This window comes from Pseudomonas sp. NY15364, from assembly GCF_048068235.1.
In the GTDB taxonomy this organism is placed as follows: Bacteria; Pseudomonadota; Gammaproteobacteria; order Pseudomonadales; family Pseudomonadaceae; genus Aquipseudomonas; species Aquipseudomonas mendocina_D.
The window spans coordinates 167,320-215,386 of sequence record NZ_JBLUPX010000005.1; the positions used below are offsets into that span (position 1 = coordinate 167,320).

The 48,067-nt window shown below is 61.6% G+C and carries 39 protein-coding genes; 17 read left to right on the plus strand and 22 right to left on the minus strand.

The window, feature by feature from the left end; genetic code table 11:
• Positions 1–57 precede the first annotated feature (57 nt).
• Positions 58–636 carry a TetR/AcrR family transcriptional regulator gene (locus ACNFCJ_RS06785; RefSeq protein WP_416770499.1) on the plus strand — a complete coding sequence of 193 codons (579 nt, stop codon included), beginning with the start codon at positions 58–60 and terminating at the stop codon, positions 634–636.
• Between the two features lie 263 nt (positions 637–899).
• On the opposite strand, the gene ACNFCJ_RS06790 is transcribed toward ACNFCJ_RS06785, so the two are convergent.
• Positions 900–1,094, minus strand: a complete 195-nt coding sequence (locus tag ACNFCJ_RS06790) for an AbrB/MazE/SpoVT family DNA-binding domain-containing protein (protein ID WP_017940154.1) — start codon at positions 1,092–1,094, stop codon at positions 900–902.
• Positions 1,095–1,307: 213 nt separating this feature from the next.
• Here ACNFCJ_RS06790 and ACNFCJ_RS06795 point away from each other — a divergent pair, with 213 nt between their 5' ends.
• The 4 genes from ACNFCJ_RS06795 to umuC all read left to right on the plus strand — a co-directional run bounded on the left by ACNFCJ_RS06795 (position 1,308) and on the right by umuC (position 7,237).
• On the plus strand, positions 1,308–2,948 hold the full coding sequence (locus ACNFCJ_RS06795; protein WP_416770501.1) for a VRR-NUC domain-containing protein: 1,641 nt from the start codon (positions 1,308–1,310) through the stop codon (positions 2,946–2,948).
• Positions 2,945–5,218, plus strand: coding sequence for an ATP-dependent DNA helicase (locus ACNFCJ_RS06800; RefSeq protein WP_416770502.1), 2,274 nt, complete (start codon positions 2,945–2,947; stop codon positions 5,216–5,218). The genes ACNFCJ_RS06795 and ACNFCJ_RS06800 overlap by 4 nt, the downstream gene beginning before the upstream one ends.
• Positions 5,219–5,532: 314 nt before the next feature.
• Complete coding sequence (locus tag ACNFCJ_RS06805; RefSeq protein ID WP_416770503.1) at positions 5,533–5,970, plus strand: LexA family protein; 438 nt, start codon at positions 5,533–5,535, stop codon at positions 5,968–5,970.
• On the plus strand, positions 5,963–7,237 hold the full coding sequence (gene umuC, locus ACNFCJ_RS06810) for a translesion error-prone DNA polymerase V subunit UmuC (protein ID WP_416770504.1): 1,275 nt from the start codon (positions 5,963–5,965) through the stop codon (positions 7,235–7,237). Before ACNFCJ_RS06805 ends, umuC begins: the two co-directional genes overlap by 8 nt.
• Before the next feature lie 9 nt (positions 7,238–7,246).
• Here the strand turns inward: umuC and ACNFCJ_RS06815 are convergent, their stop codons facing one another.
• The 8 genes from ACNFCJ_RS06815 to ACNFCJ_RS06850 all read right to left on the minus strand — a co-directional run bounded on the left by ACNFCJ_RS06815 (position 7,247) and on the right by ACNFCJ_RS06850 (position 21,511).
• Positions 7,247–8,116 carry a site-specific integrase gene (locus ACNFCJ_RS06815; RefSeq protein WP_416770505.1) on the minus strand — a complete coding sequence of 290 codons (870 nt, stop codon included), beginning with the start codon at positions 8,114–8,116 and terminating at the stop codon, positions 7,247–7,249.
• 628 nt (positions 8,117–8,744) lie between these two features.
• The gene (locus ACNFCJ_RS06820) at positions 8,745–9,236 is read right to left on the minus strand and encodes a hypothetical protein (RefSeq protein WP_416770506.1); all 492 of its coding nucleotides are present in this window, start codon (positions 9,234–9,236) and stop codon (positions 8,745–8,747) included.
• 459 nt (positions 9,237–9,695) lie between these two features.
• On the minus strand, positions 9,696–11,783 hold the full coding sequence (recD, locus tag ACNFCJ_RS06825; protein WP_416770507.1) for an exodeoxyribonuclease V subunit alpha: 2,088 nt from the start codon (positions 11,781–11,783) through the stop codon (positions 9,696–9,698).
• Complete coding sequence (gene recB, locus ACNFCJ_RS06830; protein ID WP_416770509.1) at positions 11,780–15,463, minus strand: exodeoxyribonuclease V subunit beta; 3,684 nt, start codon at positions 15,461–15,463, stop codon at positions 11,780–11,782. Before recB ends, recD begins: the two co-directional genes overlap by 4 nt.
• Positions 15,460–18,912, minus strand: a complete 3,453-nt coding sequence (recC, locus tag ACNFCJ_RS06835; protein WP_416770510.1) for an exodeoxyribonuclease V subunit gamma — start codon at positions 18,910–18,912, stop codon at positions 15,460–15,462. Before recC ends, recB begins: the two co-directional genes overlap by 4 nt.
• 139 nt (positions 18,913–19,051) lie before the next feature.
• Positions 19,052–19,645: a hypothetical protein gene (locus ACNFCJ_RS06840; RefSeq protein ID WP_416770511.1), complete on the minus strand. Its 594-nt coding sequence runs from the start codon at positions 19,643–19,645 to the stop codon at positions 19,052–19,054.
• 10 nt (positions 19,646–19,655) lie between these two features.
• Complete coding sequence (locus ACNFCJ_RS06845) at positions 19,656–20,573, minus strand: hypothetical protein (RefSeq protein ID WP_416770513.1); 918 nt, start codon at positions 20,571–20,573, stop codon at positions 19,656–19,658.
• A gap of 65 nt (positions 20,574–20,638) precedes the next feature.
• Positions 20,639–21,511, minus strand: coding sequence for a tetratricopeptide repeat protein (locus ACNFCJ_RS06850; protein WP_416770514.1), 873 nt, complete (start codon positions 21,509–21,511; stop codon positions 20,639–20,641).
• 83 nt (positions 21,512–21,594) lie between these two features.
• Between ACNFCJ_RS06850 and ACNFCJ_RS06855 the strand changes: the two genes are divergently transcribed.
• From ACNFCJ_RS06855 to ACNFCJ_RS06865, 3 genes are all read left to right on the plus strand, one after another.
• Positions 21,595–22,587, plus strand: a complete 993-nt coding sequence (locus tag ACNFCJ_RS06855) for a helix-turn-helix transcriptional regulator (protein WP_416770515.1) — start codon at positions 21,595–21,597, stop codon at positions 22,585–22,587.
• Between the two features lie 201 nt (positions 22,588–22,788).
• Positions 22,789–23,631 (plus strand): hypothetical protein, encoded by an 843-nt coding sequence (locus ACNFCJ_RS06860; protein WP_416770549.1) that lies wholly within the window; start codon positions 22,789–22,791, stop codon positions 23,629–23,631.
• Positions 23,632–24,011: 380 nt separating this feature from the next.
• Positions 24,012–24,659: a hypothetical protein gene (locus ACNFCJ_RS06865; protein ID WP_416770517.1), complete on the plus strand. Its 648-nt coding sequence runs from the start codon at positions 24,012–24,014 to the stop codon at positions 24,657–24,659.
• Positions 24,660–24,882: 223 nt separating this feature from the next.
• Here ACNFCJ_RS06865 and ACNFCJ_RS06870 read toward each other — a convergent pair whose 3' ends face one another.
• Positions 24,883–26,253: a transposase gene (locus tag ACNFCJ_RS06870; protein ID WP_088177302.1), complete on the minus strand. Its 1,371-nt coding sequence runs from the start codon at positions 26,251–26,253 to the stop codon at positions 24,883–24,885.
• Positions 26,254–26,533: 280 nt separating this feature from the next.
• Here ACNFCJ_RS06870 and ACNFCJ_RS06875 point away from each other — a divergent pair, with 280 nt between their 5' ends.
• The 4 genes from ACNFCJ_RS06875 (at position 26,534) to ACNFCJ_RS06890 (ending at position 32,816) form a co-directional block, all read left to right on the plus strand.
• Positions 26,534–26,878, plus strand: coding sequence for a hypothetical protein (locus tag ACNFCJ_RS06875; RefSeq protein ID WP_416770518.1), 345 nt, complete (start codon positions 26,534–26,536; stop codon positions 26,876–26,878).
• A 93-nt stretch (positions 26,879–26,971) separates the two neighbouring features.
• Complete coding sequence (locus ACNFCJ_RS06880; protein ID WP_416770519.1) at positions 26,972–28,234, plus strand: TolC family protein; 1,263 nt, start codon at positions 26,972–26,974, stop codon at positions 28,232–28,234.
• The gene (locus ACNFCJ_RS06885; RefSeq protein WP_416770521.1) at positions 28,231–29,691 is read left to right on the plus strand and encodes an efflux RND transporter periplasmic adaptor subunit; all 1,461 of its coding nucleotides are present in this window, start codon (positions 28,231–28,233) and stop codon (positions 29,689–29,691) included. Before ACNFCJ_RS06880 ends, ACNFCJ_RS06885 begins: the two co-directional genes overlap by 4 nt.
• Entirely contained in the window at positions 29,688–32,816 is a 3,129-nt protein-coding gene (locus ACNFCJ_RS06890) for an efflux RND transporter permease subunit (RefSeq protein ID WP_416770522.1), read from the plus strand. The genes ACNFCJ_RS06885 and ACNFCJ_RS06890 overlap by 4 nt, the downstream gene beginning before the upstream one ends.
• Before the next feature lie 63 nt (positions 32,817–32,879).
• On the opposite strand, the gene ACNFCJ_RS06895 is transcribed toward ACNFCJ_RS06890, so the two are convergent.
• From ACNFCJ_RS06895 to ACNFCJ_RS06935, 9 genes are all read right to left on the minus strand, one after another.
• Positions 32,880–33,116, minus strand: coding sequence for a DUF2789 domain-containing protein (locus ACNFCJ_RS06895; protein WP_416770524.1), 237 nt, complete (start codon positions 33,114–33,116; stop codon positions 32,880–32,882).
• Between the two features lie 68 nt (positions 33,117–33,184).
• Positions 33,185–33,835 (minus strand): methyltransferase family protein, encoded by a 651-nt coding sequence (locus ACNFCJ_RS06900; protein ID WP_416770525.1) that lies wholly within the window; start codon positions 33,833–33,835, stop codon positions 33,185–33,187.
• Entirely contained in the window at positions 33,832–34,086 is a 255-nt protein-coding gene (locus ACNFCJ_RS06905; RefSeq protein ID WP_416770527.1) for a DUF2933 domain-containing protein, read from the minus strand. Before ACNFCJ_RS06905 ends, ACNFCJ_RS06900 begins: the two co-directional genes overlap by 4 nt.
• A 25-nt stretch (positions 34,087–34,111) precedes the next feature.
• Positions 34,112–34,612 carry a hypothetical protein gene (locus ACNFCJ_RS06910; RefSeq protein WP_416770529.1) on the minus strand — a complete coding sequence of 167 codons (501 nt, stop codon included), beginning with the start codon at positions 34,610–34,612 and terminating at the stop codon, positions 34,112–34,114.
• 77 nt (positions 34,613–34,689) lie between these two features.
• A complete protein-coding gene (locus ACNFCJ_RS06915) occupies positions 34,690–35,145 on the minus strand; it encodes a DUF411 domain-containing protein (RefSeq protein ID WP_093986776.1) in 456 nt (151 codons plus the stop codon).
• The gene (locus ACNFCJ_RS06920) at positions 35,135–35,959 is read right to left on the minus strand and encodes a c-type cytochrome (RefSeq protein ID WP_416770531.1); all 825 of its coding nucleotides are present in this window, start codon (positions 35,957–35,959) and stop codon (positions 35,135–35,137) included. Before ACNFCJ_RS06920 ends, ACNFCJ_RS06915 begins: the two co-directional genes overlap by 11 nt.
• A 9-nt stretch (positions 35,960–35,968) precedes the next feature.
• Complete coding sequence (locus tag ACNFCJ_RS06925) at positions 35,969–37,051, minus strand: copper resistance protein B (RefSeq protein WP_416770533.1); 1,083 nt, start codon at positions 37,049–37,051, stop codon at positions 35,969–35,971.
• Positions 37,052–37,063: 12 nt separating this feature from the next.
• Complete coding sequence (locus ACNFCJ_RS06930; RefSeq protein WP_416770534.1) at positions 37,064–38,860, minus strand: copper resistance system multicopper oxidase; 1,797 nt, start codon at positions 38,858–38,860, stop codon at positions 37,064–37,066.
• A gap of 185 nt (positions 38,861–39,045) precedes the next feature.
• Positions 39,046–39,252, minus strand: a complete 207-nt coding sequence (locus ACNFCJ_RS06935; protein ID WP_416770536.1) for a co-regulatory protein PtrA N-terminal domain-containing protein — start codon at positions 39,250–39,252, stop codon at positions 39,046–39,048.
• A gap of 286 nt (positions 39,253–39,538) precedes the next feature.
• Between ACNFCJ_RS06935 and ACNFCJ_RS06940 the strand changes: the two genes are divergently transcribed.
• From ACNFCJ_RS06940 to ACNFCJ_RS06950, 3 genes are read left to right on the plus strand one after another with little or no spacing between them, the layout of a single operon-like run.
• Positions 39,539–39,799, plus strand: coding sequence for a hypothetical protein (locus ACNFCJ_RS06940; protein ID WP_093986771.1), 261 nt, complete (start codon positions 39,539–39,541; stop codon positions 39,797–39,799).
• A 45-nt stretch (positions 39,800–39,844) separates the two neighbouring features.
• The gene (locus ACNFCJ_RS06945) at positions 39,845–40,684 is read left to right on the plus strand and encodes a DUF692 domain-containing protein (RefSeq protein WP_416770538.1); all 840 of its coding nucleotides are present in this window, start codon (positions 39,845–39,847) and stop codon (positions 40,682–40,684) included.
• A complete protein-coding gene (locus ACNFCJ_RS06950) occupies positions 40,675–41,466 on the plus strand; it encodes a putative DNA-binding domain-containing protein (RefSeq protein ID WP_416770540.1) in 792 nt (263 codons plus the stop codon). The genes ACNFCJ_RS06945 and ACNFCJ_RS06950 overlap by 10 nt, the downstream gene beginning before the upstream one ends.
• Positions 41,467–41,499: 33 nt before the next feature.
• Here the strand turns inward: ACNFCJ_RS06950 and ACNFCJ_RS06955 are convergent, their stop codons facing one another.
• From ACNFCJ_RS06955 to ACNFCJ_RS06965, 3 genes are all read right to left on the minus strand, one after another.
• Positions 41,500–41,700 (minus strand): heavy-metal-associated domain-containing protein, encoded by a 201-nt coding sequence (locus ACNFCJ_RS06955; RefSeq protein WP_416770541.1) that lies wholly within the window; start codon positions 41,698–41,700, stop codon positions 41,500–41,502.
• A 120-nt stretch (positions 41,701–41,820) separates the two neighbouring features.
• On the minus strand, positions 41,821–44,184 hold the full coding sequence (locus ACNFCJ_RS06960) for a heavy metal translocating P-type ATPase (RefSeq protein WP_416770542.1): 2,364 nt from the start codon (positions 44,182–44,184) through the stop codon (positions 41,821–41,823).
• Positions 44,185–44,189: 5 nt separating this feature from the next.
• Complete coding sequence (locus ACNFCJ_RS06965; protein ID WP_416770544.1) at positions 44,190–44,438, minus strand: DUF2933 domain-containing protein; 249 nt, start codon at positions 44,436–44,438, stop codon at positions 44,190–44,192.
• Between the two features lie 331 nt (positions 44,439–44,769).
• Here ACNFCJ_RS06965 and ACNFCJ_RS06970 point away from each other — a divergent pair, with 331 nt between their 5' ends.
• Together ACNFCJ_RS06970 and ACNFCJ_RS06975 are read left to right on the plus strand one after the other, a co-directional pair.
• Positions 44,770–45,447: a heavy metal response regulator transcription factor gene (locus tag ACNFCJ_RS06970; RefSeq protein WP_416770546.1), complete on the plus strand. Its 678-nt coding sequence runs from the start codon at positions 44,770–44,772 to the stop codon at positions 45,445–45,447.
• Positions 45,444–46,847 carry a heavy metal sensor histidine kinase gene (locus ACNFCJ_RS06975; RefSeq protein ID WP_416770547.1) on the plus strand — a complete coding sequence of 468 codons (1,404 nt, stop codon included), beginning with the start codon at positions 45,444–45,446 and terminating at the stop codon, positions 46,845–46,847. Before ACNFCJ_RS06970 ends, ACNFCJ_RS06975 begins: the two co-directional genes overlap by 4 nt.
• The last annotated feature ends 1,220 nt before the right edge of the window (positions 46,848–48,067 follow it).

Consider the following 48,067-nt stretch of genomic DNA (forward strand, 5'->3'; position numbering starts at 1 on the left):
CCGTCAACCGTCATGACGACCGTGAATTTGACCCGCACCCAACGCCGCGCAGCTGACATGCGCCAGAACCTGGTAGAGATCGCCGAGACCTTGCTGATTGAGGGAGGGATGGCGGCTGTAACAGCCGATGAGGTTGCACGTCGGGCCGACGTGTCCCTGCAAACGGTCTACAACCGCGTGGGTGGGAAGCCAGCGCTGCTTATCGCTATTGCCGAGCGCTCGATGGAAGAGAACCGTGCCTACGTCGACAAGGCGTATGACGGTAAGGGGACGCCTGAAGAGCGGGGGCTGCGCATATTCAATGCTTACGTCAGCTTCGCAATGGAGCGCCCCCACCAATTCCGCATCCTGGCCAACCCCCCGGAAGACCCTGAAGCAATCTCTCGCATTGGCGCTATGGCGCGGGAGCAGATCGCGCACATGGCGGCGATCATCCGTGACGGAATTGCAGAGGGGTGGATCGATCCGGAAATGGATCCTGACAGCACTGCGAACGCAGTCTGGTCGATGATGAATGGCGTGCTGACGTTGGCGTTGCGGGATGACGCATTGCGGTCGGAGTCAGTCAGTCGCGAGGCTCTTGTGCAGTCAGCACTGACAATCATCCAGTCTGGCTTGAGAAGTCGCCGCCTTTAGCAATTTCTGCTGCTGAATGTGCAATAGAGCGCGGCGAGCTGCCTCTCTCAACGAATCCACGCCAATTCCTCAAGCTGGCTTCATCCCCCTTGTTCTTTCGTGGGGTTCTAATAGGGGAGCCATTCTCGAAGGCCGAGATCATTGATGTTGCCCGTCGCACCATTCTAGCGTTCAAGCACCCATGAGCAGGAACGGCTGCTTCTGGCCGTTAGCAGCAGCTCTTGAAGCGACGCAGTCAACCGCAATCAGACAATGTTGGATTGCTATGACGAGGCGCCATCAGCTCGTTGCTTGAGTTTCAGGCAGATGTTTTCCTCTCCCGCCTCAACTGACAGTTCATCACCCAGCCCCCATCCGAGCTGCTCAAGTAGCTCGGATGGAAGCTCAACGATGACGTCTCCGCTGCCATCCCCAGGGTCTTGGCATACAACTCGCCAGCTCTCAGATGTAGTAGTCATAGATTCGCCCTCACGCAGTAGGCACAGTATGGCAGCTTCATCTCGGGCAGATCCGCTTCGTACGGTGGGGCAGCATTTGGCCGTTCTCGTCCTGTTGCTCACGGCAGCTTTGAGTCAATTTCTGCTCTTCACTGAAGCTCATCGCCTTTCCGTCAGTTGATCCTGCGCCCACCAACACGGACAATCCTGTACAAAAATACAGTGATCGCTACCATGTCTGCGCTACTACCGCCCGAGCTCTACTACCTCAGCAATTTTCGCACGGCACTCGCCTGGGTAGGTGAACGCTATGCCGACCTGCTTTCAGATGAAGAGCGCGCCTTTCTCGACACCTTCAACACCCTTGCCTGGCCATCCCAGGCCTTGCTGGTGCGCATGGTCATGCGCAAGGGCTGTCATTTTCGCCTGAGCAAGCTCGTCTATCCGGAAATCGGCGACTGCTTGACGGCAGCCGGTCCACTGCTTGAACAGGGCTGGGTCACCGAGCAGGCGCTGCTGACAGTTGATGAGATTGCCGAGCTGCTGCGCAAGGACGAGCTGCTGGCCCATCTGCCAGTCACCGACCGCCGCGCCTCACAGAAAAAGGCCGAGCTGCTCGAACAACTGCGCAGCACGGAGTTACCTGCCCAGCCCTTCAGGGACTGGTGCCCTAGGCTGGATGATCAGTTGCTGAGCCTGATGGTGGGTGATCTGTGTGACCGTCTGCGCCTGATGTTCTTCGGCAATCTGGCCCAGGACTGGTCCGAGTTCGTGCTGGCGGATCTGGGTATCTACCGTTATGAATCAGTGGACATAAGCCCAGAGTCACGGGGTTTTCAGTGCCGCCAGGACCTTGAGGATTACCTGCACCTGCGCCAGTTACGCGTCAGCGTTGAGCAAGGCGCGGATCTGGCGGACATTGCGCCGCCGTTGCTGGCGTTCAGCTCAAGCAACCCCTACCTGTGCAGTCGCCAGTCGCGCCTGCTGTTTCAGATCGCTCAGCAACTGGAGAAAAGCGGTGAGTTGGAGCAGGCCCTGCTGCTTTATCAGCAGAGCGCACATGGCGAAGCCCGCTGGCGGCAGATTCGCGTGCTGGAACAACTGGGGCGCGACAGCGAGGCCCATGATAAGGCCCTGGCCTTTAGCCAAGCCCCAGGCAGTGATGAGGAAAGTCAGCGCCTGGAACGGGCCCTCACCCGCCTGCGCCGCAAGCTCGGCCTGCCGATAGTGAAGCGCTCCAAGGCAGCAGGCGAAAGCCGTATCGATTTGGTGTTGCCCATGCCAGAGCATGGCAGTGTTGAAATCGCCGTGCGTGATCATCTGCACCACGACGACGCTCCGGTGCATTACGTGGAAAACACCCTGCTCTGCAGCCTGTTCGGCTTACTGTGCTGGGAAGCCATTTTCGCGCCGCTTCCGGGGGCGTTTTTTCACCCGTTCCACAGCGGCCCGGTGGACCTGCACAGCCCGGACTTTTATGCCCGGCGCCAGCCTCTGTTCGAGCGCTGTCTGCAGCAGCTGGAACAGCCCAGCTATGAGCAATTGATCAAGGCTCGGTATCAGGAAAAGTTCGGCCTGCAGTCACCCTTCGTCTTTTGGGGCATGCTCGATGAGGCGCGCCTGGACCTGGCCCTGCAGTGCATTCCCGCCGCCCATCTGCACGCCTGTTTTTCCCGCCTGCTGCGTGACCTGAAAGCCAACCGCGCCGGCATGCCGGATCTGATCCAGTTTTACCCGCAGGAACGGCGTTACCGGATGATTGAGGTCAAAGGCCCCGGTGACCGTCTACAGGACAACCAGAAACGCTGGCTCAGTTTCGCAGCTCAGAACGGCATTGCTGTTGAAGTGTGCTACGTGAGCTGGGCCGAGGTATGAGTTACCGAGTTGCGGTGCGGGCCCTGTGCGAGTTCACCGCCAAGCAAGGTGACCTGGATCTGCGCTTCACCCCTTCCCCCACCGCGCAGGAAGGCATGGCCGGGCATCAGACTGTGGTCGGTCGACGGGGTGAGGGGTATATCGCCGAGTTGCCCCTGAGTGGCAGCTACCCGGGCCTGCTGGTCAGCGGCCGAGCCGACGGCTATGACCCCGAGGAACGTCGCCTGGAGGAGATCAAAACCCACCGCGGCGATATCAGCCGCATCCCGGCCAATCACCGGCTGCTGCACTGGGCGCAGGTCAAGGTCTATGGCTGGCTGCTTTGCCAGCAGCTTGAGCTGGAAGAGTTGGAGCTGGCTGTGGTGTATTTCGACGTCATGAGTCACGCCGAGCACGCCTTCAGCGACCACTTCACAGCCGCTGAACTGGAAGACTTCTTCAATCAGCAGTGCCAACAGTTTCTGCGCTGGGCCGAACAGGAGGAGGCGCACCGCATCAAGCGTGACGCGCACCTGCAGAGCATCAGCTTTCCCTACCCAACCTTTCGCCATGGCCAACGCCAACTGGCCGAAGCTGTCTACCGCAGCGCCCGCGATGGCCATACGCTGATGGCCCAGGCCACCACCGGCATTGGCAAAACCCTGGGCACCCTGTTCCCGCAGCTCAAGGCCATGCCCGGGCAGCAACTGGATCGCCTGTTCTTTCTCACTGCTAAAACCCCAGGGCGGCGCCTGGCTCTGGATGCCCTGCACAGCCTGCGTGAAGCCGATCAACAGATTCCACTGCGGGTGCTGGAGCATGTGGCCCGCGACAAAGCCTGCGAGCATCCGGATAAAAGCTGCCACGGCCAATCCTGCCCCCTTGCCAAAGGCTTCTATGACCGCCTGCCGGCGGCCCGTCTGGCAGCGCTGGAACAGGCCTGGTTGCCGCAGGCCCAGGTGCGACGCATCGCCCTGGAACATCAGATCTGCCCCTACTACCTGAGCCAGGAACTGTGCCGCTGGGCCGATGTGGTGGTGGGTGACTACAACTACTACTTCGACATCAACGCCCTGCTCTATGGCCTGACCCTGCTCAACGATTGGCGCATCGCAGTGCTGGTGGATGAGGCACACAACCTGGTCGACCGCGCGCGCAGCATGTACACCGCCGAGCTTGATCAGGGGCTGTTTCATGCTCTGTGCAATACGGCGCCGGGTAGTATTCGCAGCGCCCTGCAACGGGTTGGCCGGCACTGGGAGCAGCTCAATCGGGTGCAGGAGCAGGATTACCAGATCTACCCCAGCGTGCCTGATCTGTTTGTCGCCGCGCTGCAGAAAGCCGTCACTGCCATCACCGATCACCTCAGCGAGCAACCCGATGGCCATGAGCGCAGCCTGCTGCAGTTCTACCTGGATGCCATGCTGTTCTGCCGCTTGAGCGAGGTGTACGGGCCACACTCGCTGTTCGATATCACCCGCCAGCAAAACAACATGCTCAGCCTGGATACCACTCTGTGCCTGCGCAATGTGGTGCCGGCGCCTTTTCTGGCCGACCGTTTCAGCGATGCGCACACCACCACGCTGTTCTCCGCCACCTTGCGCCCGGCCAACTATTACCGTGACCTGCTGGGTTTACCGGAAGAAGCCCAATGGATCGATGTGGCCTCACCCTTTGCCGCCGAGCAACTGAGCGTACGGGTGCTGCGCAACCTCTCCACCCGTTACCAGCATCGCGAATCCAGCCTGGCACCGATCTGCCGCTTGATGGCCGAGCAGTACCGGCGCGAGCCCGGAAACTACCTGGCGTTTTTCAGCAGCTATGCGTATCTGCAACAGGTGCAGGATTTGTTCAGATCGCTGCACCCGGATATTCCCACCAGTGTGCAGACCCGCAGCATGAGCGAAGGTGAACGCCAGACCTTTCTCGACAATTTCACCCTGCATTCCGAGGGCATCGGCTTTGCTGTGCTGGGTGGGGCATTTGGTGAGGGGATAGACCTGCCAGGCAAGCGCCTGATCGGCGCCTTTATCGCCACCCTGGGCCTGCCCCAGGTCAACGAGGTCAATGAAGAAGTCAAAGCGCGTATGCAGCAGATGTTCGGCGAGGCCAATGGCTACGACTACGCCTACCTCTACCCGGGCCTGCAGAAAGTGGTGCAGGCCTCAGGCCGGGTGATCCGCACGGTCGATGACCGGGGTGTGGTGTATCTGCTGGATGACCGCTTCGGCCAGGCCAAGATCAGGGACTTGCTACCCACATGGTGGAAGGTCGACACCTACCGCCTGTAAGACCTGGCAATCCAGGCGAGGTCAAATCGATCAGACTGCACGGCCGCCATAGGCCAGCCTTGCCAACCCGACCATCACCAGGCCTGTGGCCAGCACGGTCAAATACTCACTCATCGAACTCAGCATGATCATCATGGTGAACGCTCCTCGGTTGTGATGTGTCGACCATAGGCCGGATCGCCAGATGAGGCGACACGTAAACTTTTCGACTGTAAAGAATTCGGGCATACCCAGCGCTGCGCCGACAGACGCTGCTTGTTAGATCCAGGCCTCACAGATTACTGTATATAAATACAGCAATCTGGTTATTCTTCATGAGCAATGCCCTGATCCTTTTTCCCCTTCAAGCAAGCGCCATTTGCCTACCGTACTTTGACGCGCGTATTCCGGCAGGCTTCCCTAGCCCAGCGCTGGATCACATGGAGCACAAGCTCTCTCTAGACGAGCTGCTCGACATCAACGCACCCCACACTTACGTGGTTCAAGTCTGTGGCGACAGCATGACCGGGGCCGGAATTTTCGATGGCGACTATCTAATCGTCAGCCGAGCACTTGAAGCCAAGCCAGGCGATATCGTGGTGGCCTGTCTAAACGGTGAAGTGTTCGTCAAGCGTCTGAACAAAGCCCATGGTGGGTATGTGCTGCAATCCGAGCATGCTGACTATCCACCCCGCTATGTCCTGGAAAATGACGAATTGATGATCTGGGGCGTTGTGACCCATAGCCTTCGCGATCACCGCGCCCATGCCTGAGCCTGTATTTGCTTTGATCGACTGCAACAGCTTCTATGCAAGCTGTGAGCGTGTGTTTAGGCCTGACTTGCAGCGCACACCCATCGTGGTGCTGAGCAACAACGACGGTTGCGTGATTGCCCGCTCTGCCGATGCCAAACCATTCGTAAAAATGGGCGCCCTCTTCCATGAGATCAGAGGCGACCTCAAGCGCCATGGCATCGTGGCTTTCAGCAGCAACTATGCCCTCTATGGTGATATGAGCGAACGCGTCATGAGCATCATCGAGGCGCGTCTGCCTGCAGTGGAGGTGTACAGCATCGATGAAGCCTTTGCCGAGCTGAGTGGTATGTCGGAACCACTGGAGTCATTGGCTCGTTCACTGCAATACGAGGTCAAACTGAAGACTGGTATTCCGGTCGGTATTGGCATCGCCCACACAAAAACCTTGAGCAAGCTGGCTAACCATGCGGCCAAGCGATGGCAAAAACAAACCGGTGGCGTGGTCGACCTACGTGACCCTGTGCGCCGCGACAAGCTGCTTAAGGTCATGCCCGTAGAGGAGGTCTGGGGCGTTGGCAGACGCATGCAGGTTCACCTCAATGCCCTGGGCATCAAAACCGCCTGGGATCTGGCGACTCACGACGCGTGGGAACTGCGCAAGCGCTTCAACGTGGTCATCGAGAAAACCGCACGCGAACTACGCGGCACTGCCTGCTTAGCGCTGGAAGAAGCGGCACCGGCTAAACAGGAAATCTGCTGCAGCCGCTCTTTTGGCAAGCGATTAAAGGCCATCGAACCGATTCAGGAAGCCGTTACCGCTTACGCCACCCGAGCTGCTGAAAAACTGCGCACTCAGGGCTCTCTATGCCGGCAGATTCGCGTCAGCCTGCGCACCGGTATGTTCAACCCGAGTGAGGCCAAATACGCCAACGGTCTGCTTTGCCAACTGCCCTACCCGACCGACGATACTCGCCTGATTATTGCTGCTGCTCGTGAAGGTATCAGCCGGCTATACCGGGATGGATTCAGCTATGCGAAAGCACAGGTACTGCTCTTGGATCTGTGCGGTCGGGATGAATACACGCCTGACCTATTTGCCCCTGAACAGCCCGTGAAGACCGAGCGACTGATGAGTACGCTGGATGCCATTAACGGACGCTGGGGGCGTGGAACGCTGCAACCGGGGCGCCTCACCAAAACAGCCGAATGGAGCATGCGACGGGAGTTGCTCTCTCCCGCCTATACCACCCGCTGGGGGGACCTACTGAAGGTCGACGCCCGGTGAGCTCGACAATCAGCAATCAATACGCAAGGCCTTCGAACGAGATCGAGCGTATGCAGCATGTGTTGTTCGAACTCTCGATAAGTCTGCTTCGCACGCAGGCTTGACCTGGACAGCCTCAGCGCGGCCAAATCGTTTATCGCCGTATCGTGCAATAGAGTCCGTCGCTTGATGCCCCATCACATAAGCAATTTCGACCCGCGACAGGCCCGATGCCTTGAGGTTTGATCCAAACTGGTGGCGCAACGTGTACATACTCGGCACTTTTCTACGAGGAAAGGTCTCAAGAGCCGCGCGACGGATCGCTATGCGGATTGCGTCCAAGCTCTTGCCTTGAGAATGGAAAGCCTCAAGAGCATTGCTCACCAGCCTGCAGAAATCCTCACTGGCTTCAAGCACTCGGTCAGCACCACGCAAACCGCCATGGCTGTGTTTCGCACCAGGAATCACTATGCGATTGCCATTGACGCTGATGCCACTGAGTTCACAAGGACGCGCGCCAGTCATACTGATCAACAAAAGGGCCGCGGCCTCAACCACCTGCTCCTTCGCTAACAGCTCCTTGACCCAGCTCCCAAACTCTTCATCAGAAATTCTCTGCCGCCGAGCCTGCTTGCGTTTGCGAGGCAAGCCCAAAACGGTAACAGGGTTGAGTGTCCGATTGATTTCCTGGGCAATCCAGAAGTGATTCCGGAGCTTCTGATCCAGTGCGAGTGCATTGCGCAACCGCCTGAAATAGTCGGGCCGATATTCAGGCGCAGCCCGCAATAAAGCACCAACGATACTGAACTCATTTAGCTCACTGACCGGGATGTCAGGCAAACGGGTGGCGTAGAAGTGGCTGGCTAGTGAGCGGTATGCATTTTGGGTCTCTGTGTTCATGCTGATTCTTCTTTCTTATACGTACGAACGAGCTCGCACATAACCAGCATGCTCAATGAGCAAAAGCTATCGCAATAGGGAAATCAATTATTTTTGCATAACAAAGATCGAGTGAACGTCAAGGCAGACAGTGTTGTCCTGCGTGGACATAGGTTCGTTGATTGAAGACGAGACCGATCAACTATAAGGGCCTGCTCCCGACCGGCAATGTTGAAAATTAGGCTTCTGAGAGAGCTGTTTATCGACAGCGCAAAAAAGCTCGAATCAGGCGCTGCCACGAAAATGTCAAGGCTTCGTCTCTGAGCGAATCAGGCTCAATGTCGCTCACGCTTTTTAATGGTCAAAATCGCGGAAGGACTTTTCCAACAAAATCGGTCAATCGTGGCCATCGGTAGCCTGCATACTGAGGGGTAGCGCTTTCGTGATCTAGGAGCCGCTACCCCATTAATAAAGAGCTCAGTACAACCTCCCATGAGCGCCTTACTTGCAGATAGTCTTCTCCATCAAGCTATCGCGCTTGACCCTGAAGCTACCGCACTCTGGGCATCTTAGGGTTAAGCGTGTATGGCCTGTGAAGTGATGAGCGCACTTCTTACAAATGAAGAAGTATGGCGGCCCGGGCCGGAAGCTAGGAGCCATTGCGCTTGAGTGTCATCTTGAATGAAGCGTTACCTTTTGCAGCGGGGGTGGCCTCTGATGAGTCGATTTTACCACCGGCACTGCTGTCGATCTCCCAGTGATAGTCCTTATGCATGACCAAAGCCGCCAAGCCTATAACTCCAAGAACAACCACGACCGTACCAAGCACGGCAGCTGTACCTCCCGATATACCAGCGGCTGCAGCTGCACCAACACCGCCAATTGCGGTGAAACCCGAAATTAAAGCCGTAGCTCCGGCTGTTCCGGCGGCAGCACCGGAAAACCAACCTGCGGGGTTCCAAATGCTGACTGCCGCCACTCCGGCGGCAGCGGCAGTGACAGCCAAAGCTTTGTACCCAGTAGCCTTTATCACCCTGGCAGCAAAGGCAAGTTTCTTGTCAGTGATGACGATGAAGTCAACCTTGTCATCCAGAGCCTTTTTCAGCTCTTTGGCCGTACTAACATAGCGAGATGAGGGCATAGTTGCATCCTTGATCCTAGCTGATGGAGATAACGATTGCGCAATCAGAGTGCCATCACCCAAATGTGCACAAAATTTTTAACTGACGCCAGTGTTATGACTCTCACGCTGGTCCTTGAGCAAGCCATTTGGGTGATACTTGAACGTAAGCATGACCCCAAAGCTGCCTAGACACATTGTCACCAGCGCTCCCTAGATCCCATTGGTTCGGCCAACGGCAGCCACTCAGCCGTCACGGACTGACGCTGCGGAACCAATGCTGGATCTAGCTTCATCTGATTGAGATGAACCTCAATGTGAGTGCTGCATGGGGATGACTGGCTAAGGCTCACATGCTGGCTCGTCGACTTACCACTTAATTTTGTCTAGACCTGTGGGCGCTGATGCCGTGAGCTCTAACATGGCAAAGGTCACGACCCAGGCCCAGTACCCCGGCTACAAATGCCTGAATGCGCCCACTCAGATGCGTTGAGCCAGCGCCTCGTGCAGTTGCAACGCCAAGCCGCTGGTGCGCTGCACGTTGCGACCCACCGCACCTTCGAACACACCCGGGTGAGTCTCGGCCAGGCTGAACCACTCCCTAGCGCGGGTGATGGCGGTGTACAGCAGCTCCTTGGTCAACACCGGGTTCAGCGCATCAGGCAATACCAGCGTGGTGTGGCTGAACTCCGAGCCCTGGGACTTGTGCACCGTCATGGCGAACACCGTTTCCACCTCCACCAACCGGCTCGGCATCACGAAACGCACTCCGCCACTGCCGTCGTTGCGCGGGAAGGCCACACGCAGGGCCAGCGCACCGTCCGGCCCCGGCACCCATAGCGCAATGCCGATATCGCCATTCATCAGGTTCAAGCTGTAGTCATTGCGCGTCACCAGCACCGGCCGCCCTTCGTACCAGCCGTGGTCGCTGTCCAGCAAACCGCGCCGACGCAACTGCGTGGCCACGCACTGGTTCAACCCCTCCACGCCCCAAGGCCCCCGGCGCAATGCGCAGAGCAGGCGGAACTGGTCAAATGCAGACAACACCTTGCCCGCCCAACCCGCCCATAGCTCGCTGTCCCACGCCGTGTCAGGCGCGGGGCGCAGGTCGCGCAGTTGCTCCAGGTAATGCCGGTAGCCGGGCGCACTGCGGTTGCCATCGATGGCCAGGTCGGTAAGCGCGGCATCCTGCTCGCCACGCACCAGCAGGTTGAAAAGCTGCTCCGATGGTTGTTCGAGCACACGCCGTGCTTCGCCCGCCTGCTTGTTGTTGATCAGCTTGGCAAGGCGCCCGATACCCTTCTGCGGGTCGAAACGCCACGAGCGGCGCAACATCACGGTCTGCTGCGCCAGCGGGGCGCCCGCGCCTTCGGCCATCTGCAACTCAGGGTCGAGCAGCGCCTCACCGCTATGGGTGCTCAGCCACTGGGCGGTCTGCGCGCTGTAGTCGCCCTTTTCAGCCTCGCGGCACAGGTCGCCCATCACCGAACCGGCTTCCACCGAAGCCAACTGGTCCTTGTCGCCCAGCAGAATCAAGCGCGCCGCCTGGGGCAAGGCATCCAGTACGCAGGCCATCATTTCCAAGTCGATCATCGAGGCTTCATCGACCACCAGCACATCCAGCTCCAGCGGTTTGTCGCGCTGGTGAATGAAGTTGCGCGAGTTCGGTCGGCTGCCCAGCAAGCGGTGCAAGGTGGACACATCCGTCGGTATCTCGGCGCGTACCGCGTCGCTCACCGGCAACGCCAGAACCTCCTTGCCAATGGACTCGGACAACCGCGCCGCCGCCTTGCCGGTCGGCGCCGCCAGGCGAATACGCAGCGGCTTGCCGCTCTCGACCGCAGGGGTTTGCAGCAGACCCAGCAGGCGCACCACCGAGGTGGTCTTGCCGGTGCCCGGGCCGCCGGTGATGACGCTGAAGTTGCCCCGGGCCGCTAGCGCGCAGGCAATTTTCTGCCAGTTGCTGCCTTGCGCGCACTCGGCTTCGGAACGGGCGGGAAACAGTTCATCAAGGCGGCTGGCGAGGTTGTCTGGCGTGACGGGCGCCACGCTCAAGCGTGCGCTCAAAGCTTGGGCGATGCTGCACTCATAGTTCCAGTAGCGGCGCAAGTACAGGCGCTGCCCCGCCAGCACCAAGGGCCGTTCGGGGGCGTCCTGGCGGGCATCGCGGTCTTCGACCAGCGTGCTGGCGGCCAGCGCCTGGCGCCACTGCGTAGCGTCCAGACCCTGCAACCATTGCGACGGCAGCGTGCTGCCCTCTTCGCCTTCTGGTGGCAACGACAGTACGAAATCCGGGGCTGACAGGGTGGCGGCCAGGTCCAGGCAGGCGTGGCCACGGCCCAGTTGGTGGCTGGTCATCGCGGCGGCCAGCAGCACGCTGGCCTGGGCTTGTGGGTCTTGTTCGAGCATGAACTTCGCCAAGGCACGATCCAGCGCACGCAGCCAGCCACGCGCCACCCACGTATCGAGTTGCTGCAAGAGCTCGCTGTGGCTGGCGGCGCCGATGAACACCGCCACCTGCTCGGTATCGCCCTGGCTGCTGCTCAGTTGCTTGAGGGTCTGGCTCATGCGCTGGCCTCCGCGTGTTGCCCCATGAAGAGTTGGTCAAGCTGCTCGATCAGTTGCTGCGGTGGGCGCTCGAAGTGCAGGCCATGGGTGGGCGCCTGGTGCCCACGAATGAACAGGTACAGCGCCCCGCCCATGTGCTGCTCGTAGTCGTAGCCGGGCAGGCGCAGCTTGAGCTGGCGATGCAGGGCCAGCAGGTACAGGCACAGCTGCAGGTCGTAACGTTTGTCCAGCATGGTTTCGGCCATGGCCTCGGCGGCATAGGCGCTGTCGGTGCTGCCCAGCCAGTTGGATTTGTAGTCCGCCACGTAGTAGCGGCCCTCGTGCTCGAAGGTCAGGTCGATGAAGCCTTTGAACATGCCGTTCAACTGGTTGGGCGCGAGCATCGGCCGCAGCGCGCCACCTAGGGTGTGTTGGCGCACCAGGGCATCGAGGCGCTCGACGTTCACGTTGCGGCTGGAGAACCAGAACTCCATCTCGACTTGATAGGTGCTCAACGTTGCGAGCGTGCACTGGGTGCCGTTGAAGCGCAGAGATGCATTGAGGTAGTGGCTCAGCCAGGCCGACAGCGGGTCGATCCAGCGCTCCCAGCCGCGCAGGTTGCAGCGCCGTGCCACGGCGTCGTGCAGGGCTTGCTCGTCGCTGGCAGCGTTGCCAAAGCCTTCATCGCCGGCCCACTCGAACAACCCGTGCAGGAAGGTGCCCGGCCCAGCCCCTCGGGGGAAGGCGTGAATACCAACGCCGGCAGGCGGGTTCTGCTCGTCGTCCTGCTCTTGCAGGTTGGATTCCAGTGCAGTGGCAGGCTCAGGCGCAACAGGCGACTCGGCGCCCATCCGCGCACGGTCGTCGGCGATGGCCAAGACGGAGTAGCTGGCGATCCACCAGTTCGCCGCCAGCGAGTGCAATGGGCGCAAGGCCTCGCTTACCGTCGGGCGCGCTGGCGCCACATGGACACCCTCGGTTTGCGCAGGGGCCTTGCACACCGCGATGTCGTTGCAGCCCTTCGCGAAGGCGTCCACCACTTCAGCCAACCGCTCAGGGGCAACCGTGCCTTCGCCTGCCAGCAAGTAGCCCAAACCCGACTTGTGCAAGTCTATCGACGGCCCCCCGGTCTTGAACCCCTGGGGCGCCACGCAGATCCAGGTGGCGTAGCGGGCGCGGGTGAGGGCGACATACAGCAGGCGCATTTCCTCGCCCATGCGCTCATCGTCGGCGCGTTTCTGCGCAGGCTTTGCCGGGTCGCCCTTGGCCAGTTCAAGCACCAGGCTGTACTGCTCATCCTGTTGTTCATGGAACATCGGCGGCGCCTTGCTGCGGCCATCCACCGCCCTGGCGCTGCACGCGAACGGCAACATCACCAAGGGGTACTCCAAGCCCTTGGACTTGTGCACGGTCACCACTTTGATCAGGTCCGAGTCGCTTTCCAGGCGCAGAATTTCTTCCTCGCTCTGCTCCTTGATCTGCTCGGCCAGGTGGCGAATCAGCGCGTGCTCGCCATCGAGTTCGGCCGCGCTGCGCTGCAGCCATTCGGCCAGGTGCAGCAGGTTGGTCAGGCGGCGCTCGCCCTGTTCTTCAGCCAGCAAACGGGCCGGCACCTTGAAGGTTGCAAGCAGCCTGCGCAGCATGGGCAGCACACCTTGTTGCTGCCACAGCACGCGGAAGTCGCGGAACCACTGCACATGCGCTTCCCAGCACAGCTCGTTCTGGTTCAACTGCTCCAGGTCCTGCCAGGAAATGCCCACGCTGCGGGTGGCCAATGCCGCACGCAGCAAGCGGTCGCTGGTGGGCTGGGCGCAGGCCCGCAGGATGCACAGCAGGTCGGTGGCTTCTTCGCTTTCGAATACCGAGTCGCGGTCAGACAGATAAACGCTTGCCAGTTTGCGACGCGCAAGGGCCTTGCGAATAGCTTCGGCTTCCTTGCGGCTGCGTACCAGAATGGCGATATCGGCAGGCTTGAGTGCAGTGAGTTGGCCATCGCCGTTGCGCAGGCCCGAGGTTTTTTCTGCACTGCGGTCGAGCCAGGCCTGAATCGCCGAGGCGCATACCTCGGAGGCCTCGCGCAGGTAAGTGGCGTTGTTGATTACTCCGTTGGTTTGCAGCTGCCACAGGGTCAGGGCCTTCTGCTTTTCACCCTCGATCTCCAACGTATCGCTGCGGCCTTTGGCATCGACACCTTCGAACGGCACCGGGTTCTCCGTCCCTTCCTCGGCAAACCGGAACGCTGCGCGGGGGTGGGCTTCGGCGAACTTGAAACAATGGTTGGCGGCATCGACCATCGCTTGAGTGGAGCGGAAGTTGGTGCCCAGGGTGTAATGCCGGCCCTTGGTGGCCTCACGCGCCTTGAGGTAGGTGTAGATGTCGGCGCCACGAAACGAATAGATTGCCTGTTTCGGGTCGCCGATCATGAACAGGCCGCAGTCGGGCAGGTTTTCTCCAATGCAGTAGATTTTGTCGAAGATACCGTACTGAACCGGGTCGGTGTCCTGGAACTCGTCGATCAGGGCCACCGGGTACTGCTGGCGAATGGTCTGCGCCAGGCGCGGGCCAGACGGGCCTTCCAGGGCACGGCCAAGGCGGTTGAGCAAGTCGTCGAAACCGATCTGCGCCCGGCGCAGCTTTTCTTCCTCGAAGGCGCCCTGCACTTCACGCAGAGCATGCAGCAGCAACTGCGCGCGGATGTCCTGCTTCGACTCCTCATGGTCGACCCAGGCATCGATGGCTTGAAACGCCGGGTGCGTGCCGATGGCACCGCCTTTGTTCAGCTTGAAGCGGGCTTGCCCGCATTTGCGAACGTGGCTACTGGCTTCGCCTCCCTGGCTCCAGGCGGCGATATCGCCAAGCATTTGCTCAAAGGTTTCGGGGGTTTTGGTGGGGTAGGACTTGCCGTTCAGTGCGCTGCGCGCGCTGTGCAGCAACGCCTCCAGCGCCACGATGTCGTTGGCCCAAGCTGCCCTTGCCTGCGCTTCGAGCGCGACGCACTGCGCAGCCCAGTCAGCAGGCCCCTGAAGCAAAGCATCCAGTTGCGCGGGCGCTGTGATCGACATCCCTGCCTGCTGAAACTCGGCATCGCTACGCGACAGCAGCGGCGTCAGCGCTTCGCGTAGCTCGGTGGGGCTTTTGAAACTATCCGTCACCACCCTGGCAACCTCAGGCGGCAGGCCATAGAACTGCTGGCGCCAGTAGTCCCTGACCACTTCATCGAGCAACTCGCGCTGGTCGGTTTCCAGTGTCTGGGTAAACAGGCTGCCGCTGTCGAAGGCGTGCTCGCGCAGCATTCGGTAGCACCAGCCATGAATGGTCGAAACCGCGGCTTCGTCCATCCACTCGCTGGCCAACTGCAACCGACGAGCACAGGCCGGCCACTGATCGGCGGGGTAACCGTGGCGCAGTTTCACCAGCAGCGAGTCGTGACGCTCATCAGGTGCCTGAAAGCACTGGGCAGCCTCGCTCAAGCGTGCGCGAATGCGGTCGCGCAGCTCTTGGGTGGCGGCGTCGGTGAAGGTCACCACCAGAATTTGCGGCGGCGTCAGCGCTTGCTTGAACGCTGCATCGCCCCCATGGCCCAGTACCAGCCGCACGTACAGCAAGGCGATGGTGAAGGTTTTGCCGGTGCCGGCACTCGCTTCGATCAAGCGGCTGCCATGCAGGGGGAAATCGAGGGGGTTGAGGTTAACCGCTGTCATTGGTCGCTTCCTGCGTCGATCGAGGTGAAGTGGCCGAACAAGCCGCCATACAGGTGCTGGGCCCAGGCCGCGAACTGGCCGCTCGCGCACAGTTGGTCGAAGTCGGCGTAGGCACGCCGTTGGGAGAACGAGCGCTCCACTTCACCCTTTTTCATGTAGCCGCCTTCATAGATATCGCGCGCTTTGTCGTAAGCCGAATCGCTGCTTTCCCCACCCGCTGCCAACCAGGCGAAGGCGCTTTCGCAGGCCACCGGCAGCGGCTCTTGCATGCCCGCCACCCAGGCCTGGAGCAGCGCTTGCAGCTGCTCCCGGGCCTGGTGTTCAGGCACTGGCCGGAACACCACATCGCCATTCAAACCCACCAGAATGGTCGTGCAGGCAGGCCCGTTCAACTGCAACGCCAAGTGCCGCAACCAAGGCCGCACCAGGTGCTGCCAACGCAGGCTGTCGTCGCTGCACAGCTTCTTGCTGTCCAGTTGCAGGTAGGCTCGCTCATCCAACGCGTTGCGGCGAATGCCACCCAGCCAATCCTTGAGGCCGGGACGCTCTTCAGTGGCGTCAATGACGGCGGCGCTCTGGCCTTCTTCGAGTTCGGGCCAGGCTTGCAATTGGGCGTGGTAGCGCGCCAGCAGGCCCGGCATCGGCTCCACCAGCGCCGAGGCGCTCAAAGTGCCGAAGCCGCCCAGTGGCAAGGCGCCCTCGCGTTGCAGGCGCTGCACTTGCTGGTCCAATTCGGTCAGGGCCTGTTCGGGCTCGTATGCCTCCTCGACCCAGCGTTTGAGCGCCTGGGTGAGCCGGTCCTGGTGTTGCCAGTTTTCCAGACCATCGAGCTGGAAGGCCTCGTCATCGCGGTTGACCAACTCGTCGTCATCGAAGTTGACCTTCAACCGCTGGCTGAAGAACGCGCCCACCGGGTCGCGCACGAACTCGGAAAGTTGCCGCAGGCTCAACGGCGTGTCCTGCACCAGCGCGGGCAGGCGTTCGCCTACTGGCTGCGAGTCGTGCTCGTCATGCACCTCGCGCCATTCGCTGGAGTAGGTGAACAAGCCATCAGGCCCCAGCTGGTTGGCGAAGTAGGCGGCGCTGAAGGGTTGCAGTGGATGCTCCTGGGTCAGCGCTGGCAGCAGTGGCTGGCCGCTGGCCGAGCGCCAGCCGCTGGCCAGGTGGTCACGCAATTGGCCAATCAGCACCGAAGGCACGCGCTCGCTGTTGTCGCGGATGTTGCGGCCTACCCAGCTCACATACAGCTGCTTGCGGGCCGACAGCAAGGCCTCCAGCAACAAGTACCGGTCATCTTCACGTCGCGAGCGGTCGCCGGGGCGATAGTCGTTGCGCATCAGGTCGAAATCGACCGGCGATTGCTGGCGCGGGTAATCGCCATCGTTCATGCCCAGCAGGCACACAACCTTGAACGGAATCGCCCGCATCGGCATCAAGGTGCAGAAGTTCACCGCGCCAGCCAGGAAGCGCTGCGACAGGCCACCATCTTCGATACCGCTGAGCCAGGCCTCGTGCACCACGCTCAGCGGCAGTGGCTGCGCGAACTGCGCCACCTCGCAGGTGCGCAGCCAACCTTCGAGCAGCTTGAGCAATTGGTTGACCAGCAGTTCCTCTGCATCGCTTACCGGGCGGAAGAACACCTTCAACAAAGCTTGCAGGCGCTCGGCCCATTGCACCGGCGTGGCCGGTTGCTGGAGTTCCTGAAGGGCCACTTCCAGGTGGTCGAGCAAGGTCAGCAGCGGCCCGGCCAGGGCAGCTTCCAGCCCCGACACTTCGTCGTAGGGTTCGATGCCGTTGAGCTGAGGCGCTCGCCCAGCAGCGTAGCCCAGCAGCATGCGTCGCATGCCGAAGCGCCAGGTGTTCTGCTCGAGGCCCGCCGGCATACCCAGGCTTTCGCGCTGCTCGGCATCGAGTCCCCAGCGCACACCGGCACCGTCGATCCAGCGTTGCAGGGTGGGTACGTCGGCTTCGTTGATCATGAAACGCGCGCGCAAGGCCGGTACGTCCAGCAGGTCAAGAATATCGCTGGCAGCGAAGCGGCTATGGGGCAGCTTGAGCAGGTGTTCCAGAGCGATCAGCAGCGGCTGGCGGCCGCGCTGGCCTTGGTCGGCCACGGTAAACGGCAGGTAGCGCGAATCACTCCTTGGCACCTGGCCGAACACTGCCTCGATGTGAGGGGTGTAGGCGTTGATGTCCGGCACCATCACGATCACATCCCGTGGGCTCAACTGCTTGTCGGCGCTGAAGCGGGCGAGCAGTTGGTCGTGCAGCACTTCCACTTCGCGCTGCATGCTGTGCACCACATGAAAACGCAGCGAGCGGTCGGCGGTAGCGTCTACCGCCCCCCAGGCTTCGCGGGTTTCCGGCAACGGGCGCAGCTCAAGAATGTCGCTTTGCAGCTGGCCTAGCAGGGTTGCCGTATCCGGTTCGGTAAACAGGTCGATACGCCCGCCATTGAGGCCGTCGAGCAGGTGGCGATAGCTGCCGGGCTCGTCGTGGTAGTCGAGCAGGTTGATGTAGTCGCGCCCCTGCTTACCCCAGGCGGCGAGCAAGGGCTGGCCGTGCTCGTTCGCAGCTGCGGCAACCTCACGGGCAGGTTGGCGGCGGTAGTGGTGCGCCAGCAAGTCTTTGTCGGCGACGATATCGCCCCAGTGGTGCCGGCAAGGGTTGTGCACGCACAGCAGCACCTGGCTGTAGCGGGAAAGCTCTTTCAGGGCTTCGAGCACCTGCGCAGGCATCGAGGAAATGCCGAACACCACAACCCTGCGTGGCAGCCCCTTTGGCGCCTGGGCAGCGCTGCGCAGGTGGGCGACGAAGCGTTTGTGAACCCCGGCGCGGCTTTGCTCGAGCGCGCCCTCGCCAACGTCGGCCAATACCTCGCGCCATAGCTGCGCCTGCCACAGGTTCGGCGCATCCAATGGCTGCACAGTGCCCTTGATGTGTTGAAGTTGATCTCGCCCGGCAGCCCAGTCTTCCAGCCAATCGGCGCGGTACACCTGGTATTGGTCGAACAAGTCCGCCAACCGCTCGCACAGTTGGTGCAGCTTGCGCTGTTCATCGTCCTTTTCCAGAAAGCGCTGCAGGCTTGCGAAAACCGGGTTCGTGAGCAAGCTGGGCAGCAGGCGCATCAGCCGCCAGCTCAGCGCTGCCTTGTCCAGCGGCGAGGACTGCGGCGTGGTCTGCGCCCCCAGCACCCCGCGATACACCTGCCACAAAAAGCGCGCAGGCAACTGCACATCCAGCGCCGCGGCAATGCCGCAGCCACCCTTGTGCGGGTCCTCGGCCAGCGCCAGTTTCAGCCACTGGGCGATACCGTTGCTCTGCACCAGCAGCACCTCGTTCTCCAGCGGACGTAGCGGGTGGCTGCGCATCCACTGCACTGCAAGGGCTCGCAGTTCTTCTAGATGATTGCCATGGATGACAACAAGACCAGGCTGAAGCTCCTGCATAGACACACATCCCTCTAGGTACGCTGGAGTAAAAGCTAATCAACACATGCGACACCCTGTGTCGCACGGGATCTTTCACGGAAGAAGAAAAGTGACGTCGTTGAACTGAAGCAGCGATTGGAGAAACGCTCCGGCAACCTCAAATGACTTCAAGCCGGTAGGTATCGGCGTCATCGACCAACTCAAAGAACAGCTCGCCATCCGAAGACCGAGGGCTGTCAGATGCGGAGGACCAGAACGAAGAGTGCTGCCTCGCATAGGTACAAAGCGCGGCCACCAACGGATGGGCCTTCCACAGCTCAGTCAGCTCACGTCGATGCAGGCCCGGCATAAAGAGCGGTGCAAGCTTCTGCTTTTGATCCAACGAAAGCTCAGCCAACTCCTGCCCATGCTGACTGATCCACTTGCTAATCAAGCGAATGTCGCTGTGGTAGCGCGCATCGGTCACCTGAAGCTGAGCAATACGGATTTTCTGTGGCTCTACAACAACCCTGCAGGCAACGTATTCATCACCATCAGCCAGCGGAGCACTGGCATTCAGCAAAGCGAGTTCAGGGGTTGGGCTGGCGTAAATTGCATGCCGGCGGGACGGCATATTTCTCGGCCGAAGAGACTCCCAGAGGTTGTCGACCACGTAGGGAACATTGCTGGGTATTCGCATCGTTGAGTGACGACGAAGATCTTTTTCCGCCCTCCCCACTTGGCTGGCAGGAATCGCCCGATAAAACTCCATGTAAATCTCCTTATGGGGAAACCCGGGGAAGCGGCAGAGGGGGGAGATCTGTATCTACGTTGTAACCGATCATGAAGAGGGCTTTCTCAAGCTCTGCAATGGAGCCAATGCTTGGGTTGTATGCCATCACCTGCTGCAGCAACTCTCCTGCAAGCAACACCTGTCCCGCCCATAGCTGGCACTGAGCGGCATTGAGCTTGCGAAACTTGAACGCCCCCAGCGATGGATCTCTATTCGTCGTGTCGCCTTGTCCGGCCCCCCACCGAAAGGATAAATCAGCAGGGACGCTAGGTACGCCAGCACGCATGAGTGAATAACGGGCGAGCAATCCAAGTGCAGCACCAACGCGGCCGTCGTAGATAATGATGTGGTCAGGGTCGGCAGCCGCGTAGACCTTTGTCATAGCGGAATTCATCAGGAGTTTCTTTCCATCGAATGCAGCAAGCCCTTGAGCAGATCCAGGTTGAAGCAGTTGGACTGCCTGCATGATTGATTGGCATAGCGTTTTTTGTAGGTACTGATCCTCGACCCAAGCCAGAGATTTATCACCAGGGCGACGCGCGACGCCCCCCCAGTGGAATATAGCCAGGCATGCATCGCGGGCAGTTGCTTGATCATGCACAGCTAGCGCTTGCCGCAAACGGGCAGCAATGCATTGGGATGAATTAGGCTTAGGGCTATCAGGCCAGGAGTAATGGAGAAAGGCCTCCTGAAGCGAATGACACCACCAATGATGAACCGCTGAGGCAATACGCCCTTTCCAAGGCTTCCAGCTCTGATGTTTGCTAATGCGAAAGCTATGCAGCAGCCCTGCCTCCGAAGCATCTCCCACTGGGAACAAACCACGCATCTCTCCCAGTGCCTCTGGCCTGCCCCATAAATCAGCCAGGTACCGTGCAAAGGCCTTTTGATTTCCAGTCAGACTCATTCCCTTCCTCTTAGTCCTAACCCCAGCATCTATTGATATCCCTGCAGGGGCATAAAGCCAGCATGCTATGAGCTTTTGCATACCTGTTGAATAGCAACATCCGATGCACGCAACTCTCTAGCCCACAAGCTTCCCTGGCTGATCGCCAGATCCCGCCAAAAACGAAACAGCACCCCATCAGGATCCGGCGGGGACTCGAAGGTAGAGAAGTAAAAATCGGTAAGCCGCTCAGTCGCCAACACCTGCCCTTTCATCGCAGCCCACTGCAACCAATACAAGCCAAGCGCGGGATCATACTCAGGTGATGATTCATCCAGTGCCAACCTCCCAAGCGAGAAGCACGCCATCGAGTCATGCTCCGCCGCACCTCGCTTGTACCAACTTATGGCCTTGCCATGATCGGCAATGACATCCTCATCCCCGCGCTCATACAGGCTACCCAATGCCTCTGCAGCACAGATAATCCCTGACTCGAACGCCTGCTCGTAATAATCGATGGCCAACCCCGGATTGATCGCCAGCCCCTTGCCATAGAAGGCCAGCTCGGCGAGGTTGAATAGCGCCTCGGCGGAGCCCATCACTGCCGCTATCTTGAACAACCGCTTGGCCAGTGCAGGATTTGGCTTGAGCCGCAAACCGTTGAGCCACCACCACCCAAGATCATTGAGTGCATTCTCGTCACCAATCAGGGCCTGCTCACGCAGCTCCACATAGCGATTTCGAATTCTGATCGGATCAACCAATTCAAGAAGCGGATTGGCTGCCTTGATCTCGTGATAGGTAACACCCGCCTGCCCGCTTAGCTCCATCGCTCTCAGCGATGGCATTCCAATGCCAGCGTAAAGGCGTTGCAACTCGTCAGGCCCAGCTAGCTCGACGTCTTCAGCCCGCGGAAGAAGGTTATCCATGAGATTGAAGACTTCCGCAGATTTGCTCATGCTGCTGCCTCATCGATGATCGTGCCTGACCATTTTCAACAGCCATGCGACAGCCTGTGTCGCACACAAGCAGGGACGGAAGTGTGGAACAGCTACTCCGCCATGAGCTCATCCTTGGCCTTCTCCCGAGCAAGGACAGCGCTCTCGATAGCAACGCCATTCACCAACGAGTAGCCAATCAGGGCGTCCAGGTTGATAAACGCACCATTCAACGTGACCTCAGCGAACTCGAACAGAAATTCCCCCATGTGCACAGTAGGCCCAAGGGCAAAGCAAAACTGTGGTGGGCAGAGAAATCGCTATCGCGACTGAGCATGCTGCCAACAGATGCAATGAACCTCGTCATGATCATGGAGCACGCTGCTAGATTCGGAATGGCGGCGCAGGTAGCAAATCTGGCGCCCCTTCGGGATTACGCGAAATCACTGTTGAAAGGAAACCGGCCTAGCCAAGACTGCTCAGGCAAGGTCATCAGCAACACCCGCTTCGTTGTCCTGGAACCAGGCCAGGTGAAGCCAGAGGTACTGGAGGTTGTCCAACAAGCACTTCTGGATGATGCATCTATCGAAGCGCTCTACCTCAAGCGCGGCGCCAGTGAGCCACGAACCCTACATATCAAGCCACTGGGACTTTCCTACCAAGACTCCAATATCTACCTCGTATGCGTTTTCAAAGGCTTGCCCGAAGGCAAACTGGCCTCCCTTCCCCTGCATCGTTTTCAGTCTGCCAAGGCTACATGGGAAGACCTAAGAACTCCTGACGCTTTTGAGATGAACTCGTTCGAGGTCAAGCGCAGCCTGATATCCCAGAAATCTGAGTACCCAACTCAACTGAAGCTGCGCATTTCTCAGACGCTCTATGAACGCCTAGACGAGAACGCGCTCACTGCCGATCAACAGCTACAGCCCACCGCTGATGGCTGGTGGCTGATGATGGGCAGCCTGCCTCTTAGCCAGGGGCTGGAACTATGGCTATTGAGCCAGGGCGAACACTTGGAGGTTCTTGAGCCGGTTGAGCTAAGACAACAAATGGCCTTATCGGCGCATCGGATGGCGGCACTGTACGAACAAGGTTGAATGCGACATAGGCTGTCGCATACCGGAGGCACTCTATCTCCCGTCATCTGACCATGGAGACTCCGCGATGAAGACCTATTCCGCTTTCCTCCAGCGTGTAGCCCCTAATGCAGGACCTCGCGCCAATTTCACGATCACGGTCCAGGCCGTGAACTCCGAAATGGCTCGCGTCACGGCCGAAGCCCAATACCCGGGCTACAAATGCGCCAACGCCCCCGTGCAAGTGCGCTGAAAGTGCCCAAGCCACACTTCGGCAAATCGGGGCTTCGAGACTATCTCTACTACCAGCTCAACCTGGGAGATCGTCTCGAAAGCCCTAATGGCGCGATCGAGCAACTGATCGATCAAGAAAGTCCCTGTCTAAACGCTTACGAAATTGGACTTATCGCTGCTACGCAAGTGGAGGCTGATCGATTCCTAGGCTGTATTGCAGGAGCCATGCACAAGCACCTACCCAAGCCGGCAAAACACCGCTTGACGGCTTACGGGTTGGATCAAGCATGGCGACCACAGCAGCCTTTTGATGAGGTTCATTGGTTTCAAGGCCGTCCCACGTGCCCTCCCCCCCAAGAGCTCCTGGCTTGCCTGGGCAACATCGTGCACATCCATTTTTTTGAACAGAGTGATACGAAGCCACAGCCCGGATTTCGTACTTATTACTGGAGGTCAGTAGGTGAGCTGACAGAGTTTTTGGCAAGCCTCTCCCTGTCCCGGGAAGTGTGCGGCTTCTTGGCGCTGGACTGGGAGAGCTATTGCATGTGGCAGCCACGCATTGGCTGCATAGCCACAGTGAGCTCTGGCTGGGGCTCGACACCCAGGGCAGCTGCGGATGCTCTGCTGGCGTCAGCAGACGCAACAGACCCTGGCAGCTCAGACGGTGAGATCCTGATCATTGAGGGCGGTATCAACACACTCATTGGAGATTATGTCGACATTGTGAGTGCACTGGAACGAAGCTTCGAATTCGACTTTGTCACCACTGGCTGGGTGAGCCTCAACTATTCGGGCTATGGCCTTAAACTCTTAAGGTTTCGCCATCGATGAGCTCGATCTAGCGCACGAACACCCCTTAGCCATGACCGAAACGGCCTCGTTCGGAGACAGCCCATGAAGCAATGTCGAAGGTGCTGCCACAAAGCACGGCACTTAGCGACATTGAGGCCAACTAATCAACTGACCACACGGCACTTGCGAATTCAGCCTCACACGATCAGCAAGGATGACCAAGCGCTAGTGAACGAGCTCCTATCCCATTTGGATACCATCGAGCCACTGTGCATCTCAGAGAACGCTGCATGGCAGGTAACATAGGGGATCTTCGATTCACCCTAGCCTTAAAGCGCAACTGCCACGGCCTGAAAAGCTCTGCTGCTAGCAGGCGGAAGCCTTGATATGGTGTGACCATAATCACAGGGAGCTATCGCATGCACTACCAGGTTTTGAAGGAACGTCACCGCCAAGAGCGCGACCAGCAGCATCCCAATCTCAGTCTACGACTGCATCGAGCACTCAGCTGGCTGAACCGCGCAGAACAAGCCGAAGACACTGATGGCCGATTCATTTTTCTGTGGATCGCATTCAACGCAGCCTACGCCACCGATATCGATGAGCAGCAGCGGCTATCCGAACAGGAAACCTTCAAAGCCTTTCTCGAAAAACTGTGCTCACTTGATAGCACCAACAGCATCGAGAAGCTCGTCTGGTCAGAGTTCCCCGGTAGCATCCGGGTGCTACTGGACAACCCGTATGTTTTCCAAAGCTTCTGGGATCATCAAAGCGGGAAAATCAGCGAAGAACAGTGGAAAGAACGCTTCGCCAGTGGAAAAAAAGCAGCAGCTTTGGCGCTGGCCAACCGCAACACTCCTGCAGTACTTGGCGTGATGTTCAACCGAATTTACACCCTGCGAAACCAGCTCATACACGGTGGCGCGACTTGGAATGGCCGGGTGAATAGAGACCAACTGCGAGACTGCAGCAACCTTCTCAGCAAGCTAGTGCCATTGATCATCCGGATCATGCTGGATAACCCAGACACCTTATGGGGCGATGCCAACTACCCAGTGGTTGGCTGAGGATGGACACTGGTTCATCTTGAATAGACGAAACCTGTCCACACTCGGGGGCAGCTATCGGCCGATTCTGTTGAAAAAGTAGGTTTAGCGGCAGCCGGCCGGTCGAATGTGCCTGCTGTCGAAGTGGCTGGAAGCCACTTCAAGTTGCCTTTCGGCGTTTCACTGAGCTTTTTTGCCCAGGTCTGAGGGTTAATTCGAGGGTTTCTGCTCGCCGCAGGCGCACCTATCCCGTGATCGGCGGCCCGTGAGGCAGTAGCTTGGCCATACGTCTCAGGTTTTGCACGGTCGCCGCCAAGGTGAATTCGTCAGTCGCACCCGTCAGTCCACGCAGTCGTAAACGGTCCAGTTTCATGATCCGTTTGAGGTGGGCGAACAGCATCTCCACCTTCTTCCGTTCGCAACGAGAGACGAGGTATTCCGGCGTCTTGGCGATGCGTCGCGCCACGTCACGGGTCGCTTCATGGATGCTCCGAGCGATCTTGCGAAATGCGGTATTGGGGCAGCACTTCGCTTTCAGCGGGCAGGTGGCGCAGTCGGTTTGGCTGGAGCGGTAGATGATGGTGTTGGCCTTGGTCACCCGCGATCTTTGCTGGGTGAAGGTGCGCCATGCACTGCGCAGCGGTTTGCCGGCTGGGCAGCGGTATTCATTGGCCTCCTGATTCCAGTGGAAGTCATTACTGGAGAGGGTGTCGTCCTTGCGTTCGGTCTTGTCCCACACCGGCACATGCGGCTCGATGTTCTTCTCTTCGACCATCCAGGCCAGCATCGGCGCAGTGCCATAGGCGGTGTCGCCGATGAGGCGTTCCGGTGTGAGGTCGAACTGCGCTTCGACACGCTCAACCATCGTCCTAGTCGAATCAACCTCGGCGGTACGATGCGCCGGAGTCGCTTCCACATCCATGATCACGCCATACTCGGTGTCGATCAGGTAGTTGGTGGAGTAGGCAAAGTAAGCCGGGCCGCCTGGCGCTGCTGTCCAACGAGACAGCGGATCGGTGAGCGAAATCTTCTTGGGGAGGGCTTCAGCCAACACCTCTTCATCAAGGGCTTCGAGGTACTCGCGTACGGCGCGGCTGCTGAGCTTTGGATCACTCCAATCGACTTCATCTCCCGCTACCCCACGTTGCCGGCTGGCATCCGCCTTGATGATGCTGGCGTCGACGGCGAAACCTTCACCCTTGACCAGACCGGCCGCCATGCAGCGCCGCAGCACCTCATTGAACAACCAGCGGAACAGATCGCTGTCACGAAAACGTCCATGGCGATTCTTCGAGAAGGTCGAATGATTGGGTACTTCATCCTCCAAGCCCAGTCGGCAGAACCAGCGATAGGCCAGGTTTAGGTGCACCTCTTCGCACAATCGCCGCTCGGAACGGATGCCATAGCAGTAGCCGACGACCAGCATGCGCACCATTAACTCCGGATCAATCGAGGGGCGCCCGATGGGGCTATAGAAATCTGCCAGGTAGGCGCGCAGATCACTGAGATCTAAGCACTGGTCGATGCTGCGCAGGAGGTGTTGGGCCGGGACGTGATCTTCCAGATTGAACGAGTAGAACAGGCGCTGCTGTCCTCCCGGTAACTGCCCCATCATGCTGTTCGCCCCCGCGCTCGCTGACAGGGCAATTCTGCCGAAGGCATGGGGAAGCAGCTACTTTTTCAACAGAATCGGCCAAAAGCAGTCATCAGCCTTCAAGGATTTTAGGTGTCCTATAGCCTCCGAGTTGATGTGTTGCTCATGATGATCAGGACAGACCTTCCGAGCTCAACTTTCTGACCCAGATCAACACACAGCCATTACCTATTGCAGCAATACGCCGCCACACAAGACTATCTGCTATGGTCGTGTTTGAAGCCCCATGTGATGAATTGCCATGCGCCGAATTGGCTTGGTTCTACTGCTGACTGTCAGCCTCGTGCTGCCGACTCTCGGTGGCATGGCGTTCGGCATGTCGGCGCAACCCTGTCCGATGCAGAACGGCGATCATCAGGGGCATGCGATGGCCGACGCCCCCTGCTGCGAGCACATGAATGAAGCCGATGGGCTGGCCGGCAAATCGCCCTGCAAACCCGGCCAGGAGTGCAAGACCGGCGGTCTGCTGCAGACGGCCGTAATCAAGACGATTCCCCCTCGCCCCTCCCGCCCCGAGATATTGCCGAGCCAGTCGGTGATCGAGCGCGAGCCCGCCGGGCTCTGGCGCCCTCCCCGTTTCGCCTGATGCCCTGATCCACCGCGCCCGTATCGCCGGCGCGCCGTTGCTACCTTGCACTGCGTGGTAGCGACTTCGATCAATCGCATTGGAGGCGAAAGCATGTCCGCTTTCCTTTTCGCACGCCGTGGCTGCATGGGCGTGCTGGCTGCCGCATTGTGGGCGGCTCCCTGGCTTGCCGCGCAGGCGCAGCCGCTGACCTTCGAACGGGCCCAGGCACTGGCCGAGCAGAGCGCCCCCGAGAACCTCGCGCGTCAGGCGCAGCTGGCATCGGCACAAAAGGCGGTGGAGCCCGCCGATGCCCTGCCCGATCCCAAACTGATTCTCGGCGTCGACAACCTGCCCGTCGAAGGCCCAGACCGTTACACCCTGAATCGGGACTTCATGACCATGCGCCGCATCGGGCTCATGCAGGAGGTCCCGAACGGCGACAAGCGTCTGGCCCGGCGCCACCTGGCCGAGGCCTCCGTGGTGCGGGCCGAGGCCGAGCAGCGTGCCATGCAGCTAGAGGTCAAGCGCCAGACGGCGGCGAGCTGGCTGGATGTCTACTACGCCGAACGCAGCGTCGGCCTGTTCGATCGGCTGGCAGGGCAGATCGACATGCTGCGCTCGACCGTGCAGGCCCGGATTGCAGGCGGCAATGCCCAGCCGGGCGAGCTGCTGGAGGCCGATCAGCAAGCCCTGGCCTTGCAGGATAGGCGCGACGAGCTGAGCCGCGATGTAGCGATCGCCCGGGCCAAACTGCGCCGCTGGATAGGCAACGAGGCCGACCAGCCGCTGAGCGGAGACGCGCCCGAGCTGGGCCTCGCGGCGGCGCACCTGCAGCAGCGCATGACCGCGCACCCCGAGCTGCGCGCCGCCTCGGCCCGGGTCGGCGAGGCCAGCGCCGAGCTGGACGAAGCCATCGCCGAGAAGACCCCCGACTGGGGCGTCGAGCTGGCCTACAACAACCGCGACAACCAGTTCGGCGACATGCTGATGGTGCAGTTCACCTTCGACCTGCCGATGTTCGTCGGCACCCGCCAGGGCCCCAAGATCGGCTCCAAGCAGCAGAGCCTGGCGCAGATGGAGGCCGAGCAGGAGGTCCTGCTGCGCGCCCATCGGGCCGAGCTGGAAAGTGGCCTGGCCGAGCTCGAGCAACTGCGCAAGACCCTGGCCCGCACCGAAAGCAGCCTGATCCCGCTGGCGAGCAAACGGGCCGACCTGGAACTGGCCGCCTACCAGGCCGGCAACAGCCAGCTGGGCGCCGTCATCACCGCCCAGCGCGAGCTGATCGAGGCGCAGCTGCGGCAGATCGAGCAACAGCGCAAGCTGAGCCTGCTCTCCGCCAACCTGCATTACGCCTATGTGGAGGGACTGCAATGAGAGTCTCGGTAGCAGGATTCACCCTCGCCTTGCTGGCCGTGGGCATTGGCGCGGCCGCTGGCGGCTACTGGCTGGCCCAGCAGCAGGCCGAGCATGGCGCCCCACCAGGCGCGGCACCGGCGCAGGAGCGTCCGGTGCTCTACTGGTACGACCCAATGCAACCGGAGCAGCGCTTCGACAAGCCGGGAAAGTCGCCCTTCATGGACATGCAGCTAGTGCCCAAATATGCGGGCTCCGAGCAGGACTCCTCGGCCCTGAGCGTACCGGCCCAGGCCGTGCAGAGCCTGGGCATGCGCACCTCGACCGTGGTGCGCGGCGTGCTACCCTCGGGCATCGAGGCGGTCGGCTCCCTGGCCTACAACCAGCGCGAGGTGGCGAACCTGCAGGCCCGCGCCGGCGGGTTCGTCGAGCGGGTCTACGGCCACGCCCCGGGTGACGTGCTGCCAGCCAACACGCCCCTGGTCGACCTGCTGATTCCTGAGTGGTCCGCCGCGCAGCTGGAGTTCCTCGCCGTGCTGGCGACCGCCGACGCCCGCCTGATCGTCGCGACCCAGGAGCGCCTGCGCCTGCTCGGCATGCCACGCGCGCTGATCGAGCAGGTGCGCCGCAGCGGCAAACCCAGGGCGCTGCAGACCCTCACCACGCCCATCGCCGGCGAGCTGCAGGCATTGGAGGTGCGTACCGGGATGACAGTGGCCGCCGGTCAGGACCTGGCGCGGATCAACGGGCTGTCCACGGTCTGGCTCGATGCGGCGATACCCGAGGCCATGGCCGGAACGGTTCAGCTCGGCAGCGAGATCCACGCCAGTCTGACGGCCTTTCCCGGGCAGCCGCTGCAGGGCCGCGTCATCGCCCTGCTGCCGAGTGCGGACCCACAGACCCGCACCGTCACCGTACGCAGTGAGCTGCCCAACCCGACAGGCAAACTGCGCCCCGGCATGTTCGCCGCCGTGCGTCTGAACAGCGAAGCCGAGCAGCCCGCACTGCTGGTGCCCAGCGAGGCGGTGATCCGCACCGGCAAGCGCGCGCTGGTAATGCTGGCCGAAGACGACGGACGCTACCGCCCGCAGGAAATCACCCTGGGCCGCGAGGCCGATGGCCGCCTGGAAGTGCTGTCCGGTCTCGCGGAAGGCCAGGCGGTGGTCACCTCCGGCCAGTTCCTGATCGACTCGGAGGCCAGCCTGCAGGGCGTCATGGCCGGCAAGGCGGAGCAGGCGCTCGCCCCGGGGCTGCACGAATCCCATGGCGTGATCCGGGCGCTGGATAGCCAGCGGGTCACCCTGGAGCACGGCCCCTTCGAGAGCCTGAACATGCCCGGCATGACCATGCCCTTTCCCCTGGCCAGTCCTTCGGTGGCCGCCGGCCTCAAGCCCGGCGACCACGTGCGCATCGGCGCCCGGCTGACGGATAGCGGGCTGCTGATCGAGCAGCTCGACAAGCAGGGAGAGCAGCCATGATCGCGCGCCTGATCCACTGGTCGATCGGCAATCGCTTCCTGGTGCTGCTGGCGACCCTGTTCATCAGCGCCCTGGGCATCTGGTCGGTGCGCAGCACGCCGCTGGATGCGCTGCCGGATCTGTCCGACACCCAGGTCATCATCCGCACCAGCTTCCCCGGCCAGGCACCGCAGATCATCGAGAACCAGGTGACCTACCCGCTGGCCACCACCATGCTCTCGGTGCCGGGGGCGAAGACGGTGCGCGGCTACTCATTCTTCGGCGACTCCTTCGTCTATGTGCTGTTCGAGGACGACACCGACCTCTACTGGGCCCGCTCGCGGGTGCTGGAGTACCTCAACCAGGCCCAGGAGCGCCTGCCCGAGGGCGTCACCACCACCCTAGGCCCGGATGCCACGGGCGTCGGCTGGATCTACCAGTACGCCTTGGTCGACCGCAGCGGCCGGCATGACCTGGCCCAGCTGCGGGCGCTGCAGGACTGGTTCCTCAAGTACGAGCTGAAAAGCCTGCCCAACGTGGCCGAGGTGGCCACCCTCGGCGGCATGGTCAAGCAGTACCAGGTGCTGCTCGATCCGCAGAAGCTGGTGGCCTACGGCGTGACCCAGCAGGAGGTCGAGGCGGCGCTGAAGAGCGCCAACCAGGAGACCGGTGGCGCCATCCTGGAGCTGGCCGAGCGCGAGTACATGGTGCGGGCCTCCGGCTACCTGCAGAGCCTGGAGGACTTCCGCCAGGTGCCGCTGCGAGCCTCGGCCAGCGGCGTGCCGGTGCTGCTGGGCCAGGTGGCCACCATTCAGTTGGGGCCGGAGATGCGCCGTGGCATCGCCGAGCTGGACGGTCAGGGCGAAGTGGTCGGCGGCGTGGTCATCCTGCGCTCGGGCAAGAACGCCCGCGACACCATCGCCGCCGTGAAGGCCAAGCTGGACAGCCTGAAGGGCAGCCTGCCGGCCGGCGTCGAAGTGGTCACCACCTACGACCGCGCCGAGCTGATCGACCGTGCCATCGACAACCTCAGCTACAAGCTGCTGGAAGAATTCGCGGTGGTCGCCCTGGTCTGTCTGATCTTCCTCTGGCACCTGCGCTCCTCGCTGGTGGCGATCATCACCCTGCCCCTGGGCATCCTGATGGCCTTCATCGTCATGCGCTACCAGGGCATCAACGCCAACATCATGTCGCTCGGCGGCATCGCCATCGCCATCGGCGCCATGGTCGATGCCGCCGTGGTGATGATCGAGAACGCGCACAAGCACATCGAGGCCTGGAAGGCCCGACACCCAGGCGAACAGCTGCAGGGCGAGGCGCACTGGCGGGTGATCGGCGAAGCCGCGGCCGAGGTCGGCCCGGCGCTGTTCTTCAGCCTGCTGATCATCACCCTGTCGTTCCTCCCGGTGTTCACCCTGGAGGCGCAGGAAGGCCGGCTGTTCGGCCCGCTGGCCTTCACCAAGACCTATGCGATGGCCGCCGCCGCCGGGCTCTCGGTCACCCTGGTGCCGGTGCTGATGGGCTACTGGATCCGCGGGCACATTCCCAACGAACAGCAGAACCCACTCAACCGCTGGCTGATCGAGGCCTACCGGCCGGTACTGGAAAGGGTGCTTACCTGGCCCAGGGCCACGCTGGCCATGGCCGTGCTGGTGTTCCTCTCCAGCCTATGGCCGCTGAGCCAGCTCGGCGGGGAGTTCCTCCCGCCCATGGACGAGGGCGATCTGCTGTACATGCCCTCGGCCCTGCCCGGCCTGCCGGCCAGCAAGGCCAGCCAGCTGCTGCAGCAGACCAACCGCATGATCCTCACGGTGCCGGAAGTGGCGCGGGTGTTCGGCAAGGCCGGGCGGGCGGAAACCGCCACCGACCCGGCGCCGCTGGAGATGTTCGAGACCACGGTGCAGTTCAAGCCACGCGAGCAGTGGCGGGAGGGGATGACGCCGGAGAAGCTGATCGAGGAGCTGGACCGCGCGGTGAAGGTTCCCGGGCTGTCCAATATCTGGGTACCACCGATCCGCAACCGCATCGACATGCTGGCCACCGGGATCAAGAGCCCGATTGGGGTCAAGGTTGCCGGCACCAAGCTGGCTGACATCGAGCGCATCACCCGCGACATCGAGGCCGTGGCCAAGGCGGTGCCCGGAGTCAGCTCGGCGCTGGCCGAGCGCCTCACCGGCGGGCGCTACGTGGACATCCGGATCGACCGCCTGGCCGCGGCACGCTACGGCCTGAGCATCGCCGACGTGCAGTCGGTGGTGGCCGGCGCCATCGGCGGCAGCAACATCGGCGAGACGGTCGAGGGGCTGGCCCGCTTCCCGATCAGCCTGCGCTACCCCAGGGAGTGGCGCGACAGCCCGGAGGCACTGCGGCGCCTGCCGGTGCTTACCGCCAGCGGACAGCAGATCACCCTGGGCACGGTGGCCGAGATTGCCCTGAGCGAGGGGCCGCCGATGCTGCGCAGCGAGAACGGGCGACTGTCCGGCTGGGTCTATGTCGATGTCCGCGGGCGCGACCTGGCTTCGACCGTGCGCGAATTGCAGCAACGCGTCGCCGAGCGCGTGCGACTGGACGCCGGCATGACCGTCTCCTACTCCGGCCAGTTCGAGTTCCTCGAGCGCGCCAATGCGCGGCTGAGCTGGGTGGTGCCGGCGACCCTGCTGATCATCTTCGTGCTGCTCTACCTGACCTTCAGCCGCTTCGGCGAGGCCCTGCTGATCATGGCCACCCTGCCCTTCGCCCTGTCCGGCGGCATCTGGCTGCTCTACTGGTTCGGCTTCAACCTGTCGGTGGCCACCGGGGTGGGCTTCATCGCCCTGGCCGGGGTCTCGGCCGAGTTCGGGGTGATCATGCTGCTGTACCTGAAGAACGCCTGGCAGGCGCGGCTGGATGCGGGGCGCGGCGACGCCGCGGCGCTGCTCGAGGCGATTCGCGAAGGCGCGGTGCTGCGCGTGCGGCCCAAGGTGATGACGGTGGCGGTGATCATCGCCGGTCTGCTGCCGATCCTCTGGGGCGGCGGCGCCGGCTCCGAGGTGATGAAGCGCATCGCCGCGCCCATGGTCGGCGGCATGATCACCGCACCGCTGATGTCCATGCTGGTGCTGCCGGCGGCCTACTGGCTGATGCGTCGGAAGAGGCCCGGAGAGTAGGTCCTGGGCCGGCTCGGTCGGCGGATCAGATCCGCTGGCTGAGCCGAGACTGCGCCAGGTCTGCTAGCGCGCTCTCAATGCCGCATTGAGCCGATCAACCACTTCCGCCCAGTCCGCATCGCGCAGGATTTCCTCGCGCAGCATCGTGGCCTGGGCCGGCGACCAGAACGACGCATCCTCCAGCTTGATCTGGCCATCCAGCGGCGAATGCTGGGCGATGAACTGGCGAATCCCGCCGATATCCACGGGCAGGCCCAGCTGGGCAAACAGTTCGCTGAACCGGTGGTATGAAGGTTCCATATGCCTTGGCTCCAGAGTGCGCGGGGTTCAGCCCCGAAAAGGAAAGGATCGCCCTGATCCTGGGCGTGTCAACGTGCCCCGCTCCGCTCACCGAAGCGCGGAATAAACCTGGGGGTGGCCTGTGCGTAGGCCTCATAGGCGGCGCCGAACTCGCGGCGCATGTCACGTTCCTCGGTAACCGCCAGACGGCCGTACATCACCAGCAACACCGGGAACATCGCCAGCGTCAGGAGGGTCGGCCACTGCAGCAGGAAGCCCAGCAGGATCATCACGAAAGCCACGTACTGCGGATGGCGGATCCTGGCGTAAGGCCCGCTCGTGGCCAGCGAGTGATGGCGCTGCGCGTGATACAGCACGTTCCAGGCGGACGACAGCAGATAGAAGCCCAGGCCCAGGAACAGGTAGCTGGCAATATGCAGGACGCCGAAATGTGGATCGCCCTTCTCGCCCAGCAGCGTCGACCACAGATGGCCGGCGTCATGGGAGAGCAGATCGAGGCTGGGGAACCGGGACTGCAGCCAGCCCGACAACAGATAGATCGTCAGCGGGAAGCCATACATTTCCACGAACAGCGCGACGATGAACGCCGAGAAGGCGCCGAAACTGCGCCAGTCCCGGGCGGTCGCCGGCTTGAAGAAGCTGAAGGCGAACATGATGAAGATCGCCGAGTTGATGAACACCAGCGACCACAGGCCATAGGCGGCTTCGGCATGATTCATGGCCGATCCTCCGGCTTGTCGGCATCGGTCTTTTCCGTCCGCTGCCGGTGCCCGCCGTGCCCATGGTGCATGAAGACATGCATCAACGGGCAGGCGAGCAGCAGCAGGTAAGGCAGAGCCTGGAGCACATGGGCGAGGTGCTCGGTCAGCAGGAAATAACCCGCCACCGCTCCCATGACCAGCAGCCCTGCCGAATAACGCGAACCCCAGAAGCTGGGGGGCGAACCTTGTTCGTCGGAATGCGGGGGCATGGCGACACCTCGCGGTGCGAATGGATTAGTTGGGCGCTCCAGACGGCATGCGATCCATCATCATCTGCATCATGGACTCCATCATGTCCATGCGCTTTTCCATCATCTGCTGGCGTGCGCCCATGTCCGCCTCCATGCCCTTGCCGCCCTGCATGGCGCCCATGCCCGACATTCCACCCATGGACTTCATCATGGCCATGCCTTCCTGCATCAGCTTCATGTGCTCGCCCATCAGCGCCTGACGTTCTGCCGGGGTCTTGGCGGCCATCATTTTTTCATGCATGGACTGCATCGCCTTCATGTGCTGGTCCATCCCGGCCATTTGTCCCTGTCCCATTTGCGGCACCGCGGGCGCCTCGGTGGCACTGGCGGCCGGCGCATCGGCCGGATGGTGGGCCGAGTGGTCCTCAGCATCATCTTGGGCGATGGCGCCGAGAGACACCGCAACCATGCAGATTCCGATCAGTGCATTACGTGACATCGTCTTCTCCCTTAGCCATGCGCCATGGCTTTCTTTAGAAATCATAGCTCCAGCAACCGACTCACCCTCTACCGCGCCGGGATAAAGGCTCCCGGCTATCCGGTGACTGGCCTCGCGGAGTACTACTGACCGGGATACTCAGCAACGATCTGGTCAGTGCCCGCATTGGTCAGGCCGATGACTTGGTAGGCATGCTGCACGCTACCGACCTCCATTCCTGGAGAGCCCGCCGGCATCCCGGGAACAGCGATACCGACCAAGTCATTGCGCTTGGAGAGCTCGACTACCTGAGCGGCCGGCACATGACCTTCGACGAACTTGCCGTCAATCACCGCGGTATGGCACGACGCCAGTCGAGGAGCGACTCCCAGCTTCTGCTTCACCGAGGCCATGTCGCTTTCAACGTGGTCGACAACCGTGAAGCCGTTCGCTTCCAGATGCGAGATCCACTTCTTGCAGCAGCCGCAATTGGCATCCCGGTGCACATCGATAGTCATGGACTCGGCGGCCTGTACGGCAGTGATGCTGAACAAGGCGGTCAGGGCCGCCAGGCGCACGGCTTTGCTTTTAACCTTCATGTACGTGCTCCTTGCCATCACTGTGAGTGTGGGTTTTGGGGGCGGTTTTCGGGGGTTGCTCCGCATGATGAGCACCGGAGCCGCCCGTATCCTCAGTGGAAGCATTCTCTGCGTGAGGATCGGTGCCGGAGGCCGCACCACCATGGTGATCTGCAGCCGCATCATGGTGTCCAGGTGCTGCTTCTGCAGCCCCAGAACCATGGTGACCCTCGCCTGCAGCTGCACCGTCATGATGGCCCGGCTTGTTGTCGCCATGCTGCCCTTCATGGTTGTGCATCCGGCTTTCGCCACCGCCATGCTGGTGACCGCTGCTGGATGCCACCAGGGCCTGGTATTGCGCGGCGTCCATCCCGGGCATCTGGTTGATGAAGGCGACCATGCCCCAGATGTACTCGTCACCCATGCTGGTGCCCCAGGCCGGCATGCCACTGGCCTTGATGCCGTGCTTGATGACCCAAAAGGCGGCGGCCGGGCTGCCATCGATACCGACCTCGGACAGATTGGGGGGCGCAGGATAGAGCGCTTGGCTCAGCTCGGTCTTGGCCACGCCCGGCGCTAGGTGACAACCGATGCACATGGCGTTGTAGTTGCCGGCACCGGCACGGATCAGCGCCTCGTCGTCCAGTTTGGGCACCTCGATGTTCCGCGAGCGGACTTCTATGGAGCGATCACGCGCCATCGTGAGGAAGGCGTGCACGGCCGGGAAATGGGGATCGTCGGCGCCGACGTTGACCAGGCCGGAATAGGCCCCAGCCAGTAGCGCAACGCTACCGACCGCTCCTGCCGCCACCAGGGTCACAATTGTTCTTTTCATATCAGGCTCTCAAAACCACATCCGAACACCGGCGACCAGACGCGCCTCTTCCTTATCTCCACCTTCGTCACGCGCCATATCTGCGGTGTTGCCATAGACACGGTTCCAGGACACGCCGATATAGGGCGCGAACTGACGGACGATTTCGTAGCGCAGGCGCAAGCCCAGCTCGGTGTTGGCCAGCCCCGAACCGACGCCCCGCTCGGGGTCGTTCTTGCCATAGAAATTCACTTCGGCGGTGGGCTGCAGAATCAGCCGGTTGGTCAGCAGAATGTCGTACTCACCCTCCAGGCGAGCCGCGGTCTGGCCGTTCTCGCCGACGAAGGCGGTGGCCTCGGTCTCGAAGGCATAGAGCGCCATGCCCTGCACACCGAAGGCCGCCCAGGTCTGCGGTGATTCGGGCTTGAAGTCCTGGCGGACACCAGCGACAACATCCCACCAGGGTCCGATCGAGTGCCCATACAGTAGCTGCAGCTCAGCATCCTCGGTGACGCCGTTGGTGCGTTCACCTTCTGAACGGAACCAGAGCCGGTCGATGTCGCCACCCACCCAGCCGGAGGCTGCCCAGGCCAGGGTGCTGCCCTCATCGGCATCCTGGTATTCGAGCTGATCGAGCAGGAAGAAGCTGTTCAGGCCACTGTCATGCACCGAATGGCCGGGTAACGGCGGAAACGCCGCCTGACGGTCGGCGTCGGTCAGCACCGGAATGGGCGTACGGCTGGTGGTTCGCGGCGCCTCGGCAGAACCATGGTTCATCTGGGAGTGATCCATGCCTCCATGATCCATCCCTTTCATTTGCCCCGGCATGGCGCCATGGTTCATCTGGCCGTGGTCCATGTCCTTCATCGGGGCCTGAGCAGGACCATGGTTCATCTGGGAATGATCCATGGCGCCGTGGTTCATTTGGCTGTGGTCCATGCCCTTCATCGGTGCCTGGGCAGCGCCATGGTTCATCTGGCTGTGATCCATCGGCATGCTGCCGTGGCCCATGGCCGCATGATCCATTTCCGCCGCCAGGGCGGCGCCGCTGCCCAGGGCGCCCAGCGACACGGCCAGCGCGAGCAGGGCGCGGCGCTTGGGTAAATTGTTCATCGGTTATCTCCTTTACTCGTCCACCCGCACTTCACGGAGCATGCCCATTTCCATGTGCAGCAGCAGGTGGCAGTGGTAGGCCCAGCGCCCCAGGGCATCGGCCGTCACGCGGTAGCTGCGCTTCGAGCCCGGCGGCATGTCGATGGTGTGCTTGCGCACCAGGAAGTTGCCGTTTTCGTCTTCCAGGTCGCTCCACATGCCATGCAGATGGATGGGGTGGGTCATCATGGTGTCGTTGACCAGGGTGATACGCAGCCGCTCGCCATACTTGAGGCGCAGCGGTTCGGCATCGGAGAACTTGATGCCGTCGAACGACCAGGAGAACTTCTCCATGTGCCCGGTGAGGTGCAGTTCGATGGTGCGCCCCGGTTCGCGGCCATCGGGGTCGGGGAAGGTGCTGCGCAAATCCGCGTAGGTCAGGACCCGCCGCCCGTTGTCGCGCAGGCCGATGCCCGGGTCGCTCAGCTTGGGCACCGGCGTCATGGTCTGCATGTCGACCAGCGGGTTGTCGGTCTCGGAAGCCGGGTGCGACTGCATCGCGCCGCCCATGCCGGCCATTGCGGAATGATCCATGCCGGCCATCTTGCTGTGATCCATACCGGCCATGCTGCCATGGTCCATGCCGCTCATCTGGCTATGGTCCATACCGCCCTGCGTGGCGCCATGATCCATGCCACCCATGCTGCCGTGATCCATGCCCATGTCCGCCATAGAGATCAGCGGACGCGGGTCAGGTGACGGTACCGGCGCGCTCAGGCCCTCGCGCACCGCCAGGGTGCCGCGGGCATAGCCGGTACGGTCCATGGATTGCGCGAAGAGGGTGTAGGCCTGCTCGCTCTCGGGCTCGACTATGACATCGTAAGTTTCGGCCACGGCGATACGGAACTCGTCGACGCTGACCGGTTTGACGTACTGCCCGTCGGCCGCCACTACCGTCATCTTCAGGCCCGGGATGCGCACGTCGAAGTAGGTCATGGCCGAGGCATTGATGAAGCGCAGGCGGAGCTTCTCGCCCGGCTTGAACAGGCCGGTCCAGTTGCCGTCCGGCGCCTGGCCGTTCATCAGATAGGTGTAGGTGTAGGCACTGACATCGGCGAGGTCGGTGGGGCTCATCTTCATTTCGGCCCACATCTTTCGATCGGCGACCGCGGCCGACCAGCCCATCTCGCTCACGTCGCCGATGAAATCGCCGACGGTACGCTTGTGCTGGTTGTAGTAGTCCGACTGCTTCTTCAGCTTGGCCAGAACACGGGCGGGATTCTCATCGGTCCAGTCGCTCAGCAACACCACGTAGTCGCGGTCATAGCTGAACGGCTCGGGCTCTTTCGCGTCGATCACCAGGGCGCCGTAGACCCCGACCTGCTCCTGCAGGCCCGAGTGGCTGTGGTACCAGTAGGTACCGTTCTGGTTGACCTTGAAACGGTACTCGTACATGCCGTCGGGGGCGATGCCATGGAAGCTCAGGCCGGGCACGCCGTCCATGTTGGCGGGCAGGATCATGCCGTGCCAGTGGATGGAGGTGTCCTCCCTGAGCCGATTGCGCACGCGAAGGGTGACCGTGTCGCCCTCCCGCCAGCGCAAGATCGGTCCGGGCAGCGAACCGTTGATGGTCATGGCGGTACGCGCCGCACCTGTGATGTTCACCGGGGTCTCGCCGATAAACAGATCGAAATCCGTGCCACTCAGCACGTTGGGCTGGCCAGGGCTGGTCACGGCCCAGACCGGCGTGCGCCACATGCCCAATCCGCCCAGAATACCGGTGGCGGCCAGGCCTTTGACGAAGGTTCGTCTTGTGGTTTTGCTTTGCATGCCATTGCGTCCAGTCAGATGAGCCGGAACTATCAGGACCGGCGTCGGATTTTTTGCGACTTCAGTTGCAGCGGGTTTCCCCTCGATACTTGCTCGCTCGCCGGTGCACAGGACACTGCGGCAGCGAGCAGTATGAAACTGCCATATCTCACCCCTCAGGGTGATTACATTTCTGTCAGCTTGGCTCAGCAGTTGGCATGCCCGGGCTGCTTGGCGTGCTCGCCGACGACCGGTGCCTCGTCCTTCTGCTGCTGAGCGACCTGATAGGTTTCCATGGATGCCTGGCGGGCCTGCTCCATGCGCGCAAACGTCCGATCCGCACCGCCCTCGGCCATGGCCAGGCCGGAAACACTGAGAGCGGTCACAGCGAGCAGTACTTTGAGCGTTTTCATCTAGAGTTCCTCTTGGGTTGGGTAAGCCTCTTGAAACCGAGGCCGAGCATCGGGTTCGTCGTCACCTTAGCCAGGGCGCCCTGTCAGAAGCCTGAGCCGGAAATTACAGTTCTGTCAGGTAGCCATTTCCTGCTTGTCGAGCGTCCCGCCCGCTCGGTAGTGTCTGCCCATGCCTTTCCGATGCCTTGCGGGTCGCCTGGAAAGGTAGGCTCGGCAGCTATGCCTATGCTTCCCCTGAACGGGCCACGCACGGCCTGCCCCGATACCACCAAGAGAGATCATCACCATGTCGACAAAATCCAGCACCGTCACCGGTGCCGCCCTGGCCCTTATGGCAGCCAGCCTCTTCAACACCCTGCCGGCACAGGCGATGCAAGATGCCCAAACGGGAGAAGTGAAGTGTTTCGGCGTCAATGGCTGCAAGGGCCAGAACGACTGCATGACCGCCAAGAACTCCTGCAAAGGCCAGGGCGAGTGCAAGGGCCAGGGCTTCAAACTGATGACCCAAGCCCAGTGCGACGAAGCCGGTGGCAAGACCAGCGAGTGATGCCGCCCCGGGGAGTGCCCGCCACTCCCCATGCTGGAGCAGTGAATGAGCATGCGCACTACGCTGGGTTTCGGCCTTGGCCTACGCAGCGAGTATTACCAGCAGATCCTGGAGCAGCGCCCCAGGATCGACTGGTTCGAAGTCATCTCCGAGAACTATCTGGTGGACGGCGGCAAGGCCCTCTACTTTCTCGACGCGATCAAGGAACACTATCCCCTGGTCATGCACGGGGTCTCGCTGTCGATCGGCGGCGCCCACGCCCTGGACCTCAGCTACCTGCGCCGGCTGCGCAAGCTGGCGAATCGGGTCCAGCCCCAGTGGGTCTCCGACCACCTGTGCTGGAGCCGGGGCAATGCCCATCAGCTGCATGACCTGCTGCCCCTGCCCTTCACCGAGGAGAGCCTGCGGCATGTCGCCGAGCGGGTGCGCGTGGTGCAGGACATCCTGGAGCGCCCCCTGGTGCTGGAGAACGTCTCCGCCTACCTGCAGTGGAAAAGCTCCTGCATGAGCGAATCGCAGTTCCTCGCCCGGCTGAGCCAGATGACCGGCTGCGAGCTGCTGCTCGATGTGAACAATGTCTACGTCAGCTCACGCAACCAAGGCTTCGATCCCTGGCAGTTCATCCTGGAGCTGCCGCGCGAGTGCATCCGCCAGATCCACCTGGCGGGGCACAGCGACTACGGGCAGTACCTCATCGACACCCACGACGCGCCCATCGCCGACCCGGTCTGGGCGCTTTACGGCAAGGCCCTGTCCCATCTCGGGCCGACCGCCACCCTGATCGAGCGCGACGATCATTTCCCGCCCCTCGACGAGCTGCTGGCCGAACTGGATCAGGCCCGCGCACTTGCCGATGACGCCCTGAGAGCCGAACCATGCAGCTGAGTGCACTGCAGGAAGCACTGCAAGCCTACCTGGCCGGCGCATCCGACCGCCCCCCGGCCGAGCTGCTGGAACAGCTGCAGGGCAGCGCCGCGCTGGGTGCCGCCGACGGCCTGCGGATCTACCACAACGCCTACCGCGCACGCCTGCTGGCGGTGCTGCGCGAGGACTTCCCGGCGCTTCAGCAATGGCTGGGCGCGGAGTCGTTCGAGCAACTGGCGCTGGCCTATCTCGCCGCCTGGCCGTCGCGGCACTTCAGCCTGCGCTGGCTGGGCGAGAAGCTGCCCGAGTTCATCGCCGGCTATGTCGCGGAGCCGCAGCTATCGCCGCTGCGCGAGCTCGCCACGCTGGAGTGGGCCTTCACCCTGGCGTTCGATGCCGCGGATGCCGAGGTGCTCTCGGCAGCAGACATGGCCTGCCTCCCGGCCGAAGACTGGGTCTCCCTCCGGGCGTCGCTGGCACCCTCGGTCAACTGGCTGCAGCTGCAGTACAACACGCTGGCGCTATGGAAGGCTGCCAAGGACGGAGAACCGCTCCCGGAACTCATCCGCCTGCCCGACGCCTGCAGTTGCCTGGTATGGCGGCATGATCTGCTCTGCCGCTATCGCAGCCTGGAGCCAGACGAAGCGACGGCCCTGCGCTCGTTCGTAGGCGGCGAGTCCTTCTCCGGGCTCTGCGCGGCGCTGCTCCCTCATCATGGCGAACAGGCGCCGCTGCAGGCAGCCGTCTGGTTGCGCCAGTGGGTCAGTGATGGGCTGCTGGTGCGTCTCAAGGCCGGGGCGTGATGGCCACCGGCCTCGCCACGAGCGCAGTCTTGCCTATGCGCCGATCTCGGCGCCAAAGCCCAACCGCTGCACCAGCTCACGCAGGCTTGCCGCGCTTTCGCTAGTCTCGACCACCACCCTGCCAGTGGCCCGGTCTACCTCGATCCGTGCCTGCTGATCAATGGCCTGGATCGCCCTCGTGATCTTGCTCACGCAGCCGCCACAGCTCATTCCAGTCACGTTCAAAACGACCATAAATCACCTCATCTCAGGAACGGCACCCGTTGCCGTACCTTCAGCTTCAACCTTGACACATTGGCAAGGTCAAGCAGCCTTAGAGGAATAAATGCAGATCAGCGCCGGGCCGCTGCCCGACTAGTCGATCCGGGTCTGCCGCAGGCGCAGCGCATTAAAGACCACCGACGCCGAACTGACGCTCATCGCCAGGGCAGCGACCAGCGGTGACAGCAGATGGCCCGTCAGGGGGTACAGCAGCCCGGCCGCCAGCGGGATGCCCATGGCGTTGTAGAGGAAGGCAAAGACCAGGTTCTGCCGCATGTTGCGCACCGTGGCCAGCGACAAGGTGCGCGCGCGCAGGATGCCCATGAGGTCGCCCTTGACCAGAGTCACCTGGGCGCTGTTCATGGCCACGTCGGTGCCCGTGCCCATGGCGATGCCCACGTCGGCCCTGGCCAGGGCCGGTGCATCGTTGATCCCGTCACCGGCCATGGCGACACGCCGGCCCTGGCCCTGCAGGGCGGCGGCCAGTTGCTCCTTGTCCTGCGGCTTGACCTCCCCGTGCACCTCCTCGATGCCCAGTTGCCGGGCAACGGCCTTGGCCGTCGTCAGGCCGTCGCCGGTGGCCATGATGACCTTCACATCCTCGCCTTGCAGCCTGGAAACCGCCTGCTGGGAGGTGGGTTTGATCGGGTCGGAAACAGCCAGCAGGCCCGCCAGGCGGCCGTCGACCGCCAGGTAGATGATGCTGATGCCCTCCAGGCGCAGTTGTTCGGCACGATTGCGCAGCGGGTCGATGTCGACGCCCGCCTCACCCATCAGCGCCGTGTTACCCAGCTGCAGCGAGCGCCCCTCGACGCGCCCGCGGACCCCGATTCCGGAGCCCGATTCGAAGGTCTCCGGCTTGGCCAGGACGAGCCCTTTGCCGCGGGCGTGATCGACGATGGCATGCGCCAGCGGATGCTCACTGCCCTGGTCGAGGCTCGCGGCGAGGCGCAGTACCTCGCCGGAATCGAAGGTGCCGGTGCCTTCCGCGCTGTGGAATACCGGGCGCCCTTCTGTCAGGGTGCCGGTCTTGTCGACGATCAGGGTGTCGATCTTGCACAGGTTCTCGATGGCGCCGGCATCGCGGAACAGCACGCCGCTGCCGGCGGCCTTGCCCGTCGCGACCATCACCGACATCGGCGTCGCCAGGCCCAGGGCGCAGGGACAGGCGATGATCAGCACCGCCACTGCGTTGATCAGGCCGAACACCCAGCCCGACTCCGGCCCGAACAGCCCCCAGCCGAAGAAGGTCAGCACCGCGACCAGGATCACCCCGACCACGAAATACCCCGCCACGGCATCGGCCATGCGCTGCATCGGCGCCTTGGAGCGCTGGGCCCGGGCCACCATCTGCACGATCTGCGACAGCATGGTTTCGGCGCCGACCTTCTGCGCCTCCATCACCAGGCTGCCATGGGTGTTCAGGGTGGCGCCGATCAGGGCATCGCCGACCCGCTTGGTGACAGGCACCGGCTCGCCGGTGAGCATGGACTCGTCGACCGCACTCTCACCCTCCAGCACCGTGCCGTCCACCGGCACCTTCTCGCCCGGGCGGACACGCAGATGGTCGCCCGGGTGGACATGGGTCAGCGGGATGTCCTCCTCGCGGCCATCGGCCCCGATGCGCCGCGCCGTCTTCGGTGCCAGCCCCAGCAGCGACTTGATCGCCGCAGAGGTCTGCGAGCGGGCCTTGAGTTCGAGCATCTGCCCCAGCAGCGTGAGCGAAATGATCACCGCGGCCGCCTCGAAATAGACGCCGATGCGCCCGTCCTGCACGAAGGCCGCCGGAAACCACTGTGGCACCAGGGTGGCAGCCACGCTGTAGAAGTAGGCGGCGGCGGTACCCAGGCCTATCAGCGTCCACATGTTCGGGCTGCGGCGGCGAATCGAGTCGATGCCACGGGTAAAGAACACCCAGCCGCCCCATAGCGTCACCGGGGTGGCCAGCGCCAGCTCGACCCAGTTCTGCTGCGTGCTGTGCATCAACTGCAGGGAGTGGCCAGCCATCGCCAGCAGGGTGACGATTACGGTCAGCGGCAGGGTCCACCAGAACCGCCGGGAAAAATCCTTCAGCTCGGGGTTTTCTTCCTCTTCCAGCTCCGGGATGACCGGCTCCAGAGTCATGCCGCAGATCGGGCAGTTCCCCGGCGTCGACTGGCGGATCTGCGGGTGCATTGGACAGGTGTATTCGGCGCCCGCAGGAGCCGCCGATTGCAGAGCGGCGGCAGGATGTTGATGCCCGGTATGCGCCGGATGGCCCAGGTATTGATGGGGACTGGCGCGGAATTTCTCCAGGCACTTGCTGCTGCAGAAGCGATAGCCCTGCCCCTCGAAACTCAGCTGGTACGGACTATCGGGCTTGACCTCCATCCCGCACACCGGATCGTGCTGAGTGTCCAAGTGCCCGTGCGAGTGATCGGCATGATCCTGGTCGTGCTGGCAGGAGGGGTTGTGCATGCGGGCTAAGTCCTATCGTCGTCCTTGGGGGCGGCAGAGCTGCCGGTATGGGAGTGACCGCCGTGATTGTGGCCAAACAGGTGCATCAGCGGGCACAGCAGCAATATCAGATACGGCAGGGCCTGGGAGAGGTGGCCATAGTGCTCGCGCACCACGTAGAACAGGCCGATGACAACCAGCATGATCAACACGATGCCGAACCGGCTCCGCCAGAAAGGAGGCTCTGCGTTACCGGAATGATGGGAGTGGTCCATGACAATACCCTCGATTCAAAGCCTTTGGGATCAGCATAGGCAGCGTAAGCCCGGCTGAGTTGACGCTCATCAATAAAGTCCGGCGCTTGAGTCCACAGCCGAAAATAAAGCACGACGCCAACTCGGCGCCGCCAGGCCAAAGGAGCAATCATGAAAGGCCTGAAAGTCAGGGGAGTGCCCGAGCCCACCAAAACAGGGCAGACGTCCATACCTGCAACCTAAGCGAATAAGCCTGTCAGCGACCTGAAGCCAGGATTACATTTCCGTAAGCTTCTGGTTGGCGGGCCTGTTTACCTGCACACTCGGTTCATGCCACATCAGGACCACCCGCATGAAACTACTGGTAGCCGAAGACGAACCCAAGACCGGCGTCTACCTGCAACAAGGGCTGACCGAAGCCGGCTTCACCGTCGACCGGGTCATGACAGGCACGGATGCGCTGCAGCACGCGTTGAGCGAGGCTTATGACCTACTCATCCTGGACGTGATGATGCCGGGCCTGGACGGCTGGGAAGTGCTGCGCATGGTGCGGGCCGCAGGCAAGGATGTTCCCGTGTTGTTCTTGACCGCACGCGACGGCGTGGAGGATCGCGTCAAGGGCCTGGAGCTTGGCGCGGACGACTATCTGATCAAGCCCTTCGCCTTCTCCGAGCTGCTGGCTCGGGTCAGGACACTGCTGCGCCGGGGCAACGGCTCGCCCACGCCGACCAGCATGAAAATTGCCGACCTCGAAGTCGACCTGCTGAGGCGCCGAGCCATTCGTGGAGGCAAGCGCATCGACCTCACGGCGAAAGAGTTTGCCCTGCTGGAACTGCTGCTGCGCCGGCGCGGCGAGATCTTGCCCAAGTCGATGATCGCCTCCCAGGTCTGGGACATGAACTTCGACAGCGACACCAATGTCATCGAAGTTGCCGTGCGCCGGCTGCGCGCCAAGATCGACGACGACTTCGAGCTCAAGCTGATCCATACCGCTCGCGGTATGGGCTACATGATGGATGCGCCGGAGTGAGGCCCAGTCATCTGTCCCTGACCGCGCGCATGAGTCTGATGTTCATGTCCGTGGTGATTGCCGTCCTGGTGGCAGCGGGGCTGGGCTTCAACATGCTCAGCCAGCACCACTTCAAGATGCTCGATCAGCAGGCGTTGGGCGAGAAACTCGAATCCACCCGCTACATCCTTGGCAATGCCGATGGCGCTAACCTGGCCGCCGAATTACCGCAACTGCAGGCCCTGCTGGGTGCTCATCAGGACCTGGCAGCGACCATCCTCTCCGGCGATGGCACCGTGTTGTTTACCGAGTCCGCAGCCGTCAAAATTCCCGTCATTGCCAGACGAGCCGAAGCCGGGATGTGGGACTGGCAAGACGGTGAGCACACATACCAGGGCGTGACCGCCAAAATCCAGGTCCCAGGGCAGCCCCAGCCTCTCACCGCAATACTCGCCCTCGACGTTACCAGCCATGCACACTTTCTCGACACGCTGCAGCGCTGGTTCTGGATCGGTCTGACCCTCAGCGCCCTGGTCAGTGCAGCGCTGGGCTGGGCAGTGGCACGCAGTGGCCTCGCTCCCCTGCGCCAGGTCACGCAGGTGGCCACCTCGATGTCCGCCCGTTCGCTGCAGGAACGCATTCCCCTAGGGCCGGTTCCACAGGAGCTGCAGCAACTGGTTCTCTCCTTCAACGCGATGTTGGCCCGGCTGGAGGACTCCTTCGTCCGGCTCTCCAATTTCTCCGCCGACATAGCCCATGAGCTACGCACTCCGCTCAGCAACCTGATGACCCACACCGAGGTGGTACTCAGTCAGAAGCGCAATACCGAGGCCTACGAGGAGAACCTGTACGCGAACCTGGAAGACCTGAAACGCATGTCCCGCATGATCGACGACATGCTGTTTCTGGCCAAGGCCGACAACGGCCTGATCGTCCCGGAACGAACCGAGATCGAACTGGCGGACGTTGCCGCCAAGCTGGCCGAGTACTACCACCTGCTGGCCGAAGAGCATGACATCCGAATCGCTGTAACGGGAACAGGCCGATTGCAGGGCGACCGGCTGATGCTCGACCGCGCGATCTCCAACCTGCTGTCCAATGCCCTGCGCTATACACCGGCGGGGCAAACGATTGCACTGCGAATCCACCAGACAGCCGACACCGCCAACCTTAGCATCGAGAACCCGGGCGGCATAATTGCCCCGGAGCACCTGGCGAAGCTCTTCGACCGCTTTTACCGGGTCGACCCCGCTCGACGCGAGGGCAGCCCGAGCAATGCCGGCCTGGGCCTGGCCATCACCCGCTCGATCATCGAGGCCCACAAAGGCCGCATCTGGTGTACTTCGGTAGAGGGCCTCACAGGTTTTCACATCGAGCTACCCCGGCTCCCGTCTATGGTTGACGCGAGCGTAAGGGCATAGATTGCTATTGGTTTCAAAATCGACAGATGACCGCTATTGGCCGATTCTGTTGAAAAAGTCCCTCTGTGATTTTCACCCGCGAAAGTGGGCGGTCTACGTTGAAATCTGAGCCAATGCCGGCACTGAATTGTTCCAGATTCCGCATAGCAACGCTTCAATCGGGCCTTTTTCCGCCTTCTGGCGAGTTCGTTGGGATGGAGCCGACTTTTTCAACAGAATCGGCCGGAAGCGGACCATCTGGGGTGGGCTTTGGGTTCATTGGTCATGGACGCACCAATGTCAATAACACCGACACACGGGGCGACCGGGTCGCCCTCCACGTCGCAGTGATACAGATCGACGAGAACTGCGCCAAGACATCAATACCGGTACCCTCTGGAATACCACTGGCTCGCCTTGGGCAAACAGAGGCGACTCAAACAGTCGGTCCCACTCACGCTCAACCGCCCCTTCGTGCTCGGGTCGCTTTTCGACGCCGGGATCCATATGCCTTCCTCCTTCCGTGTTCCGATTCGATAACCGCCAGGGGGCATGAGGGTTGCAGCTCCGCGACCAGGACCAACGGATAAGGGGATGAGATGGCCGTCGACTTAGTACACCTGATGCACTAATTAATTTTCATTCTCATCTATTGACGACCAGTAGGCAGCGCCGTAAGATGAAATTGTTCTCGCGGACTTCACTGCCATGTTGGCAGCTTAGAGATGATGAAACGCTTTCGAGCGAATTACCTTCACCACCCAGCGGGTGGCTGAACGCGAGAATGCTTTACCCTTCACTGCCATCTGGGCAGCTTAGAAAAAGGTTTGGATGGCCTCGGCCTACAACCCGAATGCTCCACGTAAATGGCCTTCTGACTGAGGCCATCTCAGCCAATGTAGGCTGTTTAGAGAGAATGTACCTATCCCTCGGGAAAGGCCCTGCTAAATGCAGAATTTCAGCCATGTAGGCTGTGGAAGGTAAGTGGGTCAGCACTCCTTCGCCCGGGAGATGCTCCGTAACATTCCGTTATGGGGAATCACCCAATAAGAAACCGCCTCTTGTGGGCGGTTTTTTATTTCCCTCCCAAGGTAGCCATCTTAGTAACCAAGGTTCAGTGGTTGAGGGTGCCGGCGTTTTTCAAGATAGTTGTCGCGTCGACCGTGTTTTCAGGCCGCCTTTTTCTGCGGCTGTTGTTCCTGCTCCCGCTCGGGGTTGAGTGTCACCGCTCCGACCGGCGT

Coding starts and splice junctions, on each gene's coding strand:
- ACNFCJ_RS06895 (WP_416770524.1), bottom strand. CDS start 33,116: ATGGAACCTTCATACCACCGGTTCAGCGAACTGTTTGCCCAGCTGGGC.
- ACNFCJ_RS06805 (WP_416770503.1), top strand. CDS start 5,533: ATGAGCAATGCCCTGATCCTTTTTCCCCTTCAAGCAAGCGCCATTTGC.
- umuC (WP_416770504.1), top strand. CDS start 5,963: ATGCCTGAGCCTGTATTTGCTTTGATCGACTGCAACAGCTTCTATGCA.
- ACNFCJ_RS06875 (WP_416770518.1), top strand. CDS start 26,534: ATGCGCCGAATTGGCTTGGTTCTACTGCTGACTGTCAGCCTCGTGCTG.
- ACNFCJ_RS06865 (WP_416770517.1), top strand. CDS start 24,012: ATGCACTACCAGGTTTTGAAGGAACGTCACCGCCAAGAGCGCGACCAG.
- ACNFCJ_RS06925 (WP_416770533.1), bottom strand. CDS start 37,051: ATGAACAATTTACCCAAGCGCCGCGCCCTGCTCGCGCTGGCCGTGTCG.
- ACNFCJ_RS06915 (WP_093986776.1), bottom strand. CDS start 35,145: ATGAAGGTTAAAAGCAAAGCCGTGCGCCTGGCGGCCCTGACCGCCTTG.
- ACNFCJ_RS06970 (WP_416770546.1), top strand. CDS start 44,770: ATGAAACTACTGGTAGCCGAAGACGAACCCAAGACCGGCGTCTACCTG.
- ACNFCJ_RS06820 (WP_416770506.1), bottom strand. CDS start 9,236: ATGCCCTCATCTCGCTATGTTAGTACGGCCAAAGAGCTGAAAAAGGCT.
- ACNFCJ_RS06900 (WP_416770525.1), bottom strand. CDS start 33,835: ATGAATCATGCCGAAGCCGCCTATGGCCTGTGGTCGCTGGTGTTCATC.
- ACNFCJ_RS06850 (WP_416770514.1), bottom strand. CDS start 21,511: ATGAGCAAATCTGCGGAAGTCTTCAATCTCATGGATAACCTTCTTCCG.
- ACNFCJ_RS06930 (WP_416770534.1), bottom strand. CDS start 38,860: ATGCAAAGCAAAACCACAAGACGAACCTTCGTCAAAGGCCTGGCCGCC.
- recD (WP_416770507.1), bottom strand. CDS start 11,783: ATGAGCCAGACCCTCAAGCAACTGAGCAGCAGCCAGGGCGATACCGAG.
- ACNFCJ_RS06950 (WP_416770540.1), top strand. CDS start 40,675: ATGCAGCTGAGTGCACTGCAGGAAGCACTGCAAGCCTACCTGGCCGGC.
- ACNFCJ_RS06880 (WP_416770519.1), top strand. CDS start 26,972: ATGTCCGCTTTCCTTTTCGCACGCCGTGGCTGCATGGGCGTGCTGGCT.
- recB (WP_416770509.1), bottom strand. CDS start 15,463: ATGACAGCGGTTAACCTCAACCCCCTCGATTTCCCCCTGCATGGCAGC.
- ACNFCJ_RS06785 (WP_416770499.1), top strand. CDS start 58: ATGCGCCAGAACCTGGTAGAGATCGCCGAGACCTTGCTGATTGAGGGA.
- ACNFCJ_RS06840 (WP_416770511.1), bottom strand. CDS start 19,645: ATGGAGTTTTATCGGGCGATTCCTGCCAGCCAAGTGGGGAGGGCGGAA.
- ACNFCJ_RS06795 (WP_416770501.1), top strand. CDS start 1,308: ATGTCTGCGCTACTACCGCCCGAGCTCTACTACCTCAGCAATTTTCGC.
- ACNFCJ_RS06885 (WP_416770521.1), top strand. CDS start 28,231: ATGAGAGTCTCGGTAGCAGGATTCACCCTCGCCTTGCTGGCCGTGGGC.
- ACNFCJ_RS06860 (WP_416770549.1), top strand. CDS start 22,789: ATGCGCCAACGCCCCCGTGCAAGTGCGCTGAAAGTGCCCAAGCCACAC.
- ACNFCJ_RS06945 (WP_416770538.1), top strand. CDS start 39,845: ATGAGCATGCGCACTACGCTGGGTTTCGGCCTTGGCCTACGCAGCGAG.
- ACNFCJ_RS06890 (WP_416770522.1), top strand. CDS start 29,688: ATGATCGCGCGCCTGATCCACTGGTCGATCGGCAATCGCTTCCTGGTG.
- ACNFCJ_RS06955 (WP_416770541.1), bottom strand. CDS start 41,700: ATGGTCGTTTTGAACGTGACTGGAATGAGCTGTGGCGGCTGCGTGAGC.
- ACNFCJ_RS06790 (WP_017940154.1), bottom strand. CDS start 1,094: ATGACTACTACATCTGAGAGCTGGCGAGTTGTATGCCAAGACCCTGGG.
- ACNFCJ_RS06940 (WP_093986771.1), top strand. CDS start 39,539: ATGTCGACAAAATCCAGCACCGTCACCGGTGCCGCCCTGGCCCTTATG.
- ACNFCJ_RS06870 (WP_088177302.1), bottom strand. CDS start 26,253: ATGATGGGGCAGTTACCGGGAGGACAGCAGCGCCTGTTCTACTCGTTC.
- ACNFCJ_RS06960 (WP_416770542.1), bottom strand. CDS start 44,184: ATGCACAACCCCTCCTGCCAGCACGACCAGGATCATGCCGATCACTCG.
- ACNFCJ_RS06905 (WP_416770527.1), bottom strand. CDS start 34,086: ATGCCCCCGCATTCCGACGAACAAGGTTCGCCCCCCAGCTTCTGGGGT.
- ACNFCJ_RS06800 (WP_416770502.1), top strand. CDS start 2,945: ATGAGTTACCGAGTTGCGGTGCGGGCCCTGTGCGAGTTCACCGCCAAG.
- ACNFCJ_RS06845 (WP_416770513.1), bottom strand. CDS start 20,573: ATGAGTCTGACTGGAAATCAAAAGGCCTTTGCACGGTACCTGGCTGAT.
- ACNFCJ_RS06815 (WP_416770505.1), bottom strand. CDS start 8,116: ATGAACACAGAGACCCAAAATGCATACCGCTCACTAGCCAGCCACTTC.
- recC (WP_416770510.1), bottom strand. CDS start 18,912: ATGCAGGAGCTTCAGCCTGGTCTTGTTGTCATCCATGGCAATCATCTA.
- ACNFCJ_RS06920 (WP_416770531.1), bottom strand. CDS start 35,959: ATGAAAAGAACAATTGTGACCCTGGTGGCGGCAGGAGCGGTCGGTAGC.
- ACNFCJ_RS06935 (WP_416770536.1), bottom strand. CDS start 39,252: ATGAAAACGCTCAAAGTACTGCTCGCTGTGACCGCTCTCAGTGTTTCC.
- ACNFCJ_RS06965 (WP_416770544.1), bottom strand. CDS start 44,438: ATGGACCACTCCCATCATTCCGGTAACGCAGAGCCTCCTTTCTGGCGG.
- ACNFCJ_RS06910 (WP_416770529.1), bottom strand. CDS start 34,612: ATGATTTCTAAAGAAAGCCATGGCGCATGGCTAAGGGAGAAGACGATG.